Origin of the sequence: uncultured Roseobacter sp., from assembly GCF_947496515.1 — a bacterium.
In the GTDB taxonomy this organism is placed as follows: Bacteria; Pseudomonadota; Alphaproteobacteria; order Rhodobacterales; family Rhodobacteraceae; genus Roseobacter.
The window spans coordinates 171,227-220,111 of the sequence record NZ_CANMDB010000009.1; the positions used below are offsets into that span (position 1 = coordinate 171,227).

Here is a 48,885-nt window from a genome sequence, read left to right on the forward strand (position 1 = left end):
AATTTCGACACTGCGTTCCATCACTGGACACGGGCGCAAGATCTCTCTGCCGCGCTGGATTGGCTGCTGCAGGACCCGGAGTTTGCACCGTTTGTGGATCACGGCAGGATCTATGCCGCGGGCTTTTCCTACGGCGGATGGACTGCGTTGTCTCTGGCCGGGGTCCGGGGGAGTCGCGCAGGATTTTTTCAGTATTGCGAGGCAGCGGGCGCGGGCTCGCAGTTCTGCGCCATGTTGGAGCGTGCAGGCGTTGATATCAGAGCAATTGACGAGACCCGCTATGAAGGATCCTACCGCGATCCCCGCGTGCAGGCGGTCGCCGCCATTGACCCTGGGCTGACCTGGGGCCTTGCCAAGGAGGATCTGAGTGAGGCCTCGGCAAAGATGCTGCTGATTGCTTTGGGTGAAGGGGCTGACCGGCTCAGGGCGACTGATACCGGACCCTCCGGCAGCGGTTTCGAGGCGCTGGTGCCCGAGGCTGTGGCAATCACAATTGCACCCGCCACGCATTTCAGCGTCCTTGGCCTGTGTACGCCGCGTGGTGCCGCCATCCTTGTCGAAGAACAGGATGATCCCGTCTGCACGGATCCGCCCGGGACGGACCGCGCGCAGGTTCTGCAACAGATCATCGAGGCTATTGCGGATCACTTCGGCCTTTAGGGCAGGCTACCGGAAATCCGCAGGATCCACACCGAAGGCCTTGATCTTGGAGTAGGCCGTGGTGGGCGCGACGCCCAGCATGGCCGCGACCCCACCTGGGCCAGCCACCTTGCCGCGCGCCCGGCGCAGTGCGCTTTGCAGGTTGCGCAGTTCGTGTGTGCGTAGTTCGGCACAGCTCAGCACCATATCGTTCTGCAGAACGTCGCCGTCCGCGGCCAGCTTGAAATCCAGTTTCAATCGCCCGCCCTGCGCCAGAATGGCTGCCCGTTCGATCACATTCTCCAGCTCGCGCACGTTGCCGGGCCAGTCGTACCCCTGCAGCGCGTCGATATTGGACTTGGACAGCCGCGTCGCGGGCAGGCGCAACCGGCGGGTCGTCCGGTCCAGAAAATGCTTGGCCAGATAGGGGATATCCTCGGGCCGGTCGCGAAGCGATACGCAGGTGATCGAAAAGACGCTGAGCGCAAAGTAAAGATCCTGCCGGAATCGCCCGGCACGAACCTCTGCCAGCAAATCGCGCGAGGTGGTTGCCACGACCTTGAGCGAGACCGGCGTATCGGTGCCATCCCCGAGCCGCCGCAAACGACCGTTCTGCAAGACATCGTGCAGCTTGCCCTGCAGAGCGCGCGGCAGATCCGCAATCTCGTCCAGGTGCAAGGTGCCGTTGTGCGCCATCATCAGCTTGCCGGTCACATCGCGTGCCGCACCGGGAAATGCCCCGCGACGGTAGCCGAAAAGCTCCGCTTCCAGCGTGGCGGCTTCGGTATTGTCGCAGCGGATCCGCACCAACGGGCGGCGGTGGCGGGTGCTCGCCTCGTGGATCGCAGAGACGGTCAGCGTCTTGCCCGACCCCGGCGGTCCGGCAACCAGAACATGGGCATCGTTCTTTGCGGCCAGATCGATCTGCGTGTTGAGCGATTTGACGGCCGGTGAGACCCCCACCACCCCTGTGTGTGACCGGGCTGACCGGATCTCCGTCAGCAGATACTCGTTCTCCTGCTCCAGCTTGTGGGTCAGGGTCTCGACCTCGGCTAACGCCTCGCGCAGCTTGCGTTCGTTTTCCTTGCGCTCTGTCACATCGCGAAAGATCACGACCGCACCGGCCAGCACCCCGTGATCGTAGATCGGGGTAGAGACATATTCGACGAGGATGGGCCGACCGTCCTTGCGCCAGAACACATCGTCGTCCACGCGCATCGTTTCGTCCCGCCGGAACGAGGCGTAGATGGGGCATTCATGGGCGGGGAAATGCTCGCCGTTCAGGTGCTTGTGGTGGATGATGGAATGCAGCTCGCGTCCGATCAGATCCTCCGACGACCAGCCGAGCATCTCCTGAGCGGCGCGGTTGACAAAGGTCGCCTTGCCGGAGGCGTTGATCCCGTAGATCCCTTCGCCCGCTGCCTCCAGGATCAGGCGGTTCTGTGCTTCGACCTCGCGGAAAAAGCCGTAGATGTTTTGCCAGCGGGTCAGGCCCGCGCGCTGGTGACTATCAAGTTCGGCCACGTGGTTACGGCGGTCATGTTCGTCCAGATCCAGAAAACTGAGCAGCACCCGGCGCTGCCCCCGCTGAAGCCCGTAGGTCTGGAGCCTGAGCGCTCGGTCATCGGCCCCGCGAAAGGACAGCATCCGCTCCACACGGCTGCCGTAATGCGCGACGGCTTCGAGAAAGATCGCCATGCTTGGCACGTCCGAGATCAGGATCTGCGAAAAAGCATGCCCGAGCCGCTGCCCGCCAAACAGCGCCTGTGCTGCGGCATTGCTGGCAGTGACCCTGTCTGTCTGCGGGTCGAGCATCAGTGTCGGCAGAGCGTGGTCTGAGACGGCGTGGTCGGAATCGGGGTGATCGAGCATGCACCTACCGTGTCAGCGCGGTGGGTGGGGTACACACACGAAATCTCGTCGATCACGATATCTCGTTATATCTGCCAATAAAATAGTCATATTTTTCAATCGGGTGCTAGTTATTGAGCGGTGTCCGCACCCGCTTTGCCCGGGTCTGATCGCATGACAAGCTGACCTCAAAACAGGTCAGGGGGTCCAGATGACTATCAAAAGCCTAGGCAATCCATTCTCCGATAAAACCGATTTGCGCCACGGTGCCGACTGCGGCTGTGACGGCTGCCTGTCCGGTCACGGGCATGACGCAGGGCATGTGGAGCCGCATCATATGTCCAGCGATCAGATGATGGAGCGTGCGGTGGAAAGCGCGATTGTCTGCTCCGTCTTTGGTCAAAGCGACATCGGGCGTCGGTCTTTCATGGGCATGATCGGCGGGACCACAGCGGCGGCCGCACTGGCGTCGGTCTTCCCGCTGGAGCAGGCCAAGGCGGCCCTTCTCGATGATCTGGGTCCACCCGAAAAGACGGATCTGAACATCGGGTTCGTGCCGATCACCTGTGCGACCCCGATCATTATGGCGCAGCCCTTGGGCTTTTACGAACGCTACGGGCTGAGCGCGCAGGTGATCAAAACCGCTGGCTGGGCCGTGGCGCGCGACAAATCGCTGTCGGGCGAGTACGACGCCAGCCACATGCTGACGCCGATGCCGCTGGCCATGACACTGGGCGCGGGCTCCATCGCGGAGCCCTACATCATGCCCGCCGTCGAGAACATCAACGGTCAGGCCATCGTGCTGTCCAATGAGCATCTCGACAAGCGCGACCCCAAGCAGTGGAAAGGCTTCACCTTCGGGGTGCCGTTCGAGTACTCCATGCACAACTTCCTGCTGCGCTACTACGTGGCGGAATTCGGGCTGGATCCGGATGTAGACATCCAGATCCGCGTGGTGCCACCGCCGGAGATGGTGGCGAACCTGCGCGCGGGCAATCTGGACGGCTACCTTTCGCCCGATCCGTTCAACCAGCGCGCGGTGTTCGAGGGCATCGGTTTCATCCACATCCTGACCAAGGAGATCTGGGAGGGGCATCCCTGCTGCGCCTTTGCCGCCCCGCTGAGTTTCGCAACAGAGCTGCCCAACACCTACGGCGCGCTGCTGAAGTCCATCATCGACGCGACGCAATATGCCTCCGACCCCGACAACCGGGTGGAGATTGCCGAGGCGATCTCGCCCACCAACTACCTCAACCAGCCGGTCACGGTGGTGCAGCAGGTGCTGACCGGCACCTATGCCGACGGTCTGGGCGAGGTGCAGCGGGTACCTGACCGGATCGACTTCGACCCCTTCCCCTGGCATTCGATGGGCGTGTGGATCCTCGCTCAGATGAAACGCTGGGGCTATATCGAGGGCGACATCGACTACAAGGCAGTGGCCGAGCAGGTCTACCTCGCCTCCGATGCGCGCAAGATCATGACCGAGCTGGGCTACGACGCGCCGGAAGAGACCTACAAATCCCACACCATCATGGGCAAGACCTTTGATCCAGCCGAGCCCGAGGCCTATGTGGACAGCTTTGCCATCAAGGCCAACTGATGGGCACGCTGTCGGAGAACAAGCGCGCGGCCTTGTTGTCGGTGCTGCTGCTGGTGGTCGGCTGCCTGATATGGGAGTTGTCGATCCCCGCGCAGAAAGCCGCTGGTGAGCTGACGGAATACGAGCTGCTCACCGGAGCGGGCCAGCCAAAAGCCGGTGTGCCGCCACCCAGTCAGGTGCTCGCCAAGGCGTGGGAGCAGCTCTCCAACCCGTTCTACGACGCCGGTCCCAACGATAAGGGCATCGGCATCCAAATCGGCTATTCCATCTACCGCGTGCTGGCGGGATACCTGCTGGCAGCGCTGATTGCGATCCCCTTGGGGTTCCTTATCGGGATGTCGTCGGTGGCCTATAAGGCGCTCAACCCCTTCATTCAGGTCCTGCGGCCCATTTCGCCGCTGGCCTGGATGCCGCTGGCGCTTTTCGTCATTCAGGACAGCGAGGCGAGCGCGATTTTCGTGATCTTCATCTGTTCGATCTGGCCGATGCTGATCAATACCGCCTTTGGCGTGGCCGGCGTGCGCGAGGATTGGGTGAACGTGGCGCGGACCCATGAGTTGGGTGCGCTCAAGACCGCCTTTACCGTGATCCTGCCCGCCGCGGCACCAACCATCGTGACGGGCATGCGCATCTCCATCGGGATCGCGTGGCTGGTCATCGTGGCGGCAGAGATGCTCGTGGGTGGCACCGGCATTGGCTATTACGTCTGGAACGAGTGGAACAATCTCGACCTGACCTCGGTCATCTTCTCCATCCTCATGATCGGCATCGTTGGCATGCTGCTCGATTCCATGTTCGGCCTGCTGCAACGCACGGTCGCCTACACCGAATAGGAGCCAGCGCATGGCCACGTCTTTCCTGAGTATCGAGCAACTGACCCAACGCTATCCGGACGGCAAGGGCGGGGAGTTCACTGTCTTTGAAAACGCCAGTTTCGGCATCGAAAAGGGTGAGTTCGTCTGCATCCTCGGCCATTCCGGCTGCGGCAAGTCCACCATCATGAATATACTGGCGGGGCTTGCCGAGCCCACGAGCGGCGTGGTCAAGATGGACGGGCGGCATGTGTCCGGCCCCAGCCTCGACCGCGGCGTGGTGTTTCAGAACTACTCCCTATTGCCGTGGCTCACGGCCCTGAAGAACGTCACCTTCGGCGTCTCTGCCCGGTTTCCGGGGTGGAGCAAGGCCAAGGTCATCGAACACTCCACTGCCTTCCTCGCCAAGGTCGGGCTGACGGGCGATGCGATCCACCGCAAGCCCAGCCAGTTGTCAGGGGGGATGCGCCAGCGTGTCTCTATCGCGCGGGCCTTCGCCAATGAGCCGAAGCTGTTGCTGCTGGATGAGCCTTTCGGTGCGCTCGATGCGTTGACCCGCGGCACCATTCAGGACGAGCTGATAAAGGTCTGGAGCGACACGGATCAGACGGTGTTCATGATCACCCACGACATCGACGAGGCGATCCTGCTCGCCGACCGGATCCTGCTGATGACCAACGGACCCATGGCGCAGGTGGCCGAGAGCGTGGAGATCACCATTCCGCGCCCGCGGGTGCGCAATGACATTGTCGAGCACCCCAACTACTACGCCATCCGCAACCATCTGGTGCATTTCCTCGCGCAGCGGTCGGCAGAGCTGTCAGGTCAGGAACCAACGGTCAATCAGCACCCCAAGCCCGTGCGGATCGTGATGACCGAAGAGCCTGAGGGCGAAGACCCCGAGCCTGCGCCGCGCTTGCGTGCGGTTGAGGGGTAGGAGGGCGTGAGCACCAGCGATACGCTGCCCCGGCCCCCGGTGCCGCCCTTCAGTTATGAAGAGGCGGTGGCCAAGGTGCGCATGGCCGAGAACGCGTGGAACACGCGCGATCCCGGGAAGGTGGCGCTGGCCTATACGCCCGACACCCGCTGGCGCAACCGGTCGGAGTTCCTGAACGGGCGCACGGAGGTAGAGGCATTTCTGCAGCGCAAGTGGGCGGCGGAGAACGGCTATCGCCTGATCAAGGAGATCTGGGCGCATGAGGGCAACCGGATCGCCGTGCGGTTCTGCTACGAATGGCACGACGCGGGCGGTCAGTGGTTCCGCGCCCATGGCAACGAGAACTGGGCCTTTGACGCCCAAGGCTACATGGCCGAGCGCCATGCCTCCATCAACGATGTGCCGATTGCGGTGGACGCGCGGCTGTTTCACTGGCCGGAAGGAACCCCCCGGCCCGACGATCACCCCGGACTGACAGAATTAGGACTGTAAGATGAAGGATATGACCCAAATGACCGAGATGACCAAAGAGGACGTAACAGCGATGATCCTGTCCGCCAAGAAACAGGCGGGCCTGACCTGGGAAGAAATCGCCGAAAAGATCGACATGTCGCCGATCTGGACCCATTCGGCGGCGATGGGTATGAACGCCTTTCCACCTGACAAGGCGGCGCTGATGGTCTCGACCATGAGGCTGCCGCAGGAGGCCGAGCAGGTGCTGGCCGAAAGCCCCACCAAGATCTGGGAGCAGGCCGTGCCGACGGATCCCTGCATCTACCGTTTCTACGAGATCGTGGGCGTCTATGGCCCGACGCTGAAGGCGATCATCCAGGAGAAATTCGGAGATGGCATCATGTCGGCCATTGATTTCGACATGTCGGTGACCCGGGTGGAGCACCCCAAGGGCGACCGGGTGAAGGTTGAGATGTCGGGCAAGTTTCTGGGCTACAACAGCTGGTAGCAGCAGCGCCGCCGGGTTGGCGTTCTGCAGATGGAATGGCCGCGGGATTGCCCCGCGGCCTTTTTGTTTGCGCCAGCAAGCAGCATACGGTTGTCCTAACGCGCGTCGCTTCAACCCTCCGCCCGGCCCAAAGGCCGGGCATCGCCCGACCTCCCCGTCAAACCGGAGGTTTGCTTTTCGCAAACGAGGGCGATTTCAAGGGTTGCAAGTAGCTTGACATATGGTCTGTTTGCACTTCCCGACGCCGCCGAGCTGTTGCGAAACGCCCTCCAGGTCGGGCGATGCCCTCAGTACTTTGCGGACCTGTCTTTCCTGTCCCCTGAGCTTTAGTTCCCCGGTTTAACTCGGCACGGCATGTCAAAATATCTTTCTGATATTTTGGTATTCCAAAATATCGAATATTGATTTATACCCTCCTCAGGGCGCCCCAGTGCGCAGATCCAAGGGAGGAAAAACCAATGAAGAAATTATTTGCCATTGCGGCGGCTGCGGCCATCGTGGGCGGCGATCTGGCGGCCGAGGAGTTCCCCTCGAAAACCATCGAGGTGATCACCCACGCCGGCAACGGCGGCGGGACGGATGTGACCACGCGAATGATGATGATCCGCGCCCGCCGCGAGTTGGGCGGCGATATGGTCGTCGTCAACAAGCGCGGCGGCGGCGGTGCCTCGGCCATGGACTACTACCTCGAACAAGAGGCGGACGGGCATAGCATCCTGACCTTCACCATCGGCCATTCGGCAACGGTCGCGCTCGGCAAGACCGACATGAAGCTCGAAGACGTGCGCCCCATCGCGCGCGGCACCGACGATCCGCAGATCCTGATGACGCGCTGCGGTGTCTATGACAGCGCCGAAGCCTTTGTCACCGCGCAGAAAGATGAACCGCTGACCTACGGCACCACCCATCTGGGCGGCATTGACGATGTCTCCGCCTTCATGTTCGCGCGCCGCGGCGAGCTGGCAACACCCAAGATCGTTCCCTTTGAGGGCGGGGGTGAGCTTGCCACGCAACTCGTTGCGGGTGCGGTTGACGTTGCGGTGCTGAACCTCGCCGAAGCAGGCTCGCAGATCGACGCGGGCGATATCTGCCCCATCGTGGTGCTGGCGCCGGAGCGGATGAGCGGTCTGCCGGATGTCTCTACCGCGCAGGAGCTGGGGATCGACGCGAACTTCTCCACCGTGCGGGGCTTTGTCGTGCATGCGGACACGCCCGATGACGTGGCCAAAAAGCTCGAAGAGGGGCTGTTGAAGGCCATGGACCACACGGTCTACCAAGGCTTTCTGACCTCCGTTGGTCTGGACGAAAGCTCGGTCGCCGATGCGGAGACCTGGGGCAGCCAGCTGACCTCCATGCAGACGGATATGGATGCCGCACTGCGCGAGCTGGGCTTTATCGAGTAACTACTGTGCCGGTCGCCGGTCTGCCGCGAGAACGTGGCGGACCGGTCCTTTCTCTCCAGCTTGTCGGGATCTCCGAGATGACACGCTACGCCGTTCCCTGCGGGATCATCGCCTTTTGCCTGCTGACCTACTGGCTCAGCACGCAGTTCGACCGGGTCCCCCCGATCCTGTTGCGCGGGATGCAGCCTGCGGATTTCCCGCAGATGGTTCTGATCCTGATTGTCACGCTGGCGGTGCTGGTCATGCTCTTTGACCGCCCCATCGTGCGCGACCCGGTGCCGTCTGCCGTCTGGATCAGCCTTGGGCTCTTCGGGCTCTTTGCGCTGGCAGCACAGGTGGATCTGTTTCTGGGGCTGGGTGTCTTCGCTGGGGCGCTTGCCTTCATGTGGGGCGAGCGGCGGATCTGGGCCATCGGCCTCGTCGCGCTGATCAGCCCCGCGCTTGTCTTCCTGCTCTTTGATCAGGTCTTCAGCATCCGCTTTCCGCGCGGCCTGCTGACCAACCTCTGGTACGGATAGCCCTCATGGAACCACTCATTGCAGGTCTGATGGCGCTGATGGATCCCGGTCTTCTGGTGCTGCTCTTTGCCGCCACGCTGGGCGGGGTGATCATCGGCGCGCTGCCGGGGTTGAACGCGACGACCGGGGCCGCGCTGCTCCTGCCCTTTACCATCACCATGGATCCGATCCCGGCGATTGCGATCCTGACGACGATCTACTGTGCGGCGACCTTTGCGGGTGCCATCACCGCGATCCTGATAAATACGCCGGGCACCTCTGCCAGTGCGACGACCTGTCTGGACGGCTACCCGCTGGCACAGCGCGGCGAGGCGGGCCGTGCGTTGGGGATGGCGACGATTTCCTCGACCATCGGGGGCATCATTTCTGTCATCTGCCTGATGCTCGCCGCGCCGCTGATGGCGCGGATGGCCTATAACTTCGCGCCGCCGGAGTACTTCGCCCTGACCGTCTTCGGCATCTCGATGCTGGCCACCATCGGCGACGGCACACCGCTCAGGAACATCATCGCGGGGGCCTTTGGCGTGCTGCTGGCCACGGTGGGCAAGGACCTGCTGACCACGGTGGAACGCTTTACCTTTGGCTTCAACGAACTCTCCGAGGGCATTGGTTTCGTGCCCGTCATGATCGGGATCTTCGGCATCTCGGAACTGCTGGTGCAGGCCGAACGGCTGAGCGTCAAGCGCCGTCAGGTTCATATGAAAGCGATCAAGCTGCCGTCACGGGCGGACTATCAAAAGGTCTGGCGCACGATCCTGCGCTCCTCCGGCATCGGAACGTTCATCGGCATCCTGCCGGCCGAGGGCGCCACCGTCGCTTCCATGATCGGCTACAACGAGGCGCGACGCTGGTCCAAGACACCCAAAGAGTTTGGCAAGGGCTCCATTGAGGGGATCGCGGGCTCGGAGGCAGCCAACAATTCCGCCGCCGGGGGGGCTATGGTGCCCACACTGGCGCTCGGCATTCCGGGCAGTCCGACGGCGGCGGTGATCCTCGCGGGGCTGATGGTGCACGGTCTGCAGCCCGGCCCCACCATGTTCACCGAACAGGCGGAGTTCGCTTACGCGATCTTCTGGGCGATGCTGCTGGTCAACGTCATGTTCATTTTCGTCGGCCTCTTCGGCGCCAAGATCTTTGCCCGCGTGACCTTTGTCCCGGTGCAGATCCTCTGGCCCATCGTGTTCACCTTCTCCATTGTTGGTGGCTACGCGCTCGACCAATCCATGCTGGATGTCTACATCGCGCTCGGCGCCGGGGTGATCGGCTACTTCATGCGGCGCTTTGGCTATTCGGTGGTACCGCTGGCCATTGGCCTGATCCTCGGCGGGATGCTGGAGAAACGCCTCGGCCAGTCGCTGATCATGCTGGATGACCAGTGGTGGCTGATGTTTACCCGCCCCCTCACCTTGCTGTTTTTCGCGCTGACCGTTCTGGCCCTGTTCGGCCCCTTCCTGTGGCGGCTTTTCAAGCAGCGCGACCCCATGGTTTCTACCGGAGAGTAAGCGATGACCAAGATCAAATCCATCCGCACACGGGTCTGGAACTGGACCGGGCCGACCGTGCCGCCGCAGGGGAACTTCTGCACCAACGCCTCGGACGCGCTGTGGATCAAGGGCGATGCGATGGCGTCCTTCCGGTTTCACCAGTGGCTGACCTGCGAGGTGGAAGCAGAGGATGGCACTATCGGTATCGGCAACGCGGCCCTCGCCCCCACGGTGGTGAAACAGGCGATTGACGACTGGTACGCGCCACTGGTCATTGGCGAGGATCCGTTTGACTACGCCTATCTTTGGGAAAAGATGTACCGCCGGACCCATGCCTGGGGCCGCAAAGGGATCGGGATGACCGCCATCTCCGCCATCGACATCGCCATCTGGGACCTGATGGGCAAACTGGTGGGAAAGCCTGTCTTCAAACTGCTGGGCGGGCGCACGAAGGAAAAAATCCCGGTCTACTACTCCAAACTCTACGCGGACAGCGTCGAGGCGATGCAGCGCGAGGCCGAAGAGGCGGCGCGCCACGGCTATCAGGCCTTCAAATCCCGCTTTGGTTTCGGGCCGAAAGATGGCATGGCGGGGATGCGCGAGAACCTCAAGCGCGTGGAAGCGCTGCGCGAGGTACTGGGCTATGACGTCGATCTGATGCTCGAGTGCTACATGGGCTGGAACCTCGATTATGCCAAGCGGATGCTGCCGAAGCTCGCCCAATACGAGCCGCGCTGGCTGGAGGAGCCGGTCATTGCAGACGATGTGGCAGGCTACGCGGAGCTCAACGCCATGGGGATCGTGCCGATCTCTGGTGGCGAGCATGAGTTCAGCATCATGGGCTGCAACGAGCTTATTCAGCGCAAGGCCGTGAGCGTGCTGCAATACGACACCAACCGCGTGGGCGGTATCACGGCGGCACAGAAGATCAACGCGATTGCCGAGGCAGCCCAGATCCCAGTGATCCCCCACGCGGGTCAGATGCACAATTATCACCTGACCATGGCCAACGCGAACTGCCCGATCAGCGAGTATTTCCCCGTCTTCGACGTGGAAGTGGGCAACGAGCTTTTCTACTATATCTTCGAGGGCGACGCCGAGGCGCAAGACGGCTATCTGCAGCTCAGCGACGATACACCGGGGCTGGGCATTTCCATCACCGACAAACATCTGGACCACTTCGAGATCACCGAATGACACAAGACCGCCGCGCCCCGGACCTGACCCGGGGCCTCCTGCCAGCCGCCGCCAGAGGCCCCGGGTCAGGTCCGGGGCGCGTTGCGTGTCCGACAAACGGAGGAACCCCATGACCACCTACTCCGGCATCTGGCCCGTAGCACCCACGCCCTTTCATGACGATGGCAGCCTCGATCTGGAGGGGATAAAGCGCGTGCTCGATTGCCTCATCGATCAGGGCGCGGACGGCATTTGCGTGCTCGCCAATTTCTCAGAACAGTTCCTGATCTCGGACGCGGAGCGCGAGACGTTGGCCCGGCTCAGCGTGGAGCATGTGGCGGGCCGGGTGCCCGTCATCGTCACCATCAGCCACTACGCCACGCAGATCGCGGTGGAACGCGCGCGCTTTGCCAAGGATCTGGGTGCGGACATCGTGATGATGATGCCGCCCTATCACGGGGCGCTGCTCAAAGGCACGCCGGAGCAGAGCTTCGAGCAGTTCGCCGCCGTGGGCGAGGTGGGCATCCCCATCATGGTGCAGGACGCACCGCTCTCCGGTGTCGATCTGCCCGTGCCGCTCCTGGTGCGCATGGCGTGTGAGATCGAGGCGGTGAAGCTCTTCAAGATCGAATGCCCGCGCGCGGCGAACAAGATCCGCGCGCTGATCGAGGCTGGCGGCGACGCCATCGAAGCGCCTTTCGACGGGGAGGAGGCGATCACCCTCTTGGCCGATCTGGATGCAGGCGCCACAGGCTCCATGACCAGCGGCATGATCGTCGATCAGATCAAGCCGGTGATCACGAAACACCATTCGGGTGACGTGGAGGGTGCAACAGAGGCCTACGGCCGCGTCGCCATGGCCATCAACCACGAGAACCGGCAATGCGGCTGGCAGTCCTGCAAGGCGGCGATGGTGGAGGGCGGTGTGATCGCATCGGAATTCTGCCGCCATCCCATTCCGCCCTTGCATCCCGCGATCCGCGCGCGGCTGATAGACCTGTTGCGCCCGCTGGATCCGCTGGTGCTGAGATGGGGAAAGTGAGATGAGCGAGCCTGCCTGGACCAATGAGTTGCGCGCGTTTGTGGAGCTGAAGCCGCGCCAGTCTCTGGCGACGGAGGCGGCAGACCACCTGCGCGAATTCATCATGCTGGGCAAGCTGGCACCGGGCATGCCGGTGCGCGAACGCGATCTGGCGGAGGCCTTCGGGATCAGCCGCACCCCGCTGAAAGAAGCGCTGCGCATCCTCGAAGGCGAGGGGCTCATCGTCTACGGCCCCACCCGGCGGCCCAGCGTCGCCGATCCCTCGCTCTCCGAGATCAACGACTGGCTGCGGGTGCAGGGCGCGCTGGAGGCCTTGGCGGGTGAGCTTGCCTGCGATCTGGCGAGCGACGCGCAGCTGGCGGAGATCGAGCGGATCAACACCTCCATCAAGGAAGCGCGCGACACCCAAGGGCAGCTGGAAGCCTTCCGCGCCGACATGCGGTTTCACGAGGCCATCGTCGCGGCCTCCGGCAATGCCGCGCTGCGCGAGACCCATGCGAGCTACAACGCCCGGCTCTGGCGGGTGCGGTTTCTCTCCTCCCAGCGGGTCGCGAGCCGGGAGGCCACGCGACAGGAGCATCTGGACATCGTGGAGGCGCTGAAGGCGCGCGATGCCCGCGCCGCCCGCCGCGCGCTGCAAAACCACTTGCGCACCGCCGAGGCGAATATCGCCGCGGCCCGCGCCGAGACAGATGAGGAGACCCCCTGATGCGTCCCAGACTTGCGATCGTGCCCGGCGATCCTTCCGGCATCGGGCCGGAGTTGATCGCTAAGCTCCTGCAGGAAGACGGCGTGCAGGAGGCGGCGGACATCTTGCTGGTGGGCGATGCGCATCTGTGGCGGCGCGGGGCCGCGCAGGCAGGCGCGGAGATCACGCTCAACACGATTGATGAAAAGCAAGCGGGCAGCTTTACCGGTCTCGCGCACCTCGACCTCGCCACCATCGCGCCCGAGGAAGTGCAAATCGCCGAAGTTACCGTTGCCGGTGGCACCACTTCGCTGCGCTGTCTCGACAAGGCCTTGGATCTGGCACAGGCGGGCGTGGTCGATGGCGTGCTGTTCGCGCCGTTCAACAAGGCCGCGATGACCGCCGCCGGGCTGAATGCCGAGGACGAACACCGCTACATGGCGCGCTATCTCGGGTTCGAGGGCTATCATTCCGAGATCAACGTGCTCGATGATCTGATGACCACGCGGGTGACGAGCCATATCGGGCTGAAAGACGTGGCGGCCAGCATCGACGCCCCCGGCATCGAGCGCGCGGTGGAGTTGGCCCACGTGGCGCTGGCCCAGTCGGGCAAGACCCGGCCTCATGTAGCCGTCGCCGCCCTCAACCCCCACGCCGGAGATAACGGCAAATTCGGGCGGGAAGAGATCGACGTGATCGAACCCGTGGTGAAGGCGTTCCAGGACCGGCAGATGAATGTGACCGGGCCTTGGCCGTCGGACACCGTCTTCCTCAAGGCCAAGCGCGGCGAGGTCGATGCGGTGGTAACCATGTATCACGACCAAGGGCAGATCGCGATCAAGCTGATGGGGTTCGAGCGCGGCGTGACGATCGCGGGCGGTCTGCCGATCCCGGTGGCGACACCCGCCCATGGCACCGCCTTCGACATCGCAGGGCGGGGCATTGCCAATGTGAGCGCCACGCGACAGGCCTTTGAACTGCTGGTCCGCATGGCGAGTAACGCGCGGGCCGCGGCCTGAGCGCGGCAAACCCACATTAACGAGCAGGATCTGACACATGAGCTTCACTCCCCACGGTAAAAACCTGATCGCGGGCCACTGGGTCGCGACGGACCGCAGCTTTATCTCCGCGCCTGCGCATGGTTCGGCCCATAGTTTCAGCACCGGGACGGCCGCGTTGGTCACTGAGGCCTGCGAGGCGGCGGAGGCGGCTTTTGCCACGCTTGGGCAGAGCACGGCGGAGGCCCGGGCCGCACTCCTCAACGTCATCGCCGATGAGATTGAGGCGCGCGGCGAGGCCATCACCGAGATCGGCACGCAGGAGACTGGCCTGCCGGGGGCAAGGCTACAGGGAGAACGCGGGCGCACGACGGGGCAGCTGCGGCTCTTTGCCGAGCACATACTTAAGGGCGACTACCTCGACCGCCGTCAAGATTCCGCACTGCCCGACCGCGCGCCGTTGCCGCGCCCGGATCTGAAGATGATCCAACGACCGATTGGTCCCGTTGCGGTCTTCGGGGCCTCGAACTTCCCGCTGGCCTTTTCGACCGCGGGCGGTGACACGGCCGCCGCCTTTGCGGCGGGGTGCCCCGTCGTGGTCAAGGCCCACGCGGCGCATCCCGGTACGGGTGAGATCATTGCGGAAGCGATCCATGCGGCAGTGGAGAAGACGGGCATGCCCGCGGGCACGTTCAGCTTCATCCACGACGACGGTCATGAGATCGGGGCAGCCCTGGTACAACATCCCCTGATCCGCGCCGTGGGCTTTACCGGCTCGCTGGCCGGGGGCCGTGCGCTCTTTGATCTCTGTGCCGCGCGGCCCGCGCCTATTCCCTTCTTCGGCGAGCTGGGCTCCATCAATCCCATGTTTCTGTTGCCCGAAGCGGCAGCGACACGCGGCGCTGACATCGGCGCGGGCTGGGCCGGATCGCTCACCATGGGCGCGGGCCAGTTCTGCACCAACCCGGGGATCGCTGTCGTCTTGCCTGGCGCGGAGAGTTTCATCACCGCAGCCGAGGCCGCGCTGAAAGACGCAGGCCCCCAGACCATGCTGACTGACGGGATTGCCGACGCCTACCAACGGGGTCTTGCCCGCGTGTCCGGCGGCTCGGGCGTCAGCGAATTGGCCGGCGGCACGGGAGAGGCGCGCAAGGCGACCCCCGCGCTCTACCGGGTGTCGGCGACGGACTGGCTCGGCAACCATGATCTGCAGGAAGAGGTCTTTGGCCCCATGGGTATCGTGGTCGAGGCCGAGACGCCCGAACAGATGGCCGAGATCGCGCGCGCCATTGAGGGGCAGCTGACGGTGACGCTGCACATGGAGCCCGGGGATACAGATCACGCGAAAACACTGATGCCGCTGATCGAGCGGAAGGCAGGCCGCATTCTGGTTAACGGCTTTCCGACCGGTGTCGAGGTCGCAGATACGATGGTGCATGGCGGGCCATACCCTGCGTCCACGAACTTCGGCGCGACCTCCGTGGGAACGCTCGCGATCCGCCGGTTCCTGCGGCCAGTGTGTTACCAGAACCTGCCGGACGCGCTCTTGCCGGAAGGGTTTTGAGGAGGCAGCAAGTGTGGTCCCGACCTGAGACATCTGACAGTAACGCTAAAGCGCCGTTCCGAGGGGTGGCGCACTCGCGCCGCCCGTTTTGCCAAAGGCAAACCTCCGGTTTGACGGGGGCGGAACGGCGCGGCGCAACAGTGTCTGTTGCGCGGGTGCTTTGCGCGGGGCGGGCTGTCTCAGGCCGCGGCTTGCGCCCACCGCGCGCGGATCTGCAGCAGCACGATCGGGGCAAGCAGCGCAATCCCCGCCACCAGCGTCAGCACACCCGGCGCGATGAAGAGCGGTGAGACGAGGGCGATCCAGTACCGTTCCAGCTTGCCCAGAGGTGCGATGAAGTACCCGGAGAAGGCAACGCCCAGCGTGGCGATCCCCATCATGGCACCGGCCAGCGTGACTGCAAAGGCTGTCCAGGTGAAACCCTCTGCCACCAGCAGGAGTGCGGGGGAATAGACGAAGACAAAAGGCACCAGCGCCTTGGCGATCCCCAGACGGAACGCCGTGTTGCCGGTCTTGAACGGGTTGGATCCCGCGATCCCGGCGGCGGCATAGGCGGCGAGTGCCACGGGCGGTGTGATGTCCGCCAGAACCCCGTAGTAAAAGACGAAGAAATGCGCGACCAGCGGCTCGACACCGAGCATCTGGAACGCGCCGGCGGTGACCGAGACCAAAATGATATAGGTAGCCGTGGTTGGGACGCCCGCCCCCATGACGATGCAGGCAATGGCGACCAGCACGAGCGAGAAGAACAGCGCCCATTGCTGCAGGTCGAAGACGTTGAACACCGGCAGCGCGGAGACCACCGCGGCAAAATCATTCGCCGTCGTGATGACGATCGCACCGATCCGGAAGCCCGAGCCCGACAGGGTGATCACGCCCACGATGATGCCGACGCAAGCCGCAGCGGTCCCGATGGCGATGGTGTTGCGCGCGCCGGTTGCGAGTGCGTCCCACAGGGCCCGCGGCGTCAGCCTGTCGTTTGGCTTCAGAAAACCGACGACGATACAGGCGATGATCGCGTAAACGCCCGCATAGTCCGGTGTCCTCCCTGAGAAGATCGAATAGATCAGCACGAAGAGCGGGATGATCGCCATCCAATGCTCCTTGAGCACCAGCACCACCTGCGGCAGCTCTTCGGTGCGCAGACCGCGCAGGCCGAGCTTCTTCGCCTCCAGATGCACCATGATGAAGATGCCGAAGTAGTGCAGCAGCGCAGGAAAAAGCGCTGCAGCGAGAATGTCACGCAGAGGGATGTTCAGATAGTCCACCATGATGAAGGCCGCGGCCCCCATCACCGGCGGCGTGATCTGCCCGCCGGTGGAGGCGGTCGCCTCGACGGCGCCCGAAAAATGCGGCGGGTAGCCCACCTTTTTCATCGCCGGGATCGTCAGTGACCCGGTGGTCACCGTGTTGGCGATGGAGGAGCCGGAGATCGACCCCATGAAGGCCGACGCGCAGATCGCGACCTTGGCCGGACCGCCGGAGTAACGCCCCGCCAGTGCGGTGGCCATGTCGATGAAGAGCGCGCCCAGACCGATGCGCGTGGCCAGCACCCCGAAGACAACGAAGAGAAAGACGTATTTGGCCATCGCGCCAATGGCGATACCATAGATGCCCTGCGCGCCGTAGATCCCGTCGACAAACCCTTCCCAGGATACGCCAGCATGGATGAGCGGGCCCGGTGCGTAGCGCCCGAAAATCGCATAGAGCACGAAGATCAGCGCGATGGCGGGCAGGGTCGGACCGATGGAGCGGCGCGCGGCTTCCAGTGTGAAGAGCAGCACAACCGAGCCCATGAAGGTGTCCATGGCGTTCGGGTTGCCCGCGCGCGCGGCGGCCACATCCAGCGGCAACAGCGGCAGATACATCGCCGCAGCCACGGCCAGAATGGCAAAAACGATGTCGATAAGGCTCACACCGTCGAACCGGTACCACCGGTCCGGGGGCATGTCGGTGCTCGGACTGCGGCGCCAGGAAAACAGCAAAAAGGTCAGGCCGAGCACAAAAGAGAGGTGCACACCGAACCGCATGAGCTCGTTCGCGGTGCCGAAACCGGCCTGGTACACGTGATAGAGAGTCATGGCCACGAGGGCGGTGGTGATGACAGCCCCGATCCGCGGACCGGTGGGCCGGAAAGCAGACTCGGCGTCATACTTTCTCTCAATGGCTGCGAGCTCTTCCTTGCTCAGTTCCCGGTCGCTCATCAGCCCCTCACCGTTTTAAGTCAGTGTTTGTATTGGCAGGGGGCCAGCGCATCTGCCAGCCCCCTGCATGTCTGTTACTCGATCAGACCGGCTTCGCGGTAGAACCGTTCCGCGCCGGGGTGCAGCGGCACGCCGAGCCCGCTCAGCGCCGTCTCCGGCGTGATGGACTGCCCTTTTGCGTGACCGACGTCCAGGAGTTTGCGGGATTCGTCGTTCCAAAGCGCTTTGGTGATCTGGTAGACCAGCTCTTCGTCTTCGTTCACGGAGGTGAACCACTGCGCGCCCACCGACACGGTCGAGACCGCATCGACACCTTCATAGGTCCCTGCCGGAATGTCGGACTGCGAAAAGAAGCCGAATTTGTCGGTCAGCGCATCCGCACCCGCGCCGTCAATGGGCACCAGTTTGATGTCCGCGGCGGACGCCAGCTCCACGACTGCGCCAGTGGGGTAGCCCGCCACGGCAAAGAACGCGTCGATCTTGCCGTTGCGCAGGGCTTCGGCTGCCGCGTTGCCTTTCAGCGCTTCGGCGGAGACATCGTCGATGCTCAGGCCATTGGCCTCCAGGATCAGGTTGGCGTCAACGAAGGTGCCGGAGCCGGGCTCGTCCAGCGACACGGTCTTGCCTGCCAGATCGGCCACCGAATTGATGCCGCTATCCGCGAGTGCGACGAGGTGAATGTGTTCCTCGAACAGCGCCGCGATGGTGCGCAGGTCGGTCGCGGGCTCTTCGCCTTCGCGGGTGCCGGTGCCCGTGTAGGCCCAGTAGGCGACGTCAGACTGTGCAAAGCCGGAGTTTCTCAGGCCTGACAGGATGGCGTTGATATTGTCGACCGATCCCCGAGACGAGACGGCGGAGGCGATCAGCCCCTCCACACCGCAGGAGCCGCCTTCGCCGCATTCGCGCGATCCTGGTGGTTTGGAAATCGCATTCGCGATCACACCGCCGACAGGGTAGTAGGTAAAGGCTGTACCGCCCGTCCCGATGGTAAAGAACTTGATGTCCTGAGCCGCTGCCCCGCCCGCGAGGCCCAGTGCCACCGCGGCGCCGATCACAGCCGTTTTGAGTTTAGAGATCATGCGATCCTCCCTTTGTTGTTATGGTCCCCGTTTCATCTTCCTGATCGGGACCTTTGATGATGAAAGCGCGGTTTGGCGCTCATGGCAGGCGGTTGACGAGAGTGCTCCAGTGATGCTTTCCCACAAGGATACGCCCCGGCCTGATCACGCCATCCGCCCTACTGCGCCCGACCGTCCTATTGATCGGCGCGGTTTACAAGCGATATTGCGCCGTTGCGGGCGTTTTGAGGGTGGGCGATGAGGCGCCAGCTTTTACCGGGTGGCAATCAGGACCAGAACGGCGATGCCCAGAATGGCGGATGTGGCCTGCCAAAATCGCAGGGGATGGCGCTCCAGCAAGGCCCTTTGGCCCAGCGGGCGGCTGCCCGTGGGCGGGACCCTGAGTGCTGTCTCAAGCTCTGACAGGACGGGGAAGCGTTTGGTGTGGTCCGGGTGCGTTGCGCGCCGCAGCACATCATCAATCCAGTATGGCAGGCTGCCCGTACCATCGACGGCCGGCGCATAGGTCAGCCGCGCCCGGTCTCGTCTGGTGCTGACCCGCGCCGCCTGTGCCCCGAAGGGCAACCTGCCCGTCAGCATTTCGTAGATCGTCACGCCCAGCGAGAACTGATCGGAGTAGGAACCGGCGGGATCCCCGACAAAGTACTCCGGTGCGGTATATTGCACGGTGCCCAGAATGGGCGCGGGCTGCGATTGGTGTGCTTCGTCCACGCCCAGCACCCGGACCGACCCGAGGTCGATGATCTTCACGTGCCCCGCTTTGTCGATCATCAGGTTCTCTGGCCGGAAATCCTGATGCAGCATGTCGCGGCGATGAAGTGCGCGCAGACCGCGGATCATCTGTGTTGCGATATCGCGCACCTCCTCGATTTGGGGAGTGTCCCTGTCGCGCATCCATTGCCGGAGGGTCTGGCCTTCGATGAACTCGGTCACAACATAAAGCCCGGAGCGCACCTCCGGCGCGTCGGCAGCGGCCACGACGTGAGGCGAGTTCACCCGCCGGGCGATCCATTCCTCCATCTGAAAGAGCCGAACCAACGCCGGGCTGGACGCGGTCTCAGTCGCTGGCATCTTGAGCGCGACCCGTTGGCCGCCCGGTCCCCGCGCCAGAAAGATATGGCTGCGGTTGTTGCTGTGGATCTGTCGGAGGATGTCAAAACCGTCTAGCGTATCGCCCGGTTCCGGCAGCGGCAGGATCTTTGGCGGCATGTCCGGCTCAACCGGCGCGCTGGCCCCTTCGGGCACTGCATCCACCCGCACGATCTGGATGGTCAGATTGTCCCGACTGCCTGCGGCGAGGGCACGGGCCACGATCTCGGCGGCGGCGTGATCCAGCGTTTCGGCGCTTTGGAGGATCTGCGCGACGTCCTCCGGCGCCCAGTGATCGTGCACGCCATCGGTGGTCATCAGATAGACATCGCCCGCCCGCAGGGTCAGGGCCCGGTAGTCCACGGCCACATCGCGGTCCAGCCCTATCGCCCGGCTGAGTTGGCTGCTCGTGCCCGACAGGCGCGTCACGTGGTCCAGCGTCAGAGGCTCGGGCGGGCCGTCGCGGGGCATCCGCCAGATCCGGCTGTCGCCCACGTGGAACAGATGTGCCCGCTGTCCTTTGAGGATCAGCGCGGCGAGGGTGCAGATGTGCCCGTGATCCGGGCTGTCGTGCAGCGCGCGGCGGTTGATCCCGTGCAGCCAGGCATTGGTGGCGGAGATGACGGTACGCGCGGCGGTCTTGACCTCCCAGGTATCGGAGGTGTCGTAATAGTCGCTCAGAAAACCCTTGATCGTCGCCTCTGCGGCCTCGCGGCTGCGCGGACTGGTGGAGATCCCATCCGCAACGGCCAAGGCGACACCCTTCAGACGCAGCGCCTGGCCCGAGGGGACGACGGCACCGACCGCGTCCTGATTTTCGGCCTTCACCCCGGCGGAGGACGACCGGCCGACGCTGACGGCAAGCGTTTCCGTGTCTCGGGCATCTTTGGGCATCGGGGCGCGTCTCTTTGACCGGGTGGTGGATGGGGTCTGTCAGTCAGCCGCGCGAGATACGTCCCGCGCGGCTGTAGGATTTTGAGCCGGGTTTACTCGCCGGGGACGGCTGCGTCGGCGTTTGGCAGCCGGGAGGGGCTGGTTTTGTAGTATGTGGCGTAGAGCATCGCGCCCACAAAGGTCAGCCCGCCGACCAGATTGCCCACGACCGTGGGGATCTCATTGTACATCAGATAATCGCCCCAGGTGAAATCGGCCCCCAGCAGCAGCCCGATGGGAAACAGGAACATGTTCACGATCGAGTGCTCGAACCCCATGTAGAAGAAGATCAGGATCGGCATCCACATGGCGATGACCTTGCCCGGCACCGAGGTGGAGACCATCGCCGCCACGACACCGGTGGACACCATCCAGTTGCACATGACCGCGCGGATAAAGAGGGTCAGCATGCCGCCGCCCCCCGCCTCGGCGTATCCCACCGTTCGGGAGTGTCCGATGTCCATGAGTTTCTGCCCTACCGCATTCGGCTCCAGCGTGAAGCCCATGGTCAGTGTGATCGCGATGAAGACGGCGGTGGTCATGGCACCGGCAAAGTTGCCGACAAAGACCAGCCCCCAGTTGCGCCAGAGCGCTTTCATGTCCACGCCGGGGCGTTTGTCGATCACGGCGAGCGGGACAAGGGTGAAGACACCCGTCAGAAGATCGTATCCCAGAAGGTACAGGGTGCAGAAGCCGACCGGAAACAGCAGCGCGCCAATGATGAAGTGGCCGGTGTTCACCGCCACGGTGACGGCAAAGGCAGCGGCCAGAGCGAGGATCGCACCGGCCATGTAGGAGCGGATGAGCGTATCTTTGGTGGACATCAGTGCTTTTTTCGCACCGGCATCGACCATTTGAGCCGAAAACTCGGCTGGGGTGACATAAGACATCGGAAGCCTTTCGTGAGGAAGAAACAGCCCGCTGGGTGCAGCCGAGAGGCGGCACGGCGTATCAGGCATTGGGATTGAGAGCGGTGCAGCGCCGTTGCTGCTCTTCATGCCGGGATGACTTTCATCCACACCCCAAATGGGATCACGGCTCGCGTCGTCGATGACGTGGACTCAGCCAACGCCCGGCAGACGGCGTGTGTCAACACCACAGTCACAGGTTGTATCGACAGAATGGAATAAACCGCCCCATCACCCTGCCAAAGGGTAAAATTTGGGCAGTTGAGTGGGCTCACGTGGTGTCCGGGTGTCGAATGGCCGGAACAATCCGGTTTGAAGAGCCGCGGGATGGCACGATATCACCGCCAAGCGGGTCGCGATGGCACCATTTGTCCGCTCAATCGCTCAAAGAGCGGGCACTCCCGAGGCTCTTTGTCCCATGGCTGCATTCTTTGGGCGGCGGCGTTTGACTTTTGCCGATTCTCCCGTTCTGAGTGCAGTCAGCGCTCAACGATGAGCGTGCGCGGCACTACGCATGCCGACCAAATCGCGGGCGACGCTGCCTGTCATCCAAACATACCACCACCGCTTGTCGCGCGTCCCTCTGACGGTCGCCCCGGGCAGTGAATTGTAGGAGAGATGTCAGATGAGCGGATCCGGCCCGGGTTTTAATCGCGAACAGCAGGAATATCTGATCAGCGTTCTGTCGGGGCTGAACCTTCACAAGGCGTTGCAGCCAGCCGGAACCGCCGCCGCAGCCGAGCCGCCGACGGTCTACGGCACGCCGCTTGAGGATCTGTGCAAGGAAGAGATCGCCAAGCTGGACATGCACCCCGTTGACATGTGGCGCCAGGTCGAGGCGTGGGAAGCCGCGGGGCATCTCGCTGCCGGGCTCGATCAGTTCCTGCTGAGACACCTTGGGTTCTTCAACGTGGAACCCGCAAGCCCCGGTTACATGATGCGCTTGCGCTGCCCGGCCAATGTGCTGCGCGGCGATCAGGCGGAAGTTCTGGGCCAGGTGGCCGAAGAGCTGGCGGGCGGGTACGCGCATGTGACGACCCGTGGCAGCCTGCAACTGCGGGAGATCCAACCCGGGAACATCATCCCGATCGTGGAGCGATTGCAGGAGGTTGGGCTGACCCCTCATGGCACGGGTGCGGATTCCGCGCGCAATCTGACCTGCTCTCCGATCGCGGGTGTGGATCCGGCGGAGCTTATCGACATGAGGCCCATGGCCAAACGGCTCAGCCTGCGGATCCTGCGGACCAAGGAACTGCAAGGCATCCCCCGCAAGTTCAACATCTCCTTTGACGGCGGTGGGAGGCTGTCCTGCGTCTCGGACACCAATGACATCTGCTTTCAGGCAGTATCGGTTCCGGCCAATGATCTGGGGTTTGAGCCGGGCGTCTGGTGCCGGATCGCTCTGGGTGGCATCACCGGGCACAAGGATTTCGCCCGCGACACGGGGCTCGTCTGCACGCCAGCGCAGGCCGTCGACGTTGCCGAAGCGATGATGCGCGTCTTTGTGGAACACGGCGATCGGACCAACCGCGGCAAGGCGCGGCTCAAGTATCTGCTCGACCGGCAGGGGTTTGACTGGTTCTGCGCGCGCACGGCAGAGGTGCTTGCGGGCTTCGGCACGGGTGTCGAACTGCGCGCCCTGCCGCCGGGGATCGAAGCGCCGCGGGCACCCATTGATCGGCAAGGTCACATCGGCGCGCATCCCCAGCGACAGGCGGGGCTGAACTATCTGGGCGTGGCCCTTGAGCTTGGCCGGCTGTCATCAGATCAGCTTAAGGGTCTTGGACAGATCGCCGCACGCCACGGCAGCAATGACCTGCGTCTGACCGTTTGGCAAAACCCCTTGATCCTTGGCGTGCCGGACGACAGGCTGGAGACCGTGGAGGCCAAGATTGCCGCGCTCGGGCTGACCACGCGGGCGACCGCCTTTGCCGCGGGTGCCGTGGCCTGCACTGGCAAATGGGCCTGCAAGCTGGGGCTGGCCTACACAAAGCAGGACGCGCTGGCGATCGTGCGCCATCTTGAGGCGCGCTATACGCTCGACAGCCCGATAAACATTCACCTCACGGGCTGCCCGAATTCCTGCGCGCAGCACTATATCGGCGACATCGGGCTGGTGGGCACCACCGCGCCCGGTGGGGGCGAGGGGTATAACATCGTCCTCGGCGGCGGCTCCGATCAGGATCAGGGCCTCGCCCGTCCGCTCTGCGGCCCGGTTCCGGCGGCAGATGTCACCGCGGTGGTCGAGCATATGGTCGGCCATTATCTTGACGCGCGCGCGTCCGATCAGACCTTTCTGGAATTTGTCCGCAGTCTGCCGGATGAGGCGCTGAGCGTGCTCGTTCCGGCTGAATTCGCCACGGCTGCCTGACCCTCTCGGAGATCCTCAATGACCGTACAAGATCCGAACATCCTCGAAAATCTCGCCACTGCGATTGGTCAGACCCATGGTGCGGCACCCGCGAGTTTCATTGCCGAGGACGCACCTTTTGACGAAGCGCAGCGCCACTGGCTGAATGGTCTGCTGAGCGGGCTGCACGCGATCGCCAGTTCTGCCGCCGCTGAGGCCGCGCCGCAGGTGGGCACGGCGCTCACCGTCCTCTATGGTTCGCAGTCCGGCAACGCCGAGGCGCTGTCCAAAGACCTGCGCAAGTATTCCAAGACCCAAGGGTTCGAACCCAGTGTCTCCGCGCTCGATGACATCACGGTGGCGGATTTGGCCGCGCTGTCACATGTGTTGATTATCGCCTCGACTTTCGGAGAAGGCGAGCCCGCCGATAATGCCGCGAAGTTCCACAAAGCGCTGATGGCCGATGATGCGCCGACCTTGCCCGCCAGCCTGACCTACAGCGTCTGCGGACTGGGCGATTCCAGCTATGCAGAGTTCAACAAGGCTGCGCGGGACATTGATGCGCGGCTGGCCGAACTGGGTGCCACGCGCGCGGCAGATCTGATGACCTGTGACGTGGATTTCGAGGATGACTATGCCCTGTGGAAACAGGCCGCATTTGAAAGCGCGGCCTTCAAATCTGCCGCAGGCACAGCCTCTGCGCCCGAGCCTGCCGCGGCAGCCCCCGGTTTTGACAAGAACCACCCCTTCATGGCGACGCTGATGGCGGCAGATCGGCTCAGCGGGGAGGCTTCGGCCAAATGTGTGAACCATATCGAGCTTTCGCTGGCGGGCGGAGGCGCGGATCTCGACTATGCGGTGGGGGATGCGTTGGGCGTCTGGCCGCTGAACTGCGCCGATGAGGTCGCGGCGATCCTCGCGGCCTGCGGATTTACGGGCAAGGAAACGGTCGAGTTGAAGTTTGGCCCGGTGCGCTTGCGCCCGGCGTTGCTGACCAGGCTGGATCTGAGCACGGTGACTCCCAAAACGCTGCAGGCCTGGGGGCTGGAGGCCACGGAGCCGGACGCACAGGTGATCGACATTCTGTCATCGGGCGAGGTGACGCTGGACCCCCAGACGCTGGTGAACGGGTTGCGCGCGTTGCAACCGCGGCTCTACTCGATTTCCTCCAGCCCCAAGGCGCACCCGGGCGAGGTGCATCTGACCGTGGGTGAGGTCCGCTATGATCTGCAGGGCAGCCCGCGCAAGGGCGTGGCGTCGACCTACCTGGGCGACAGGCTGGCCGAGGGCGGCACCATTGGGGTCTATGTCCAGAAATCCGCGCATTTCCATCTGCCCGAGGACGACGCGGTGCCCCTGATCATGATCGGGCCCGGGACAGGCATCGCGCCGTTCCGCGCCTTTCTCGAAGAGCGTGAGGCCCGGGGGGCCGAGGGCTGCAACTGGCTCTTTTTCGGGGATCAGCACGCGGACTGCGATTATCTCTACCGGGGGCAGATCGAGGGCTGGGAGGAGAGCGGGCTTCTGACCCGTAAGAGTCTCGCGTGGTCGCGCGACACGGTCGAGAAGGTATATGTTCAGACGCTCCTGCAAAACGACGGGGCAGAGGTATTCGCGTGGCTGGAGCAGGGTGCGGCGATCTATGTCTGCGGTGACGCAAGCCGGATGGCCGCAGACGTGGATCGCGCGCTGCACGAGATCGTGGTGGCCCACGGCGGCAAGACAGAAGACGAGGCAGCGGCTTACATGGATCAGCTCGTGGCCCTGCACCGCTATCAGCGCGACGTGTACTGAACGGCCCGGCCCAAACGTCTCGGCTATCCCCCGCGCTGGAGTGAGGCAAAGCCGGTACGGCCACGCATCCGCTCGTGGATCTGCTGCATGAACTGCAGAGATCCGGCGCAAAATGGCAGTTGCGCATCGACCCGTTGATCGCAAGCCGAGGCGGTGTTGCGCTGGCCGCACGTGCGTCCGCCCGTCCCGTCCATGCATCTTGAAGCGGTGCCGGAATGCGGTGGGTTGTTTCATGACCGCTTTTACGTACCTTTGTGATCGTGCATCTGATCCATCCCATCCTTCGCAACCTGCATGTCGGCCTTTGCCGAGGTACCCAACCCAGCGATGGATGCTACCGCCGACGCAATGACCGACAACAAAGGACGACCTCATGAATAAACTTGTACTGACGGGCGCTGCGGGGCGGCTTGGATCGCACTTGCGCGGACCGCTGTCTCGCATGTGTGACGTGTTCGTCTCGTCCGATATTGCGGAGGGGGTGGAGGACCTCGCACCGAACGAGACCTATGTGAAAGCTGATATCACGGATCTCGACGCGATGGTCGATTTGCTTGAGGGCGCCGATATGGTGGTGCATTTCGGTGCCATCGGGGACGAGGCACCGATGGCGGAGCTTTGGGGTCCGAACTTCTACGGCGCCTACACGGTCTGGGAAGCCGCCTACCGCAACAAGCTGCGGCGAGTTGTCTATGCCTCGTCCATTCACGCGGTCGGCATGCACAAAAAGACTGACTGCATCGGCATTGATGCCCCCCACAAGCCCGATACGTTCTACGGTCTGGCCAAGTGCTTTGCTGAAGATCTCGCCTCCCTCTACTGGGACAAGCGCGGCATCGAAGCGGTCTGCATGCGCATCCTCTCCTGCGCGCAGGTGTCAAACAGCCGGGCCGTTGGCAGCTGGCTGTCTTACGGTGACCTGATCCACCTGGTCGAACGAGCGATCAGCACGCCGATTACCGGCTTCAGTGTTGTCTACGGTGTATCCAACAACGACCGCGCGCCTGTGGACAATTCCAAGGCCCGGCATCTGGGGTACCATCCCAAGGACAACGCGGAGACGTTCGCGGCTGAGATATACGCTCAGGATGGCCCGCTGGACCCACGAGACCCCGGCAACACCCACCACGGCGGCCCTTTTGCGGCGGTCGAACTTGGCCACAGCGGCGTGGCGCATTTGAACCTCAAGGCGGATGACACGACATAGCAGTGACCTGTGAGGGGGCGCATCGACCAGCGCAGCGTGGCTTGATAGGGTGTCGGGCTTGCCTGAAGCCTTGATCACGATCACGCCCGTTCCCCACTTGTAGAGGACGACCATGGCACTGCCCGATACATTGTTGACCCGCTTGATTGAGGTCGTGAAGGAAAACGACCTTCGCGGACGGTTTGTGATGCTGGGTCGGCAACGTTGGGTGGGGACGCGAAAGGGAACTGCTGCCAAGCTGTTTCAGCAAGCCCTCGAAACTTATTTGCCCGGCGTCAGCGAAGAGGATCTCAGGAACCCGGATGACATCTATAGCGAGCGGTTTTTCGAAGTTCTGGGCTTTTCGCCGGTCGAGTCCTTGGACTACTCCGACTTTGAAGGGGCCTCCATTATCCAGGATCTGACAAAGGATGTGCCCGATACCCTCCGGGGGCAATTCGACGTGGTCTACGACGGCGGCACCTGCGAACACATCTTCGATCTGCCCAAAGCTTACCGGAACATTCACGCGTTGCTGAAACCCGGGGGCGTGCTGATCGGCCATTCACCCTGTAACAACTGGATCAACCACGCTTTTTACCAGATCAGCCCGGAGATGGTCTACGGTCATTGGGAAAAGGCGATGGGGTACGCGGTTTTGGAGCTCTCCCTCCAGCCACTTCTGCCGAACTTCGCGGATTGGGTCGCGCGGACGACAAACCCCAATGTGACGGGCAAGCGGCCCAGGATAAAAGGCAAGCTGCCGAAACACTCGCCGATTATCCTGACATATGCCGTTCGAAAGCCGCTTGTGGGCCGGGCAGGTGGTTCGGGGACCTATCAGACGGACTACGTCGGGAAATGGACCTCCGATGCGTGATCCTGTCGCCGGTTCGCCTCTGACCGCAGGTGTCAGACAAGGCGCAGATCACCGATGCCTGAGGACGGTTTGTCGCGGCCGGGCGCGACACTGGATGGTCGCGACGCGGGCCTCGGCAGGCTTGTAATCGGGCGGCGCGACCGTTATGTGCCTGACATTCGCGAGTGAGGAACCCACGTCATGGCCACGACCAATCCCCTTCAGTTCATTCAGCAGGTCCGTGCGGAAGTAGCCAAGGTCGTTTGGCCCACCCGGCGCGAGGTCATGCTAACCACCGTCATGGTCTTTATCATGGCGGCGCTGACGGCGGTGTTCTTTGCGACGGTGGACATCATCATCAGATGGGGTCTGCAGAACGTGCTGAGCCTCTTTGGCTAGCGCGGGCTGAGGCTGCCGGAAAATCCGTCAGGCCCCTTGAAACCTTGGCGCTTGCGGAGTATTCGGCAACCCTGATCCACGACAGGGCGTGCGGCGATTCGCGTTGCGCGCCGTTTTTTGTCCAGGGTCTGACGGCTAAACACTTGACGAATAATAGTCTTTCGGCGCCGTGATGCGCGAAATGTGACACAGGACGAGGATCGAGGATCAATGGCAAAACGGTGGTATTCGGTCAGTGTCCTGTCGAACTTCGAAAAGAAGATCGCAGAGCAAATCCGCACCTCCGTGGAAGAACAGGGGCTCGAAGACCAGATCGACGAGGTGCTGGTCCCCACCGAAGAGGTGATCGAGGTCCGGCGCGGCAAAAAGGTAACGGCCGAGCGCCGTTTCATGCCCGGCTACGTGCTGGTGCATATGGAGATGTCGGACAAGGGCTATCACCTGATCAACTCGATCAACCGCGTCACCGGTTTTCTGGGCCCGCAGGGTCGCCCGATGCCGATGCGCGACGCCGAGGTGAACGCGATTCTGAACCGGGTTCAGGAAGGTGAAGAAGCGCCGCGCACGCTGATCCACTTTGAAGTGGGCGAGAAGGTCAAGGTCGCCGACGGTCCGTTCGAGGATTTCGACGGCATGATCGAGGAAGTGGACGACGACAACCAGCGCCTGAAGGTGTCTGTGTCGATCTTTGGCCGGGAAACCCCGGTCGAGCTGGAATTCACGCAGGTCAATAAACAGACCTGACGTGCAAAGGCGTGGGAGGCGAGGGTGCCGCGGCATCCGGACCGGACCACGACAACAAGAGCGGCCTTGAAGAGGCTGCGGATAAACCTGATCCGGCGCGCCGGAAAGGGGTTGGAAAAGGAGAAGGCCAATGGCCAAGAAACTCGTTGGCAGCATGAAGCTGCAGGTGCCTGCGGGCCAGGCGAACCCGTCCCCCCCCGTGGGGCCGGCGCTCGGTCAGCGCGGTATCAACATCATGGAATTCTGCAAGGCGTTCAACGCCAAGACGGCAGACATGGAGCAAGGCGCCCCTTGCCCGACCGTGATCACTTATTATCAGGACAAGTCCTTTACCATGGACATCAAGACGCCGCCTGCGTCTTACTACCTGAAAAAGGCCGCCAAGCTGAAGTCCGGTGCCAAGACGCCGTCGCGCGAAGTGGTCGGTCACGTGACCACCAAGCAGGTGCGCGAGATCGCCGAAGCGAAGATGAAGGATCTCAACGCCAATTCCGTCGAGGCGGCGATGAAGATCATCCTGGGCTCCGCCCGCTCCATGGGCATTGAGGTGAAGTAAGATGGCAAAGCTTGGAAAAAGAGCCCGCGCGGCACGTGAAGCCTTTGCTGGCAAAGAGAATGTGACCGTTGAAGAGGCCGTGTCGCTGATCAAGGCGAACTCGGGCGTCAAATTCGACGAGACCATCGAGATCGCCATGAACTTGGGCGTTGACCCGCGGCACGCGGACCAGATGGTGCGCGGCGTTGTCGGCCTGCCCAACGGCACCGGCAAGACCGTGCGCGTTGCGGTCTTTGCCCGTGGTCCCAAGGCCGAAGAGGCCGAAAAGGCCGGTGCGGACATCGTTGGCGCCGAGGATCTGATGGAAACCGTGCAGTCGGGCAAAATCGAATTCGACCGCTGCATCGCCACGCCCGACATGATGCCAATCGTGGGCCGTCTGGGCAAGGTGCTCGGCCCTCGTAACCTGATGCCGAACCCCAAGGTGGGCACGGTGACCATGGACGTCGAGGCCGCCGTCAAGGCTGCCAAGGGCGGTGAGGTCCAGTTCAAGGCGGAAAAGGGCGGTGTCGTGCACGCAGGCGTCGGCAAGCTGTCCTTTGACGAGGCCAAACTGGTCGAAAACATCCGCGCCTTCGTCGGTGCGGTGTCCAAGGCCAAGCCGAGCGGGTCGAAAGGCACCTACATGAAGAAAATCGCGCTGAGCTCCACCATGGGCCCGGGCGTGAGCGTGTCGGTGGATAACGCGGTCACCGAGTAGTCCAACCTTCTCTTGGATTTTTAAGGAGGGCGCTGCGTGGTCAGCGCCCTTTTTGCTTGTTTTGCGATGTGCTCTCCATCGCCAGCGCCGGTTGGCTTCATTCCAACTGACTGTCTTAATATCACTCCGAGCCTTTACGACGGCAGCGGACGTTTCAGGATTGGTAACCCTTTGCCGCTAAACGCAGGTCGCACCAATGGAAGAAGGTTCGTCTGATGCCGGCAAAGCGCGCTCCCTATCCGTACGTTGAACCAAAGGCGACGCGTAAACAGCGTCAGGAAATCGAAGTTGTCGCAAACCAGAGGGCGCGTGATTGGGGGTTTCAAATTGGGGCGCCGTTGGATGCAGTCTGCAAAAAAGCCGGGGTAGATATCGAGTATTCCCGTCGCCCGAACGAGATACTACTGGAAGTTCCACTTGAAAAGCGACCGGTGATTTGGTTGCCGCACGCAGCGCGCAAAAAAGACGATCGCGTGACTGTAACAACAGCGTTGGGCCATTGGGCTTTGCATGTTGAAAACACGCGTGAAGAGCACCAAGGCTGTGGCATACAAGCCTTATACAAGCCCGACAGGAGTGACGCACTCGATGAAGCACAAGTATTCAGTCTGGCGTTTTTGATGCCGAGCCAGGAGTTTGTCGAAACATGGCAACAAGGAAGTTCGCAAGCTGTTGCAGAGCGTTTCGATGTTCCCACTAAAATTGCTTACTTGCGGGCACAGAGTCTCGAACTCGGCGACTGTTCGTGATCGAGCCCGTTCGCCCGTAAGGGTGGTCGGTGCTTGCGTTGAGTAAACTGGGGTGACTTCTATATCCCATAAGGCGGTCGCGTGGTGCATTTGTGCCCTACCCGGTCCAAGTCGGCCCCCCCCCTTGGCAATCGGGCGCTGAGCAACTATATACCTGCATTGAACCAGCGTGGGATTCGTCCTGTAACGGTTCACTTCGTCCAAGACGGTGGGTTGTGCTTGCACTGTAATTCCTGCCTGAGACGGGAACAGGAATGTCTCTCCAGATGCTCAATCGTAGAGCCTCTGGCGGTTCTGGCCCGCTCATTTCGAGGACCAAAACTGCCGGAGCGATCCGGTGTAAACTGAGCCGGGGCCCCCAAAGCCCCATGACCTGGAGAAAACTGTGGATAGAGCACAAAAAGAACAGCTGGTCGATGAACTCGGCCAGATCTTTGAAAGCTCTGGCGTCGTCGTGGTCAGCCACTACGCCGGTCTGACAGTTGCTGAAATGCAGGACCTGCGCGCCAAAGCACGCGAAGCGGGCGGGTCTGTGCGTGTTGCCAAGAACAGGCTCGCCAAGATCGCCCTTGAGGGGAAGCCATGCGCAAGCATCGCTGGGCTCCTCACGGGTATGACCGTTCTGACCTATTCTGAGGATCCCGTGGCTGCGGCCAAGGTTGCTCAGGACTTCGCCAAGGGGAATGACAAGTTCGTCATTCTCGGCGGTGCCATGGGTGAGAACGCGTTGGACGTCGCCGGTGTCGAAGCCGTGTCCAAAATGCCATCGCGCGAGGAGCTTATCTCCACCATCGCGGGCATGTTGGGCGCACCAGCATCGAACATCGCCGGGGCCATTGGCGCACCTGCAAGCAACATCGCCTCCATCTTGTCCACCATCGAGGACAAGGCGGCCGCTTGAAGCAACGTCACATCGGCGTCGGGCCCTGCGCACGACGTTGGAACACACATACTGTAAACGGAAAGAGCTAAAACATGGCTGATCTGAAAAAACTGGCAGAAGAGATCGTTGGTCTGACCCTGCTGGAAGCACAAGAACTGAAAACAATCCTCAAGGACGAATACGGCATCGAGCCCGCCGCTGGCGGCGCTGTGATGATGGCGGGTCCTGCGGACGGCGCTGGCGCCGCTGAGGAAGAGAAGTCGGAATTCGACGTTGTCCTGAAAAACGCGGGCGCCTCCAAGATCAACGTGATCAAGGAAGTCCGCGGCATCACCGGCCTGGGCCTGAAAGAAGCCAAAGACCTGGTCGAAGCCGGTGGCAAGATCAAGGAAGGCGTCGACAAAGCCGAAGCCGAAGAAGTCAAAGCCAAGCTGGAAGCAGCCGGCGCCGAGGTCGAACTGGCCTAAGCAACACGCTTTTACGAACAGAAAGGCGCTCCGGAAACGGGGCGCCTTTTTCGTGCTATCGCTGGCCGTCTTTCTATAGCAGCGAATAAGCTTTACCTCTGCTTATAGTTCCAGCGGCAGGCCCGCGTTCGCCCCCCCCCCGTCACGCCGTAGGCGTGCCAAGCAAGACGGCTGGCGCATCCCATGCCCACCCCTGCGGATGCGCACCGCCCAGAAAGGATGCTCTGGATACTTGCGACAAGCGATAGGTCAGCAAATGGCTTCGGCCCACGGCTCCTTGTGGGAGGCAGGCTGAGGACTGTCTAAGGGAAGGGGAAAGACCAGGGTGGGCGGCCGCCCGAATGCCGATGGAACCGATCCGGCATGTGTCCAGATCGAATGCGACGGAAATTCCATCACCTGACGGAGGCGATCCCTCGGCACGCTTGTCATGCGCGTTTCGGGATCACGTGTTGCAACGGGGGAGAGGATAGCTCTTTGCGATTTCCAAGATATGACCAATGAGTTCCGCTTAGTAATGTTGGACAGCTTGGTTTGTCCGACTGCAAGAGCACATTGACGCGTTTCTTTAAACTTGCACCGAAGAGTATTTGGATAGGCTTGGTCCTTTTAGAGAAGACTGAGAAATTAGTTGTAGGGGAAAGACCCACTGACAATCTCTGCGACATCGGGGTCGACGTCTACAAGATACTGCGCCATCGCTTCCGGTAACAGGCAATACATCCATGCCTCGTCATCGCGCGTGTGAACAATCCAGTCCTGCTCAGGGGCATAGATAGTAAAGGCACCAACTGGACATTCGAAGCGGCCCAGCAATTCCTCTGAGAGATAGCGGTTGTCAAAAGTGAAGTGATCGATGACGCCGTAGTCGTCGTGCACGACATCGACTGTTGCAGCGGTAGCCATCAACTCCTTAGCGAGCGCCGCGGGTAGCATTTTTTTGCCCTCGATCAGGCAGATCTCTTTCTTGAGTTGAGCTAAGTCTTCCAATCCGGTGAATCGCTTAAGATCTTGAATCGACCGGAGCCGCCTATCCTTGCAGTAGGCGTCGGTGATCACCACGACAAATGACATACCTGCCACGTTTGGCATGACGTCACCGATGCCGGGATGCCTAGTATTGGGATATGAGACTCTCATCTGATGTTCTGCCCGCCTCGCGCGCTATTGAATTTTGTGACCCGCCGCCAGCCGTTGGGGCGTCTTTTGCGAAAGTCGCTGGCACGTTTTGTCAGGCTTCAGCGCGCCAACCTAGAGAAAAAGTCAATTTCGTAGAATGCGTTGCGCCCAGACTGTTGGCGGCAAGAACAACGGACACATCGTAGATGGCATCAGACAAGGATCGTTCCGAACCTTGGTGATGACTAATGCGGCCAAGGTTGGTAGATAACTGAAGGTCGTTAGAGCGTTTCTAACTTTTCTCCGCCCGCCCTGTTGTGCTTTTGTTAAGCACCGCCTATGTGGAGACTTCCGCTGGTAGCGATGATTCGCGACCGGCTTTTTGCGTCTTAGACACAGGCAGGAGCACCCATACTCACATACCTCTGATATCTTTCGCAAAAAGCCGCCCCTGACCTCAAAAGAGCGGCTTTTTCCGGAGAGATTACGATCGGGCGCGTGCTTTCGGGCAAGTACGCAGGGATAGATCTTCTTTTCGATCTTTGAGCGTTCGCGACGGGCCGCCCTCCCGCTGCGTGAACAGACAAAGATATGGAGTGCGACTTCGCATGGCAAATACGTTCCTCGGCCAGAAACGTCTACGCAAATACTACGGCAAAATCCGCGAAGTGCTGGAGATGCCGAACCTAATCGAGGTACAGAAATCCTCGTATGACCTTTTCCTGAACTCCGGCGATGCCGACGTCCCCACGGACGGCGAGGGGATCACCGGTGTGTTCCAGTCGGTTTTCCCGATCAAGGATTTCAACGAAACCTCCGTGCTGGAGTACGTCAAGTACGAGCTGGAGAAGCCCAAATACGACGTCGAGGAGTGTCAGCAGCGTGACATGACCTACAGCGCGCCGCTCAAGGTGACGCTGCGGCTGATCGTGTTCGATGTGGACGAAGACACCGGCGCGAAGTCCGTCAAGGACATCAAGGAGCAGGACGTCTTCATGGGCGACATGCCGTTGATGACGCCCAACGGCACCTTTGTCGTGAACGGAACAGAGCGGGTGATCGTGAGCCAGATGCACCGCTCGCCCGGCGTGTTCTTTGATCACGACAAGGGCAAGACGCACAGCTCGGGCAAGCTGCTGTTCGCCTGCCGGATCATCCCTTATCGCGGGTCCTGGCTGGACTTCGAGTTCGACGCCAAGGATATCGTCTACGCACGCATCGACCGTCGCCGCAAATTGCCGGTGACAACGCTGCTTTATTCGCTTGGTCTCGACCAGGAAGCGATCATGGACGCGTACTACAATACGGTCACCTACAAGCTGGAGAAGAACAAGGGCTGGGTTGCGCCCTTCTTCCCGGACCGGGTGCGCGGCACCCGTCCGACCTATGATCTGGTTGATGCGGGTTCGGGCGAAGTGCTGTTCGAGCAAGGCAAGAAGGTCACGCCCCGCGCGGTCAAGAAGCTGATCGACGAAGGCACGGTGACCGAACTGCTGCTGCCCTATGATCATATTGCGGGCAAGTTCGTCGCCAAGGACATCATCAACGAAGAGAACGGCGCGATCTACGTCGAGGCGGGCGATGAGCTGACGCTGGAGTACGACAAGGACGGCACCCTGATCGGCGGCACCGCGAAGGAGCTGATCGACGCCGGGATCACCGAGATCCCCGTGCTGGACATCGATAACGTCAACGTCGGCCCCTACATGCGTAACACCATGGCGCAGGACAAGAACATGAACCGCGACACCGCGCTCATGGACATCTACCGCGTGATGCGCCCGGGCGAGCCGCCCACCGTGGAGGCCGCCTCGGCGCTCTTTGACACGCTGTTCTTTGACAGCGAGCGCTATGACCTGTCCGCCGTGGGCCGCGTGAAGATGAACATGCGTCTAGCACTTGATGCCGAAGACACGCAGCGGACCCTGCGCCGCGAAGACATCGTGGCCTGCATCAAGGCGCTGGTGGATCTGCGCGACGGGCGCGGCGACATCGACGACATTGACCACCTGGGCAACCGCCGGGTGCGGTCTGTCGGCGAGCTGATGGAGAACCAGTACCGCGTGGGGCTGCTGCGGATGGAGCGCGCGATCAAGGAACGCATGTCGTCGGTCGAGATCGACACGGTGATGCCGCAGGATCTGATCAATGCGAAACCGGCCGCGGCTGCGGTGCGCGAATTCTTCGGCTCCTCGCAGCTGTCGCAGTTCATGGACCAGACCAACCCGCTGTCGGAAGTCACGCATAAACGCCGCCTCTCGGCGCTTGGGCCGGGCGGTCTGACGCGGGAACGTGCGGGTTTCGAGGTGCGCGACGTCCACGCCACGCACTACGGTCGCATGTGCCCCATCGAGACGCCGGAAGGCCCTAACATCGGGCTGATCAACTCTCTGGCGACCTTTGCGCGGGTGAACAAATACGGCTTTATCGAAACGCCTTACCGCAAGGTCGAGGACGGCAAGGTCACGGACGAAGTGCAGTACATGTCCGCGACCGAAGAGCAGCGGCACACCGTGGCTCAGGCCAATGCGGCGATTGACGAGAGCGGCCAGCTGGTCAACGAGTTCGTCAACACGCGGCAATCGGGTGAATATACGCTGGCGCCCAGCGATAGCGTCGATCTCATCGACGTGTCGCCGAAGCAGCTGGTCTCGGTCGCGGCCTCGCTCATTCCGTTTCTGGAGAATGACGACGCCAACCGTGCCCTCATGGGCTCCAACATGCAACGTCAGGCCGTGCCACTCTTGCAGGCCGAGGCGCCGCTTGTCGGCACCGGGATCGAGGAAGTCGTGGCACGCGATTCCGGAGCGGCCATCATGGCGCGTCGCGCGGGCATCATCGACCAGGTCGATGCCAGCCGGATCGTGATCCGCGCCACCGAAGATCTGGAGCTGGGCGACGCGGGTGTGGACATCTACCGCATGCGCAAATTCCAGCGGTCGAACCAGAACACCTGCATCAACCAGCGTCCGCTGGTGAAGGTGGGTGACACGGTTCAAAAGGGTCAGGTGGTTGCCGATGGCCCGTCCACGGATATGGGGGAACTGGCGCTCGGCAAGAACGTCGTCGTCGCCTTCATGCCGTGGAATGGCTACAACTACGAGGACTCGATCCTGATCTCCGAGCGGATCGCGCGCGATGACGTCTTTACCTCGATCCATATCGAGGAATTCGAGGTCGCCGCCCGTGACACCAAGCTTGGGCCAGAAGAGATCACCCGCGACATCCCCAACGTCGGCGAGGAAGCCCTGCGCAACCTCGATGAAGCGGGCATCGTCTACATCGGCGCGGACGTCGAGCCGGGCGATATCCTCGTGGGCAAGATCACTCCCAAGGGCGAGAGCCCGATGACGCCGGAGGAGAAATTGCTCCGCGCCATCTTCGGTGAGAAAGCCTCGGACGTGCGGGATACCTCGCTGCGCGTGAAGCCGGGCGATTTCGGCACGGTCGTGGAAGTGCGTGTCTTCAACCGCCATGGTGTGGAAAAAGACGAGCGTGCGCTGCAGATCGAGCGTGAGGAAGTCGAACGTCTGGCCCGGGACCGGGACGACGAGATGGCGATCCTCGACCGCAACATCTACGCGCGGCTGAAGTCCATGATCCTGGGCAAGGTCGCTGTCAAAGGGCCTCGCGGCGTCTCTGCCAACGCCGAGATTACCGAAGACCTGCTGGGCACGCTCAGCCGCGGTCAATGGTGGCAGTTGGCGCTCAAGGAAGAGGCGGATGCCCAGATCGTCGAGGCGCTCAACGAGCAATACGAGATCCAGAAACGGGCCTTGGATGCACGGTTCGAGGATAAGGTCGAGAAAGTCCGTCGTGGCGACGATCTGCCCCCGGGCGTGATGAAGATGGTCAAGGTCTTCGTCGCGGTGAAGCGCAAGCTGCAGCCGGGCGACAAGATGGCTGGACGTCACGGCAACAAGGGCGTGATCTCCAAGGTGGTGCCGATGGAGGACATGCCGTTCCTCGCGGATGGCACCCCGGTGGATTTCTGCCTCAACCCGCTGGGCGTGCCGTCGCGCATGAACGTGGGCCAGATCCTGGAGACACATATGGGCTGGGCCGCGCGCGGTCTGGGCCTCAATGTGGATGAGGCGCTGCAGGAGTATCGCCGGTCGGGCGATCTGACCCCTGTGCGCGACGCGCTGCACCACGCCTATGGCGAGGATGTATACGACGAAGGCGTCGCGGGTATGGACGAAGAGACGCTGATCGAAGCGGCCAGCAACGTCACGCGCGGTGTGCCGATTGCCACGCCGGTCTTTGATGGTGCGAAAGAGGGCGACGTCAACGACGCTCTGGTGCGTGCTGGTTTCTCGGAAAGCGGCCAGTCGATCCTCTTCGACGGGCGCACGGGTGAGCAATTCGCGCGGCCCGTGACCGTGGGCGTGAAGTACCTGCTGAAACTGCACCACCTGGTGGACGACAAGATCCACGCACGCTCGACCGGGCCCTACTCCCTCGTCACCCAGCAGCCGCTGGGCGGGAAGGCGCAGTTCGGTGGTCAGCGCTTCGGGGAAATGGAGGTCTGGGCGCTGGAAGCCTACGGCGCCGCCTACACCCTGCAGGAGATGCTGACCGTGAAGTCGGACGACGTGGCGGGCCGGACGAAAGTCTACGAAAGCATCGTCAAAGGTGAGGACAACTTCGAGGCCGGCGTGCCAGAGAGCTTCAACGTGCTTGTCAAAGAAGTCCGCGGCCTCGGCCTCAACATGGAGCTTCTCGATGCGGAGGAGGATGAGTGAGGATGCAAACCATAGTTGCCTCTTCACTTCTGTTTTCGGCTGGATGCGCGGCGTCGACAGTGATCGATAAGATCACTGTCGAAGATTTGGCTGACGGTCGTGACAGCAATGCCGGCCAACGGCTTGTCTTGGCATCGTCAATTCGTTCGACATCGGCCATGCTGAGCGACGGTATGCTCGCTGTTTCGAAAAGGTGCGGATCCGACACTTTGCTGAGCGTAGATCAAGTGAATCTCGTTGAAGATAGCTTTACCCATTACGACCTGATTGGCGGCGGTTCAATCAACGAACAATCGTATACATTCCGCTGCCCGGAGCCTGGAAAGGAAATCCAATGAACCAGGAACTGACAAACAACCCGTTTAACCCGCTCACACCACCCAAGGTGTTTGACGAAATCAAGGTGTCTCTGGCCTCGCCGGAGCGGATCCTTTCGTGGTCCTTCGGGGAGATCAAGAAGCCCGAGACCATCAACTACCGGACGTTCAAGCCAGAGCGTGACGGTCTGTTCTGCGCGCGGATCTTCGGGCCGATCAAGGATTACGAGTGCCTTTGCGGCAAGTACAAGCGCATGAAGTATCGCGGCGTCGTCTGCGAGAAATGCGGCGTGGAAGTCACGCTGCAAAAGGTACGTCGTGAGCGCATGGGCCATATCGAGCTCGCCTCGCCCGTTGCGCACATCTGGTTCCTGAAATCGCTGCCCAGCCGCATTGGCCTGATGCTCGACATGACCCTGCGCGATCTGGAGCGGGTGCTCTACTTCGAGAACTACGTGGTGATCGAGCCAGGCCTCACGGATCTTCAATACGGTCAGATGATGACCGAAGAAGAGTTCATGGACGCGCAGGACGCCTACGGCATGGACGCCTTCACAGCGAACATCGGCGCAGAAGCGATCCGCGAGATGCTGGCGGCCATCGACCTCGAAGCCGAGGCCGAACAGCTGCGCGCGGACCTCAAGGAGGCCACCGGCGAGCTGAAGCCCAAGAAGATCATCAAGCGTCTGAAAGTCGTGGAAAGCTTCCTGGAATCCGGTAACCGCCCGGAGTGGATGGTGCTGACGGTGATCCCCGTGATCCCGCCAGAGCTGCGCCCGCTGGTGCCGCTGGACGGTGGCCGTTTCGCGACGTCAGACCTCAACGATCTCTACCGCCGGGTGATCAACCGGAACAACCGTCTCAAGCGGCTGATCGAGCTGCGCGCGCCTGACATCATCGTGCGAAACGAAAAGCGGATGTTGCAGGAATCCGTCGATGCTCTGTTCGACAACGGTCGCCGCGGTCGTGTAATCACCGGTGCCAACAAGCGGCCGCTGAAATCGCTCAGCGACATGCTGAAAGGCAAGCAGGGCCGCTTCCGCCAGAACCTTCTCGGCAAGCGCGTCGACTTCTCGGGCCGGTCGGTCATCGTGACCGGGCCGGAGCTCAAGCTGCATCAGTGCGGTCTGCCGAAAAAGATGGCCTTGGAGCTCTTCAAGCCGTTCATCTATTCGCGGCTGGAGGCCAAGGGTCTCAGCTCCACCGTGAAACAGGCGAAAAAGCTCGTGGAGAAAGAACGCCCCGAAGTCTGGGACATCCTCGATGAGGTGATCCGCGAACACCCGGTGATGCTCAACCGTGCGCCGACACTGCACCGTCTGGGCATCCAGGCGTTTGAACCTGTCCTGATCGAAGGCAAGGCGATCCAGCTGCACCCGCTGGTCTGTTCGGCCTTCAACGCGGACTTCGACGGTGACCAGATGGCGGTTCACGTGCCGCTCAGCCTCGAAGCGCAGCTGGAAGCGCGCGTGCTGATGATGTCCACCAACAACGTGCTCAGCCCTGCCAACGGTGCGCCGATCATCGTGCCCTCGCAGGACATGATCCTGGGCCTGTATTACACCACGCTGGAGCGTGAGGGCATGCCGGGTGAAGGCATGGTCTTTGGCTCCGTCGAGGAAGTTCAGCACGCGCTGGACGCCGGGCTGGTGCATCTGCACACCAAGATCACCGCGCGGATCCCCCAGATCGACGAGAACGGTCTGGAGGTCATGCAGCGGTTCGAGACGACACCGGGCCGGGTCCGTCTGGGCGCGCTTCTGCCGCTCAACGCCAAGGCACCGTTCGAGCTGGTCAACCGTCTGTTGCGCAAGAAAGAAGTGCAGCAGGTCATCGACACCGTCTACCGCTACTGCGGGCAAAAGGAATCCGTCATTTTCTGTGACCAGATCATGACCATGGGCTTCCGCGAGGCGTTCAAGGCCGGCATCTCCTTCGGCAAGGACGACATGCTGATCCCCGACACCAAATGGCCGATCGTCGAAGAGACGCGCGAGCAGGTGAAGGATTTCGAGCAGCAGTATATGGACGGTCTGATCACCCAGGGCGAGAAGTACAACAAGGTGGTCGATGCCTGGTCGAAGTGTAACGACAAGGTCACCGACGCCATGATGGGCTCGATCTCCGCCAGCCAGCGCAATGAGGCCGGTGCCGAGATGGAGCCGAACTCGGTCTACATGATGGCGCACTCCGGTGCGCGGGGATCTGTCACGCAGATGAAACAGCTCGGCGGGATGCGCGGCCTGATGGCCAAGCCCAATGGAGACATCATCGAGACGCCGATCATCTCGAACTTCAAGGAAGGCCTGACGGTTCTGGAGTACTTCAACTCCACCCACGGTGCCCGTAAGGGTCTATCGGATACCGCTTTGAAAACGGCGAACTCCGGGTATCTCACCCGGCGTCTGGTGGACGTGGCGCAGGACTGCATCGTGCGCATGCTCGATTGCGGGACGGAGAACTCGATCACCGCTGTCGCTGCTGTCAACGACGGTGAGGTCGTGGCCTCCCTGTCGGAGCGGATCCTAGGTCGTGTCCTCGCGGATGACATCCTGCGTCCGGGCACGGATGAGGTGATGATGGCCGCCGGAACACTGGTGGACGAGCGCATGGCCGATGCCATCGAGGACGCCGGTGTCGCCTCTGCCCGCATCCGCAGTCCGCTGACCTGCGAGGCTGAGGAGGGCGTTTGCGCCATGTGTTACGGGCGGGACCTCGCGCGCGGTACAATGGTCAACACCGGCGAAGCGGTTGGCATCATCGCCGCACAGTCCATCGGTGAGCCCGGCACGCAGCTGACAATGCGGACCTTCCACATTGGCGGTGTTGCGCAGGGTGGTCAGCAATCCTTCCTGGAGGCCAGCCATTCCGGCAAGGTCGTCTTTGAGAACGCGCAGACCCTTGAGAACGCCGCAGGCGAGATCATGGTCATGGGCCGCAACATGAAGCTGCTCATCCAGGACGAGAACGGCGACGAGCGCGCGAGCCACAAGGTCGGCTACGGGACCAAGCTCTTTGTCACCGACGGTCAGACCGTGGCCCGCGGCGACAAGCTCTTTGAGTGGGATCCCTACACGCTGCCGATCATCGCGGAGAAATCCGGGATGGCGAAGTTCGTGGATCTGGTCAGCGGTATCGCCGTCAAGGACGAGACTGATGATGCCACCGGCATGACCCAGAAGATCGTGATCGACTGGCGCTCGGCAACCAAGGGCAATGAGCTCAAGCCAGAGATCATTCTGGTGGATGCCGATGGCCAGCCCGTGCGCAACGATGCGGGCAACCCGGTGACCTATCCGATGTCTGTGGATGCGGTTCTGTCCATCGAGGACCAGACCGAAATCAAGGCAGGCGATGTGGTGGCCCGTATTCCGCGGGAAGGCGCCAAGACCAAGGACATTACCGGGGGTCTGCCGCGGGTGGCCGAACTCTTTGAGGCACGTCGCCCCAAGGATCACGCCATCATCGCGGAAATCGACGGCTATGTGCGCTACGGCAAGGACTACAAGAACAAGCGCCGCATCGCGATCGAGAGCTCCGAGGATCCGGATCACAAGGTCGAATACATGGTGCCCAAGGGCAAGCACATCCCCGTCGCCGAGGGGGATTTTGTCCAGAAGGGTGACTACATCATGGACGGTAACCCCGCCCCGCATGACATCCTCGCCATCATGGGGGTTGAGGCGCTGGCGGATTACATGATCGACGAGGTCCAGGACGTCTACCGCCTGCAGGGTGTGAAGATCAACGACAAGCACATCGAGGTCATCGTGCGTCAGATGCTTCAGAAGTGGGAGATCCAGGACAGCGGGGACACCACCCTGCTCAAGGGCGAACATGTGGACAAGCAGGAGTTCGATCTGGCCAACGAAAAGGCACTGTCGAAAGGCGGGCGTCCCGCACAGGGCGAACCGATCCTGCTGGGCATCACCAAGGCATCGCTGCAAACCCGCAGCTTCATCTCGGCGGCGTCCTTCCAGGAGACGACGCGCGTGCTTACGGAGGCCTCGGTTCAAGGCAAGAAGGACAAGCTCGTCGGCCTCAAGGAGAACGTGATCGTCGGCCGTCTGATCCCGGCGGGGACCGGTGGTGCCACGATGAAGGTCCGCCGCGTGGCGCAGGACCGCGACAACGTCGTGATCGAGGCGCGCCGCGAGGAGGCCGAAGCCGCCGCAGCGCTCGCCGCGCCTGCGCCGGACGAGAGCATGGCCAGCGATGTCTTTGGCGATGTGATCACCCCGGCGGATGATCCGCGGGATTAAATCGATCTGATCCTGAAAAAAAGCCCGGCGATCCGCGATCGCCGGGCTTTTCTCTTTTCTGGTTTCTTGCGAATTCAATCTGAAATGGGTGGTGAAACGACATATTCGCCAGTAGCGTCGGTGCGATTGTTACCGGGTCCAGTCTGAAAGTTCACAGATGTCAGATACATTCCATCCCATGGCACCGACTCACCTGCCGCCTTATTTCGCGGGTGCAGATGGCAGCGATCAGCTTTTCACCATCATGGTCATTTTTCTCGTGCTCGCCATTCTTCTGGTCGGCGTTGCCTACTTCACCCTGCATGCGCTGCCGGAACGGATGGCGCATAAAGGCAATAGCGCACAACTTCAGTTGATCAGCATTCTGGTCATGGTCGCTCTGTTCACCCACAATAACATCTTCTGGATCATCGCTCTGGTCATTGCTGCCTTCCGCCCGCCGGATCTGATCACCCCTCTGAATTCCATGGCCCAGTCGCTGCAAAACCTCGTGAGCCGGGAGCGGTAGGTCATGCTCGAAGTTATCTTGTGCTCGCTCGTGACGATCTTGCCCGACTACCTGTTGCGCCGCCGCTTTCAGGGCAAACGCTGGGGCGCGGAGATCAACTTTTTCACCGTTTGGTACGAGCTGCGGTGGGGCATCACGTTATGTGCGATGCTGACCATCAGCTTGATCACGATTGTCTTTTACTACCATCCGAGCACGTCGAATGTGGCATCGTTTTTCCGGACCGTAACCATCCTGTCGGAGCAGGGCGGGCGTGTCTCGGACGTATATGTCAGGATCAATTCGAAGGTCGCCGCGGGTGATCCGATTTTCAAACTGGACAGCAGCAGCCAGGAAGCCGCCGCAGAGACAGCGCGACGTCAGATCGCGGAGGTGGAGGCGTCTCTGGCCTTGGCCGATGCGCAGCGTGCGGCATCTGTTGCCGCGGTGGAGCAGGCCGAAGCCGCCCTTGAGCAGACCCGTGAAGATCTCGACCGGCGCAGGGCGCTGCAGGATCAAGGGTCTTCCGCCGTGAGCGACCGGGACGTCGAATTGCTGGAGCATGAGCTTGGTGTCCGGCAGGGGCAACTGGATGAAGCAGCTGCCGGGGTGGCGGCGATTGACGCTCAGATCGGCGTTCAGCTTCCAGCGCAGCGCGCGACAGCCGAAGCTGCTCTTGCGCAAGCGTTGAATGAGATTGAAAAACTCACTGTCTACGCGGGCGTCGACGGCACCATTGAACAGTTCACGCTGCGGGTGGGTGACATCGTCAGCCCGGTTTTACGTCCTGCGGGGATCCTTGTTCCCGCCGATGCAGGACGCAATCGTTTTCAGGCGGGGTTCCCTCAGATTTCCGCGCAGGTCGTCAAGGCGGGTGGTGTGGCAGAAATCATGTGCGTGTCGAAACCCTTCACGGTCATTCCGATGGTCATTACTGAGGTGCAGGACGTGATTGCCGCCGGACAGGTGCGGCCCTCGGACCGGTTGGGGGATGCGCAATATCAGGGTGCTCCGGGGACGATCACGGCATTTCTTGAGCCGATTTACCCGGGTCAGACCGATGATATCCCGCCGGGAAGCCGCTGCCTGGCGAATGCCTACACGTACAACCATGCGCTGCTGGAAGACCCGGCGTTGGGTTTTGGGCGGCGTATCTTTTTGCACGTTGTCGATACGGTGGGTGTGGTTCATGCGGCGGGTCTTCGGATACGGTCGCTCCTGCTGCCGCTGCAAACGCTGGTGTTCACCGGCCACTGATGCCGCGGCGTGCCGGTTTTGCCAGAGCGTACCTTGCCGGGCGCATCATCCTGCAGCGTCTGACAGGTGAATCCCTCGGGGTGCTGTTGACAGCCCGGGCGACTCCTTTTATATGCCGCACATCCTGCGGGCAGAGGTTTCTTTGCGCGCTGTAAATCAGAACGAAAGTGGTCACGATCCGGCCTCCTACTGGCCCGATCCTCTGTTACACCACCGCGTCGTTTTCCTCGGTACGGAAACGGGTGCGGTCGTTTCGTATTGCGGATGCCAAATGTGTCCGATTTGAAACCGCATGGGGATCGCCCTCGTGCACACATATGTGAGCTTAGACGGGGAAAGAACCGGAATGCCAACGATCCAGCAGCTGATCCGCAAACCGCGGCAGCCAAAAGTAAAACGATCCAAATCCATGCACCTGCAGGAATGCCCGCAGAAGCGTGGCGTTTGCACGCGCGTTTACACCACAACGCCCAAGAAACCGAACTCCGCGATGCGGAAAGTGGCCAAGGTACGCCTGACCAACGGGTTCGAGGTGATCAGCTATATTCCGGGTGAAAGCCACAACCTGCAGGAACACTCCGTGGTTCTGATCCGTGGCGGACGTGTCAAGGACCTTCCCGGTGTGCGCTACCACATCCTGCGCGGTGTTCTGGACACGCAAGGCGTCAAAGACCGCAAACAGCGTCGCTCCAAATACGGCGCCAAGCGGCCGAAGTAAGACCTGCACCCTCCTCGGGCTCGACCCGAGGATCTCCGTCCACAAGATCCTCGGGTCAGGCCCGAGGATGACACACCGAAGAGTTTCAAGAGGATACCAAGATGTCCCGTCGCCACGCAGCCGAAAAACGCGAAGTCCTGCCCGACGCCAAATATGGCGATCTGGTGCTGACCAAATTTATGAACAACCTGATGATCGACGGAAAGAAGTCGGTCGCGGAGCGCATCGTCTACTCCGCGCTGACCCGCGTCGAGACCAAGATCAAGCGTGCCCCCATCGAGGTGTTCCACGAAGCGCTCGACAACATTCAGCCCTCCGTCGAGGTGCGCTCGCGCCGCGTCGGTGGTGCGACCTATCAGGTTCCCGTCGAGGTGCGCCCCGAGCGTCGTCAGGCGCTGGCCATCCGCTGGCTGATCAAAGCGGCCCGGTCGCGCAACGAAAACACGATGGAAGAGCGCCTCGCCGGTGAGCTTCTGGACGCCGTTCAATCCCGCGGCACCGCGGTCAAAAAGCGCGAAGACACCCACAAGATGGCCGACGCCAACAAGGCGTTCAGCCACTACCGCTGGTAATTCGGGCGGGATCTCCCCGCTCTTCTCGCGTCCCGTCCGGGGGCGCGATCAACCGTTTCAGATTTTGAGGAAGCAGCCCCATGGCCCGCGACTATCCGCTCCAACGCTACCGCAACTTCGGCATCATGGCCCACATCGACGCCGGTAAAACCACTTGTTCCGAACGGATCCTGTTCTACACGGGTAAATCCCACAACATCGGTGAGGTCCACGACGGTGCGGCCACCATGGACTGGATGGAGCAGGAGCAGGAACGGGGGATCACCATCACCTCCGCTGCAACCACCACATTCTGGCAGCGTCAGGAAGAGCCCACGAACGAGGGCACATCCGACACGAAATACCGCATGAACATCATCGACACGCCGGGTCACGTGGATTTCACCATTGAGGTGGAACGCTCGCTCGCCGTGCTCGACGGTGCCGTCTGTGTGCTCGATGCCAACGCCGGTGTGGAGCCCCAGACCGAAACCGTCTGGCGCCAGGCCGATCGCTACAAGGTCCCGCGGATCGTTTTCGTCAACAAGATGGACAAGATCGGTGCCGACTTCTTCAACTGCGTCGCGATGATCGAGGATCGCACCGGTGCGCGCGCCGTGCCCGTTGCCCTGCCCATCGGGGCAGAGACCGAACTGGAAGGCCAGATCGACCTGATCACCATGGAAGAATGGGTCTGGGAAGGCGAAGATCTGGGCGCGTCCTGGGTCAAAAAGCCAATCCGTGACAGCCTCAAAGAGGTTGCTGAGGAATGGCGCGGCAAGATGATCGAAGCGGCCGTCGAAGAAGACGACGACGCGATGATGGAATATCTCGAAGGCAACGAGCCCGACGTGGACACCCTGCGCAAACTGCTGCGCAAGGGCACGCTGGCCCTGCATTTCGTTCCAGTCCTCGGCGGCTCCGCCTTCAAGAACAAGGGCGTGCAACCGCTGCTTAACGCCGTGATCGACTTCCTGCCGAGCCCGCTCGATGTGGTCGACTACATGGGCTTCAAACCCGGTGACGAGGAAGAAACCCGCAACATCCCGCGCCGCGCGGATGATGAGATGGCCTTTGCCGGTCTGGCGTTCAAGATCATGAACGACCCCTTCGTGGGCTCGCTGACCTTCACGCGCATCTATTCGGGCACGATGAACAAGGGTGACACCATTCTCAACTCGACCAAGGGCAAGAAAGAGCGTGTCGGTCGGATGATGATGATGCACTCCAACAACCGCGAAGAGATCGAAGAGGCCTTTGCGGGCGACATCATTGCGCTTGCCGGTCTGAAAGACACCACGACAGGTGATACGCTTTGCTCCAATAGTGATCCGGTCGTGCTGGAAACGATGACGTTCCCCGATCCGGTGATCGAGATCGCGGTTGAGCCCAAGACCAAGAACGACCAGGAGAAAATGTCCCAGGGCCTCGCGCGTCTGGCGGCAGAGGATCCGTCCTTCCGGGTCGAGACAGATATGGAATCCGGTCAGACCATCATGAAGGGCATGGGCGAATTGCACCTCGACATCCTGGTGGATCGTCTCAAGCGTGAGTTCAAGGTCGAGGCCAACATCGGTGCGCCGCAGGTGGCCTACCGCGAGACGATCTCGAAAGAGTACGAAGTCACCTATACCCACAAAAAACAGTCGGGTGGCTCCGGTCAGTTCGCCGAGGTCAAGATGATCCTGACCCCGACCGAGCCCGGCGAAGGCTACTCCTTCGAGAGCCGTATCGTCGGTGGTGCCGTGCCCAAAGAATATATCCCGGGCGTGGAAAAAGGCATCAAATCTGTCATGGATTCCGGTCCTCTCGCGGGCTTCCCGGTGATCGACTTCAAGGTCGCGCTGATCGACGGTAAGTTCCACGATGTGGACTCGAGCGTTCTGGCCTTTGAAATCGCGGCCCGCATGGGCATGCGTGAAGGCATGAAGGGCGCGGGCGCCAAACTGCTGGAACCGATCATGAAGGTCGAGGTCATCTCGCCCGAGGATTACACCGGCAACGTGATCGGTGACCTCACATCCCGGCGCGGTCAGGTGACAGGGCAGGAGCCCCGCGGCAACGCCATCGCCATCGACGCGATGGTGCCGCTGGCGAATATGTTCGGCTATATCAACACCCTGAGGTCGATGTCGTCGGGTCGCGCTCAGTTCACCATGCAGTTCGATCACTACGATCCGGTCCCGCAGAACATCTCGGACGAGATTCAGGCGAAGTTTGCATAACCATGATAAATAGGCGTTCTTTCCTAGCTATTGCCTCTGTCGGGTTTATTTCGGCGTGTGCAGAACCATTGCTGGATGTTAGTGCATCCCAAAACCTGCGTGTAAACGAGGTGACTGTTGACGTATCTCAGCTTGAAAGAGTTGGCGGTCGCCAAAATGCAATAAGTACAGCGCAGGTCCAACGCGACGTTCAGCAGGCTGTTTCCGCACAATTGCAAGCGGCAGCAGCAGGAAGTCGTCCGGTGAACGTCCAGTTATCGTTGACTTCTGTACAACTGGTATCGCCGGGAATGTCTCTACTCGTAGGTGGTACAAGCAGAATTGCGGGAATATTGCAGGTCAAAGATGCTGAATCTGGTGCAGTTGTAATCGAACCGACGGAAGTGTTCGGCCTTGCAAAAGGTGAATACGCACCCGGTGGAATAATTGGTGCACTCGCCAAATCGGGCCGCAGCCCTACTGACGATTACAAGAACACGGTTTCCGGATTCGCGGCCGACGTTCGTAAGCGCCTTTTCGGCGCATAGATCAGCTAAGATAGAAAAGGAGCCAGACATGGCAAAGGCAAAGTTTGAACGTACGAAACCGCATGTTAACATTGGCACGATTGGTCACGTTGACCACGGCAAGA

General features: G+C 61.7%; 40 protein-coding genes (1 of these 40 running past the window's edge). 34 read left to right on the top strand and 6 right to left on the bottom strand.

Features of this window, described 5'->3' with window-relative positions:
- On the top strand, window positions 1-660 hold the 3' portion of the coding sequence (locus Q1A53_RS16145) for a prolyl oligopeptidase family serine peptidase (protein ID WP_299968669.1). Its footprint begins 360 nt before the window's first position; only the last 660 of its 1,020 coding nucleotides appear in the window; the start codon falls outside the window, past its left edge; the stop codon is at window positions 658-660.
- Window positions 661-666: 6 nt separating this feature from the next.
- Here the strand turns inward: Q1A53_RS16145 and Q1A53_RS16150 are convergent, their stop codons facing one another.
- Window positions 667-2,511, bottom strand: a complete 1,845-nt coding sequence (locus Q1A53_RS16150) for a sigma 54-interacting transcriptional regulator (RefSeq protein ID WP_299968670.1) — start codon at window positions 2,509-2,511, stop codon at window positions 667-669.
- 190 nt (window positions 2,512-2,701) lie between these two features.
- Between Q1A53_RS16150 and Q1A53_RS16155 the strand changes: the two genes are divergently transcribed.
- The 13 genes from Q1A53_RS16155 (at window position 2,702) to Q1A53_RS16215 (ending at window position 15,673) form a co-directional block, all read left to right on the top strand.
- Window positions 2,702-4,090 (top strand): CmpA/NrtA family ABC transporter substrate-binding protein, encoded by a 1,389-nt coding sequence (locus tag Q1A53_RS16155; RefSeq protein ID WP_299968671.1) that lies wholly within the window; start codon window positions 2,702-2,704, stop codon window positions 4,088-4,090.
- Window positions 4,090-4,923: a nitrate ABC transporter permease gene (gene ntrB, locus Q1A53_RS16160; RefSeq protein ID WP_299968672.1), complete on the top strand. Its 834-nt coding sequence runs from the start codon at window positions 4,090-4,092 to the stop codon at window positions 4,921-4,923. The genes Q1A53_RS16155 and ntrB overlap by 1 nt, the downstream gene beginning before the upstream one ends.
- Before the next feature lie 10 nt (window positions 4,924-4,933).
- Window positions 4,934-5,839, top strand: coding sequence for an ABC transporter ATP-binding protein (locus tag Q1A53_RS16165; protein WP_299968673.1), 906 nt, complete (start codon window positions 4,934-4,936; stop codon window positions 5,837-5,839).
- A 6-nt stretch (window positions 5,840-5,845) separates the two neighbouring features.
- Window positions 5,846-6,331 carry a nuclear transport factor 2 family protein gene (locus Q1A53_RS16170; RefSeq protein ID WP_299968674.1) on the top strand — a complete coding sequence of 162 codons (486 nt, stop codon included), beginning with the start codon at window positions 5,846-5,848 and terminating at the stop codon, window positions 6,329-6,331.
- A 10-nt stretch (window positions 6,332-6,341) separates the two neighbouring features.
- Window positions 6,342-6,800: a cyanase gene (cynS, locus tag Q1A53_RS16175; protein ID WP_366872817.1), complete on the top strand. Its 459-nt coding sequence runs from the start codon at window positions 6,342-6,344 to the stop codon at window positions 6,798-6,800.
- A 458-nt stretch (window positions 6,801-7,258) separates the two neighbouring features.
- Window positions 7,259-8,203 carry a tripartite tricarboxylate transporter substrate binding protein gene (locus Q1A53_RS16180; protein ID WP_299968676.1) on the top strand — a complete coding sequence of 315 codons (945 nt, stop codon included), beginning with the start codon at window positions 7,259-7,261 and terminating at the stop codon, window positions 8,201-8,203.
- Window positions 8,204-8,280: 77 nt separating this feature from the next.
- Window positions 8,281-8,721, top strand: coding sequence for a tripartite tricarboxylate transporter TctB family protein (locus Q1A53_RS16185; protein ID WP_299968677.1), 441 nt, complete (start codon window positions 8,281-8,283; stop codon window positions 8,719-8,721).
- Window positions 8,722-8,726: 5 nt separating this feature from the next.
- A complete protein-coding gene (locus tag Q1A53_RS16190; RefSeq protein ID WP_299968678.1) occupies window positions 8,727-10,223 on the top strand; it encodes a tripartite tricarboxylate transporter permease in 1,497 nt (498 codons plus the stop codon).
- Between the two features lie 3 nt (window positions 10,224-10,226).
- The gene (locus tag Q1A53_RS16195) at window positions 10,227-11,402 is read left to right on the top strand and encodes an L-rhamnonate dehydratase (protein WP_299968679.1); all 1,176 of its coding nucleotides are present in this window, start codon (window positions 10,227-10,229) and stop codon (window positions 11,400-11,402) included.
- Between the two features lie 109 nt (window positions 11,403-11,511).
- Window positions 11,512-12,423: a dihydrodipicolinate synthase family protein gene (locus Q1A53_RS16200; RefSeq protein WP_299968680.1), complete on the top strand. Its 912-nt coding sequence runs from the start codon at window positions 11,512-11,514 to the stop codon at window positions 12,421-12,423.
- A 1-nt stretch (window position 12,424) separates the two neighbouring features.
- Window positions 12,425-13,132: a GntR family transcriptional regulator gene (locus Q1A53_RS16205; RefSeq protein WP_299968681.1), complete on the top strand. Its 708-nt coding sequence runs from the start codon at window positions 12,425-12,427 to the stop codon at window positions 13,130-13,132.
- Window positions 13,132-14,130, top strand: coding sequence for a 4-hydroxythreonine-4-phosphate dehydrogenase PdxA (locus Q1A53_RS16210; RefSeq protein ID WP_299968682.1), 999 nt, complete (start codon window positions 13,132-13,134; stop codon window positions 14,128-14,130). The genes Q1A53_RS16205 and Q1A53_RS16210 overlap by 1 nt, the downstream gene beginning before the upstream one ends.
- Window positions 14,131-14,167: 37 nt before the next feature.
- A complete protein-coding gene (locus tag Q1A53_RS16215) occupies window positions 14,168-15,673 on the top strand; it encodes an aldehyde dehydrogenase (NADP(+)) (RefSeq protein WP_299968683.1) in 1,506 nt (501 codons plus the stop codon).
- Window positions 15,674-15,852: 179 nt separating this feature from the next.
- Here the strand turns inward: Q1A53_RS16215 and Q1A53_RS16220 are convergent, their stop codons facing one another.
- The 4 genes from Q1A53_RS16220 to Q1A53_RS16235 form a co-directional block, all read right to left on the bottom strand.
- Entirely contained in the window at window positions 15,853-17,877 is a 2,025-nt protein-coding gene (locus tag Q1A53_RS16220) for a TRAP transporter permease (RefSeq protein ID WP_299968684.1), read from the bottom strand.
- Between the two features lie 74 nt (window positions 17,878-17,951).
- Window positions 17,952-18,956: a TAXI family TRAP transporter solute-binding subunit gene (locus Q1A53_RS16225; protein WP_299968685.1), complete on the bottom strand. Its 1,005-nt coding sequence runs from the start codon at window positions 18,954-18,956 to the stop codon at window positions 17,952-17,954.
- 252 nt (window positions 18,957-19,208) lie between these two features.
- Window positions 19,209-20,939, bottom strand: a complete 1,731-nt coding sequence (locus Q1A53_RS16230; protein WP_299968686.1) for a bifunctional protein-serine/threonine kinase/phosphatase — start codon at window positions 20,937-20,939, stop codon at window positions 19,209-19,211.
- A 92-nt stretch (window positions 20,940-21,031) separates the two neighbouring features.
- A complete protein-coding gene (locus tag Q1A53_RS16235; RefSeq protein ID WP_299968687.1) occupies window positions 21,032-21,868 on the bottom strand; it encodes a formate/nitrite transporter family protein in 837 nt (278 codons plus the stop codon).
- Between the two features lie 643 nt (window positions 21,869-22,511).
- On the opposite strand from Q1A53_RS16235, the gene Q1A53_RS16240 reads away from it, so the two are divergent.
- From Q1A53_RS16240 to rplL, 11 genes are all read left to right on the top strand, one after another.
- Entirely contained in the window at window positions 22,512-24,257 is a 1,746-nt protein-coding gene (locus Q1A53_RS16240) for a NirA family protein (RefSeq protein ID WP_299968688.1), read from the top strand.
- A gap of 18 nt (window positions 24,258-24,275) precedes the next feature.
- Window positions 24,276-26,030: a flavodoxin domain-containing protein gene (locus Q1A53_RS16245; RefSeq protein WP_299968689.1), complete on the top strand. Its 1,755-nt coding sequence runs from the start codon at window positions 24,276-24,278 to the stop codon at window positions 26,028-26,030.
- 373 nt (window positions 26,031-26,403) lie between these two features.
- Window positions 26,404-27,237 (top strand): NAD(P)-dependent oxidoreductase, encoded by an 834-nt coding sequence (locus tag Q1A53_RS16250; protein ID WP_299968690.1) that lies wholly within the window; start codon window positions 26,404-26,406, stop codon window positions 27,235-27,237.
- A gap of 112 nt (window positions 27,238-27,349) precedes the next feature.
- Entirely contained in the window at window positions 27,350-28,096 is a 747-nt protein-coding gene (locus tag Q1A53_RS16255) for a class I SAM-dependent methyltransferase (RefSeq protein ID WP_299968691.1), read from the top strand.
- A 180-nt stretch (window positions 28,097-28,276) separates the two neighbouring features.
- Complete coding sequence (gene secE / locus Q1A53_RS16260; RefSeq protein WP_299968692.1) at window positions 28,277-28,474, top strand: preprotein translocase subunit SecE; 198 nt, start codon at window positions 28,277-28,279, stop codon at window positions 28,472-28,474.
- 210 nt (window positions 28,475-28,684) lie between these two features.
- Window positions 28,685-29,218: a transcription termination/antitermination protein NusG gene (gene nusG / locus Q1A53_RS16265; protein ID WP_299968693.1), complete on the top strand. Its 534-nt coding sequence runs from the start codon at window positions 28,685-28,687 to the stop codon at window positions 29,216-29,218.
- A gap of 130 nt (window positions 29,219-29,348) precedes the next feature.
- On the top strand, window positions 29,349-29,774 hold the full coding sequence (gene rplK, locus Q1A53_RS16270) for a 50S ribosomal protein L11 (protein WP_299968694.1): 426 nt from the start codon (window positions 29,349-29,351) through the stop codon (window positions 29,772-29,774).
- A 1-nt stretch (window position 29,775) separates the two neighbouring features.
- Window positions 29,776-30,474: a 50S ribosomal protein L1 gene (rplA, locus tag Q1A53_RS16275; protein ID WP_299968695.1), complete on the top strand. Its 699-nt coding sequence runs from the start codon at window positions 29,776-29,778 to the stop codon at window positions 30,472-30,474.
- 215 nt (window positions 30,475-30,689) lie between these two features.
- Window positions 30,690-31,223, top strand: coding sequence for an ImmA/IrrE family metallo-endopeptidase (locus Q1A53_RS16280; RefSeq protein ID WP_299968696.1), 534 nt, complete (start codon window positions 30,690-30,692; stop codon window positions 31,221-31,223).
- Window positions 31,224-31,608: 385 nt separating this feature from the next.
- Complete coding sequence (gene rplJ, locus Q1A53_RS16285; RefSeq protein ID WP_299968697.1) at window positions 31,609-32,124, top strand: 50S ribosomal protein L10; 516 nt, start codon at window positions 31,609-31,611, stop codon at window positions 32,122-32,124.
- Window positions 32,125-32,198: 74 nt separating this feature from the next.
- Complete coding sequence (gene rplL / locus Q1A53_RS16290; RefSeq protein ID WP_299968698.1) at window positions 32,199-32,573, top strand: 50S ribosomal protein L7/L12; 375 nt, start codon at window positions 32,199-32,201, stop codon at window positions 32,571-32,573.
- 627 nt (window positions 32,574-33,200) lie between these two features.
- Here the strand turns inward: rplL and Q1A53_RS16295 are convergent.
- Window positions 33,201-33,647 carry a hypothetical protein gene (locus Q1A53_RS16295; RefSeq protein WP_299968699.1) on the bottom strand — a complete coding sequence of 149 codons (447 nt, stop codon included), beginning with the start codon at window positions 33,645-33,647 and terminating at the stop codon, window positions 33,201-33,203.
- Window positions 33,648-34,300: 653 nt separating this feature from the next.
- Here Q1A53_RS16295 and rpoB point away from each other — a divergent pair.
- From rpoB to Q1A53_RS16340, 9 genes are all read left to right on the top strand, one after another.
- On the top strand, window positions 34,301-38,437 hold the full coding sequence (rpoB, locus tag Q1A53_RS16300) for a DNA-directed RNA polymerase subunit beta (RefSeq protein WP_299968700.1): 4,137 nt from the start codon (window positions 34,301-34,303) through the stop codon (window positions 38,435-38,437).
- A 2-nt stretch (window positions 38,438-38,439) separates the two neighbouring features.
- Window positions 38,440-38,775, top strand: a complete 336-nt coding sequence (locus Q1A53_RS16305) for a hypothetical protein (RefSeq protein ID WP_299968701.1) — start codon at window positions 38,440-38,442, stop codon at window positions 38,773-38,775.
- A complete protein-coding gene (rpoC, locus tag Q1A53_RS16310; RefSeq protein ID WP_299968702.1) occupies window positions 38,772-43,016 on the top strand; it encodes a DNA-directed RNA polymerase subunit beta' in 4,245 nt (1,414 codons plus the stop codon). Before Q1A53_RS16305 ends, rpoC begins: the two co-directional genes overlap by 4 nt.
- Before the next feature lie 178 nt (window positions 43,017-43,194).
- A complete protein-coding gene (locus Q1A53_RS16315; RefSeq protein ID WP_299968703.1) occupies window positions 43,195-43,524 on the top strand; it encodes a hypothetical protein in 330 nt (109 codons plus the stop codon).
- Window positions 43,525-43,527: 3 nt separating this feature from the next.
- Window positions 43,528-44,760, top strand: a complete 1,233-nt coding sequence (locus Q1A53_RS16320; protein WP_299968704.1) for a biotin/lipoyl-binding protein — start codon at window positions 43,528-43,530, stop codon at window positions 44,758-44,760.
- A gap of 346 nt (window positions 44,761-45,106) precedes the next feature.
- On the top strand, window positions 45,107-45,478 hold the full coding sequence (gene rpsL / locus Q1A53_RS16325; protein WP_007118826.1) for a 30S ribosomal protein S12: 372 nt from the start codon (window positions 45,107-45,109) through the stop codon (window positions 45,476-45,478).
- Window positions 45,479-45,579: 101 nt separating this feature from the next.
- Window positions 45,580-46,050 (top strand): 30S ribosomal protein S7, encoded by a 471-nt coding sequence (gene rpsG / locus Q1A53_RS16330; protein WP_299968705.1) that lies wholly within the window; start codon window positions 45,580-45,582, stop codon window positions 46,048-46,050.
- 80 nt (window positions 46,051-46,130) lie between these two features.
- Complete coding sequence (gene fusA, locus Q1A53_RS16335) at window positions 46,131-48,254, top strand: elongation factor G (protein WP_299968706.1); 2,124 nt, start codon at window positions 46,131-46,133, stop codon at window positions 48,252-48,254.
- Between the two features lie 2 nt (window positions 48,255-48,256).
- Window positions 48,257-48,781: a hypothetical protein gene (locus Q1A53_RS16340; protein WP_299968712.1), complete on the top strand. Its 525-nt coding sequence runs from the start codon at window positions 48,257-48,259 to the stop codon at window positions 48,779-48,781.
- The last annotated feature ends 104 nt before the right edge of the window (window positions 48,782-48,885 follow it).

Coding starts and splice junctions, on each gene's coding strand:
- Q1A53_RS16150 (WP_299968670.1), bottom strand. CDS start 2,511: ATGCTCGATCACCCCGATTCCGACCACGCCGTCTCAGACCACGCTCTG.
- Q1A53_RS16155 (WP_299968671.1), top strand. CDS start 2,702: ATGACTATCAAAAGCCTAGGCAATCCATTCTCCGATAAAACCGATTTG.
- ntrB (WP_299968672.1), top strand. CDS start 4,090: ATGGGCACGCTGTCGGAGAACAAGCGCGCGGCCTTGTTGTCGGTGCTG.
- Q1A53_RS16165 (WP_299968673.1), top strand. CDS start 4,934: ATGGCCACGTCTTTCCTGAGTATCGAGCAACTGACCCAACGCTATCCG.
- cynS (WP_366872817.1), top strand. CDS start 6,342: ATGACCCAAATGACCGAGATGACCAAAGAGGACGTAACAGCGATGATC.
- Q1A53_RS16180 (WP_299968676.1), top strand. CDS start 7,259: ATGAAGAAATTATTTGCCATTGCGGCGGCTGCGGCCATCGTGGGCGGC.
- Q1A53_RS16185 (WP_299968677.1), top strand. CDS start 8,281: ATGACACGCTACGCCGTTCCCTGCGGGATCATCGCCTTTTGCCTGCTG.
- Q1A53_RS16190 (WP_299968678.1), top strand. CDS start 8,727: ATGGAACCACTCATTGCAGGTCTGATGGCGCTGATGGATCCCGGTCTT.
- Q1A53_RS16195 (WP_299968679.1), top strand. CDS start 10,227: ATGACCAAGATCAAATCCATCCGCACACGGGTCTGGAACTGGACCGGG.
- Q1A53_RS16200 (WP_299968680.1), top strand. CDS start 11,512: ATGACCACCTACTCCGGCATCTGGCCCGTAGCACCCACGCCCTTTCAT.
- Q1A53_RS16205 (WP_299968681.1), top strand. CDS start 12,425: ATGAGCGAGCCTGCCTGGACCAATGAGTTGCGCGCGTTTGTGGAGCTG.
- Q1A53_RS16210 (WP_299968682.1), top strand. CDS start 13,132: ATGCGTCCCAGACTTGCGATCGTGCCCGGCGATCCTTCCGGCATCGGG.
- Q1A53_RS16215 (WP_299968683.1), top strand. CDS start 14,168: ATGAGCTTCACTCCCCACGGTAAAAACCTGATCGCGGGCCACTGGGTC.
- Q1A53_RS16220 (WP_299968684.1), bottom strand. CDS start 17,877: ATGAGCGACCGGGAACTGAGCAAGGAAGAGCTCGCAGCCATTGAGAGA.
- Q1A53_RS16225 (WP_299968685.1), bottom strand. CDS start 18,956: ATGATCTCTAAACTCAAAACGGCTGTGATCGGCGCCGCGGTGGCACTG.
- Q1A53_RS16230 (WP_299968686.1), bottom strand. CDS start 20,939: ATGCCCAAAGATGCCCGAGACACGGAAACGCTTGCCGTCAGCGTCGGC.
- Q1A53_RS16235 (WP_299968687.1), bottom strand. CDS start 21,868: ATGTCTTATGTCACCCCAGCCGAGTTTTCGGCTCAAATGGTCGATGCC.
- Q1A53_RS16240 (WP_299968688.1), top strand. CDS start 22,512: ATGAGCGGATCCGGCCCGGGTTTTAATCGCGAACAGCAGGAATATCTG.
- Q1A53_RS16245 (WP_299968689.1), top strand. CDS start 24,276: ATGACCGTACAAGATCCGAACATCCTCGAAAATCTCGCCACTGCGATT.
- Q1A53_RS16250 (WP_299968690.1), top strand. CDS start 26,404: ATGAATAAACTTGTACTGACGGGCGCTGCGGGGCGGCTTGGATCGCAC.
- Q1A53_RS16255 (WP_299968691.1), top strand. CDS start 27,350: ATGGCACTGCCCGATACATTGTTGACCCGCTTGATTGAGGTCGTGAAG.
- secE (WP_299968692.1), top strand. CDS start 28,277: ATGGCCACGACCAATCCCCTTCAGTTCATTCAGCAGGTCCGTGCGGAA.
- nusG (WP_299968693.1), top strand. CDS start 28,685: ATGGCAAAACGGTGGTATTCGGTCAGTGTCCTGTCGAACTTCGAAAAG.
- rplK (WP_299968694.1), top strand. CDS start 29,349: ATGGCCAAGAAACTCGTTGGCAGCATGAAGCTGCAGGTGCCTGCGGGC.
- rplA (WP_299968695.1), top strand. CDS start 29,776: ATGGCAAAGCTTGGAAAAAGAGCCCGCGCGGCACGTGAAGCCTTTGCT.
- Q1A53_RS16280 (WP_299968696.1), top strand. CDS start 30,690: ATGCCGGCAAAGCGCGCTCCCTATCCGTACGTTGAACCAAAGGCGACG.
- rplL (WP_299968698.1), top strand. CDS start 32,199: ATGGCTGATCTGAAAAAACTGGCAGAAGAGATCGTTGGTCTGACCCTG.
- Q1A53_RS16295 (WP_299968699.1), bottom strand. CDS start 33,647: ATGTCATTTGTCGTGGTGATCACCGACGCCTACTGCAAGGATAGGCGG.
- rpoB (WP_299968700.1), top strand. CDS start 34,301: ATGGCAAATACGTTCCTCGGCCAGAAACGTCTACGCAAATACTACGGC.
- Q1A53_RS16305 (WP_299968701.1), top strand. CDS start 38,440: ATGCAAACCATAGTTGCCTCTTCACTTCTGTTTTCGGCTGGATGCGCG.
- rpoC (WP_299968702.1), top strand. CDS start 38,772: ATGAACCAGGAACTGACAAACAACCCGTTTAACCCGCTCACACCACCC.
- Q1A53_RS16315 (WP_299968703.1), top strand. CDS start 43,195: ATGGCACCGACTCACCTGCCGCCTTATTTCGCGGGTGCAGATGGCAGC.
- Q1A53_RS16320 (WP_299968704.1), top strand. CDS start 43,528: ATGCTCGAAGTTATCTTGTGCTCGCTCGTGACGATCTTGCCCGACTAC.
- rpsL (WP_007118826.1), top strand. CDS start 45,107: ATGCCAACGATCCAGCAGCTGATCCGCAAACCGCGGCAGCCAAAAGTA.
- rpsG (WP_299968705.1), top strand. CDS start 45,580: ATGTCCCGTCGCCACGCAGCCGAAAAACGCGAAGTCCTGCCCGACGCC.
- fusA (WP_299968706.1), top strand. CDS start 46,131: ATGGCCCGCGACTATCCGCTCCAACGCTACCGCAACTTCGGCATCATG.
- Q1A53_RS16340 (WP_299968712.1), top strand. CDS start 48,257: ATGATAAATAGGCGTTCTTTCCTAGCTATTGCCTCTGTCGGGTTTATT.